Origin of the sequence: Cellulomonas sp. KH9 (genome assembly GCF_900114185.1) — a bacterium.
In the GTDB taxonomy this organism is placed as follows: Bacteria; Actinomycetota; Actinomycetes; order Actinomycetales; family Cellulomonadaceae; genus Cellulomonas.
The window spans coordinates 224925-265508 of record NZ_FOSE01000004.1; the positions used below are offsets into that span (position 1 = coordinate 224925).

Genomic DNA, 40584 nt, shown 5'->3' on the forward strand with positions numbered 1-40584 from the left:
GCCACCGAGCAGGAGCGTGCCGTGGCCGACATGGTCGTCTCGGAGCTGGGCAAGATCTTCCCCGACCGTGCGCCCCTGCTCTACACCCGCGTCGACCTCATCCCCGACGACGAGAACCAGCCGGTCGTCCTCGAGGTCGAGCTCGCCGAGCCGTCCCTGTTCTTCGAGCACGCCCCGGGGGCCGTGGAGCGGTTCGCGGACGCGGTGCGCGCCCGACTGTGACGCGTCCGTCACGCGTCCCGCGGTCCACCGCGGCGTCGCGTGACGACCACAGCCCCGGTACCCGCTACACTCGTCGTCGGCCCGGCGCTCGCGTCGGACCAGGTGCCGCAGGACCGCTCCCTCCGGGGAACGGCCGGACCGGCACCGCGGTGGCTATAGCTCAGTAGGTAGAGCACCTGGTTGTGGTCCAGGGGGTCGCGGGTTCAAGTCCCGTTAGCCACCCCATAGCAGTAGGCTCCTGACCTGGGAGAACGTCCACGGGGATCGAACATTGATCCCCGTGGACACACCCCGAGGACACACGGAAGCCTGCAGGAGGCCGCAATGGCACCCAATCCGCAGCCGTACCGGGCCAAAGGCGGCGCCATCTCCTGGCATGTCCGCTTCCGTGTCCGCGGGCACGCGAACCCCGTCAAGGAGACGTTCGGCCCGTTCGACAACGATCCTGACGGGGAGCGCGCGTACCGCGAGGCGCGGAAGTTCGCGGACCTCGTCGAGTCCGCCGGCGGTGACGCGGCGCGCGCGACCCGCCGTCAGGGCGAGGACAGCGCCCGCACGATGCCGACGCTGCGCACGTGGTTCGACAAGCACCTCGAGGCGGTCGCGTCCTACGCGGCGGGCGGCACGGTCTACGGGTACTACCGGGAGGCTGAGCGCACGTGGCTGCCGCACCTCGGCGGCCTCGCGCTCGACGCCATCACCCGCGACTCGGTCACTCGGTGGGTCGCCTGGCAGCGCGAGCAGGAGACGTCGCGCTCGGTGAAGGCGCGGGAGAAGGCGCGCGATGCTGGCCTCCCGGAGCCGCCCAAGGTGCTGGTGTCCCAGAAGACCCTCAGGAACGCGCACGGGCTGCTGTCGTCCGTGCTGCAGGCAGCCGTCGAGGCCGAGCTCATCCCGCGCAACGTCGCCAAGGGCATGTCGCTCCCGTCGGACGAGGAAGAGCACGAGATGGAGGTCTTCACCGCCGACGAGTGGGACCGGATGTACGACGCCCTGCCCGAGCACTGGCGGCCTCTCGCGCTCTTCCTGCTCGTGATCGGGGCGCGCATCGGTGAGGCGTCGGCCGTCATGGTGAAGGACATCGACCTCGGCGCGGGCACGGTGCGCCTGCGGCGGGCATGGAAGAAGGGTGAGCGGGACTCGCGCTACCTCGGCACCACGAAGACCCGCCGTGGGGTGCGGACGGTCGTCATGGGGCCCGCCCTGACGGAGGCTCTGCGCCCGCTCGCCGAGGGCAGGGAGGCTGACGCGCTCGTCTTCACGGCGCCTGAGGGTGGCAGGGTGTACGCCCAGCACTTCCGGAACAGGGTGTGGCAGCCGGCGCTCAAGCGGGCGGGCATCACGAAGCATGTGACGCCGCACGGTCTGCGGCACACGTCCGCGTCGTGGCTCCTGGGCAAGGGTGTGGCTCCTCAGGTGGTGCAGCACCGGCTCGGGCATGAGTCGCTGTCGACGACGTCGAAGGTCTACGCGCATCTGCTGACCGACGCGCAGCTTGCGGCGGTCGAGGTCATGGACCAGGCGACGCGGCGACAGATCGCGCCGTGAGCGGGGGTGGGTGAGGGTCGGTTCTTCACCCGGTCGCGTACTGGCGCACCTCCTAAACTAGGAGGTAGAGTGAGTGTCACGAGGTCAGGGGAACAGCCCCAGACCACCGGGCCAGACGGAGGCCATCATGCGCAGCACCAAGTTCTTCAACGTCGTCGAGCTCCAGTCCTACACCGACGCGCAGGTCGAGTTCATCGCCTCCGTCGAGGGTGACTACACCGACGAGGACCGCAGCCTCGCGTCTATCAAGGCGGACTACCCCGAGGAGATGGCCGCCCGCGCCTGACCCCAACGACACGACGCCCCGCCCCTCGCCACGAGGGGCGGGGCGCTCGACTACCAGGAGGACGACATGGACGAGGGCGAGCAGAAGCGCCGCATGGACCCGGGCGAGTTGCAGACGATCCGTGAGGCGCTGGGCCTGACGGGAGACCACCTGGCGGCGATGCTGTCGGTCAACCCGCGGACGCTGCGGGCGTGGGAGGCGGGCCGGGAGCCGATCCCGCGGCGCGTCGGCGGGGAGGTCGAGGTCATCGAGGAGTACACGAGGGGCGCTGTCGAGGAGGTCGTCGCGGCGCTGCAGGACGCTTCCGACGTGGCTGTGCTGGTGTACCGCACCGATGAGGAGATGCATGCGGCACGGCCGGACATGTCCCACCTGCCTGCCCGGTGGTGGCGGCACGTCGTCTACCGGGCTGCCGAGCGTGTCCCGGGCGTCGAGATCGTGAGCGCGGCGTCCGATGCCTGAGGCTCGAGCGTCCCGCATCGACCCGGACACCCGCGCGGTCGTCGTCACCACAGTCGCCCTCGTCGGCACTCTCGGCGCTGTCTCCTTCGCCGTCTCCTTCGCCGGCCTGGTCGCGGTCGCTGAGTGGGCCGAGCTGCCCCGGTGGCTGCGGTGGGCGGTCCCCGTGTTCGTGGATGGCGCACTCCTGGCCTACACCCTGGCGATCCTGGTGCAGCGCGCGCGGGGTGAGAGCACGCGGTTCTCGTGGGCCGCGCTCGGGACGTTCACCCTCGTGTCGGTCGGGGCGAACGCCGCGCACGTCCTCGGCACGGGCGACGTCCAGGACTGGCGCACCCTCGTCGGTGCCGGCCTGGCTGCCCTCGCGCCCCTGGGTGTCCTGGCTGCGACTCACACGGTGGCGGATCTGGCTATCGCGCGTCCCGGGGTGGTCCAGGTGTGGGACGAGCCGGGACAGCAGGTGGATCAGGTGGCTGAGGCGCGGCGGCTGCGGGAGGTCGAGGGGTTGTCACATCGGGCGATTGCGGCCACTCTCGGCGTCAGCAAGTCGACCGTGGCCCGCTGGGTGGCTCATGCCGGGGCGGTCGAGGTGGCGTGAGGAGCCAGCCGTGAGTGACGAGAAGAAGCCGAGCCGGATGGACGAGTTTCTGCGGATCGTCGGCGCGGTGGCGCTGCTGTACGGCGGGATGTACGCGCTCTCGCAGTGTGGTGGTCCGGCGGCGCAGGGCTGCTCCTACAGTGATGGGCTCACAGGGGCTGAGTGCTAGCCCCGCCGCACATCCCCAGCCCTCACCCACACCACCCGCGGGTGTAGCCGCTGCTCCCTGGTGGCGACGCGCACGAGGTCCCGGGTCCACTCGAGCGCGAGGCCGTCGATCCATTCGTCGCCGCTGGTCCACTCGATGCGCACGTGCACGGGGATGGGGTGGTCGACGTCGCGGTGGTCGCCTGGTGGCACGGGGAGCACGTTGGGTGGGTGCTCGACGCCTTCGAGGGCTGGGCGGGTGTTGTCCATGGGGCCAGTGTGCGGGCATGACGAAACGCCCCTCCCGACCCGGCGTGGGTCAGGAGGGGCGTTCGTGGTGGTGGGTTAGGCCACGATCATGAGTTCGACGTCGTCCATGTCGATGACCTCGCCGGTGGTGATGGCCGCGTTCGTGTCGACGTAGCAGCCGACGCGGGCCGTGGTCTTGCCCGCAGACACAACCCCCTCGATCTCGATGCGCTGCCACCCACCGGTGGCGATCTGCTTGGCCCCGATGATCTGCAGGCTGGGCGACCCTGTGTTGAGGGTGGGGTAGATCACGCGGCCGGGGAGCGCCTTGACCCATGCGACGCCGCGCACGACCACCCCACCGGTGACCGCGCCAGTCGTGGTGATGACGCCGTACCCGCTACCCCCGGTCCCGCTGTAGGTCCCACGCAACACGTAGGAGCCGCTGTGTGCGGCGGCCCCGACGTTCGGTCGTGTCAAGGTCGCGTTGAGGGAGGTTGCCCCGGTTGTCGTGGTCTCGAACGAGGGGTCACTCAGGAGGTTGGTCGGGGTTGCGGTGGTGATGTTGTCGCGGATGTCGGCGCTGTTGTCGACGGCCTGCTCGTTGAGCAGGCCGCCGGCGACGTTCTCCACGAAGCGGTTCCCCGTGATGCGGGGGCGACCAGAGGCGTACTCGGCGGCGCCCGCGAGGGCGAGCCCGTAGCCTGCGTTGCGCCGCGCGACATTGTCGACCACCCGGAGGCGACCCGTAGACGCGGCGAGCCTGACCCCGTCACCGGCGTTCCCGAGGATCTCGTTCCCGACGACACTGAGGTCGACCGCGGCGACATCGAGCCGGATGCCGGCACCGGCGTTGTTCTTGATCTTGCACCCCTTGACGGTGATGCCAGTGCCCACGAGTGCACCCGTGGGAGCCCACACACCAGGGCCAGCGTTGTCGAAGATCAGCACGTCGGAGAGCGTCAGGCCGCCCTCAGCGACATCCCGCAGGATGACACCGCCTCCGGCCTGTGCACCGTTGCCTGAGATCGTCCCGCCCGAGATGAGCACGTCCTTGCCGCCACCCTTGGACGCGCCGGTGCCGCGCAGGATCACGCCCGCGTACTCGTTGTCCACGAAGTGGCAGCCCGTGTACGTGGACCCGTTGCCGCCGGCCTCGAACAGGCCGTGCCAGTTCCGCTTGCCGATGCACCCGACCATCGAGAAGCCGCGCGAGCTGTACAGCGCCTCAGGTCGGTTCAGGTGCTCGATGAAGAACCCGTGGGAGTAGTTGTTGAACGACAGGCAGTTGATGAGCGTGACGGACTCGTTGGGTGCGCCGCCGTTGCCGATGCCGAAGCCCGCGCCTGTGCCGTTGCGGTTCGGGGGGACGCCGCGACCGGCGTTCGACGCGACGCAGTCCACGAGGACCGAGTCTTCGAGGAAGTCGCACCCGAAGCCGGTGGCCCACGAGTTGTGAATGTGGACCCTCTCCCAGCGGGCGCGGCGCATGTGCTGGATGAACATGCCCTTCATGGCGTGGTTGTAGCCGCCACTACTCTGGTTCGCGCAGTCCACCGTGAAGCCGGTGAACACCAGGTCGTCGTGGTACTGGCCCTCGACCCACTCGTCTCCGGTGAACCCGTGCAGGAAGGCTGTGTTGCCGAAGGGCAGGAACGTGGTCTGTGCGGGCCCCTGCCCAACGATCCCCACGCCGGACTTGTAGAGCACGTTGATGTCGGTGGCCTTGAATCGCCCCGCGGGGAAACTGACCTGGTACGGCAGCTTCCGGCCGAGCGTGGGTGTCTGTGCGGCGTACTCGACGGCGAGCGTGTCCCATGCCCGCTGCAGGATCGCGCTCATGTCGACCTGCCCGGTGGGGTCGAGCGTCTCTCCGGGGAGAAGGAAGCCCCGGATGTCTCGCACCAGGGTGGTGGGCGCGAACGAGTCGCGCGCGACACCCAGGCTCACAGCGTCGTCGTCATCCACGGGCGCCGCGGTCTTGAGCGTGCCCGCGCCGGTGCGCCGCGCCACGGTCTGCGGCTCGGGGGCGACGGTGGCCTGGCCGATGGACGCCAGCGCCGCCTCAGCAGCCTCAGCCGCAGCCCGCGCCGCCACCACGTCCGCACCCCACGAGTCCGGCACCGACACCGCGTCACCCGCGACCGTGGACGCCGGGACCGTGGTGTCGAGGTCCAGCACGCCATCACCCTCGGGCAGGACGAAAGGACCGATGGTGAAGGGGACGCCGATCGACCGCCCGGCCTCGTCGAGGTAGCGGACCTGCGCGATGTACCGGTGGCTGTACGCACCCTCCGCCGACACATCGAGGATCGCGCCGCTGCGGCCGTCCTTCCAGCCCTGGACGTCAGTGCGCGGCAGAGTCAGCACCACCTCGCTGCCAGGCTCAGACGTCGACTGCGTGCCCACGTTCTCGAACCGGTAGCCAGTCGCCGCCCACACCAGCGGACGGCTCGCGGTCACGGTCACCTGCACCCGCAGCAGGGCCGCCGACTCAAGGACAGTCGCACCCCCCACGGACACCGACCGCACAGGGACATAAGAGGGGAGGGGCATCTTGACTCCTCAGTCGGTGGTGCCGGGGGGTGTGCGGGGGTGACTCAGCGGGCGTGCTTGCCCACAGCGATCTCGTTCGCCAGCGACGGGCCGTCACTGCGAGTGATCGCGTCCGAGCCGATCGACGTCAGCAGCGACAGGACGAAGCCGCCGGCAGCGAAACCACCGACCTCGGGCCACGCGACCGCCAGGACGTTGAGCTGGTCGGCACCGAGGACGAGGATCGCGGCCTGGGCGGCGGACTTCACGGCACGCTCGAGCGAAGCGATCCAGAAGCGGCGAGTGAACACGGACATGGGGTCTCCTCAGAGGTCGTCGGCGATGCTCGCCGGGGGGATAGGAGGCGCCGGGATCCCATCCGGCATGTGCCGGGTGATCCACATCGTCAGGCGCCGCACATGCTCGATCGCCGACCAGTACCGCGACCGCCACGTCTGGATCTCCTCATCCATCTGCGCGATCTTGCGGTCCTGCGCGTCGAGGCGTTCGTCCTGCTTGCCCAGCCGCTCGAGCAGCGGCTTGATCTGCGTCTCGTGGAGCGCCTGCACCAGGCGGTCCCACTCCTCGGTGTTTGCCGCACGCAGGACGGCAGCACCCTCGTCGTGGTCGCGGCGATTCTGAGCACGAGCCCGGAAGATCAGGACCAGGCCACCGCTACCCACGATCGCGCCCAGGGTGCCGCTGATCGCCGACAGCCACTGGATTGCGCTCACAGCGCCCCTCCCTGGCTGTGCACCGCCCGGTGGTACCGGTAGAGCCGCACCATCAGGACGCCCGCGCGGATCAGAGACGCGACCCCGACAGCGCCGATGATCGCCGCCACCAGGGCCACACCCACCGTGTCCGAGTGCCGCACCAAGACCACCGAGTACCCGCCAGCCGTCAGCCCTAGAGGCACACGCCCGCCGAGCTCCACAGCCCAGCCCACCGGTGCGTGCGTCAGGACGCCGATGAGCGACACCGCAGCGGCCACGGTGAAGACGGCCGCCCACAGGACGGACGCCGACGACCCCGCCGTGGCTATGAGCGCCGGCGGGTGCGTGTCCGCCGCGAGCATCACGACCCCACCGGCGGCACTCGCCGACAGCAGGGTCACCGTGTCGGGGGTCCGCTCGTGGCGGTGACGATGTGGCATCAGCCGAGCCCGCCGAGGACCCGCCGCAGGACACGCTCAGTGGCGGCCTCGACCTGCGCCTCAGTGAGGTCCGTCTCATCGGCCAGCGCCGACACGACCGCCGGGACGAGAGCCGTGGTCACCGACTGCGCCAGGGCCTGCTCGTCGACTCGCGCACCGGACAGCAGGGAGCGCATCGCGACGGCCCACCACGAAGAGGGGTTCGCCGCCGCGATGTCACCGATGTTCTTCCGCAGCGTCTCGGCGGTGCGGCGGTCGGACGAGTCGACCCACCACGGCGCACCCACTCGGCCAGGACCGCCGTCGCCGAGGTTCGAGCGCAGAGTCTCGGCGATCAGCGTGGGCAGCGCCTCCGCCAGCAGCCGAGGAAGGTTCTCCGCCAGAGTCACTGCCGTGATGCGCTTGAGGTCCTGCTCGCTGTACGGCATGTCGTCCTCCTGGTCGATGCCCGGGATGGGCGCGGTGATGATGTCGGGGAGCGTGATGCCGCCGCCGGAGCTGCCGGGGTTGCTGACGGTGGTCGCGCTGCTGCGCAGGTTCACGCCGCGAGCCCGGAAGAACGGCTCGGGGTCAACCGCGCTGGTGGACGTCGACCACGACACGCCAGCCTCGAAGCACTCGAGGTGCAGGTGTGGACCGGTCGCCGCACCCGTCGCGCCCATCGCACCGAGCACCTGCCCGGCCCGCAGCGACGCACCAGCACCGACCGTCGGGCCCGCGAAGTGCTGGTACCGCAGCGCCGAGCCGTCAGTGCACCGCTGCACGAGCCAGTACCCGCGGACGGTGGAGTACCCCGAGGCGAGCACGGTGCCGTCGGTCGCGGCGAGCACAGGGAAGCCGAGCGCCCCAGCGCGCTGGGGCGCGAGGTCGATGCCGCGGTGCCACGTCGAGCCGACGCCGCCAGGGGACGAGCGGGGGCCGTAGTCGGACGTGAAGCGCGCGCCTGCACCGGCGGGACGGATCCACGCCATCAGGAGGTCACCGGGCCGAGATCCGTGACCGAGAGCTCGTTGATGAACTGGCCGTCGTAGCCCACGCTCGCAGCGCCCGCCCCGCTCCACACCGACAGCGAGTGCGCGCCAGGAGCGACCGACACGACCTTGGTGAGACCATCGATCACGCGCCGGTCACCGTGGTTGCCGCCGTACGAGTAGTTCATCGTCCCGACGAATGTGCCGTCCACGCGGAACTTGATGTTGACCGCGCCCGTGTTGCCGCCGTTGTACATGAACGCCGTCCACGTCATCTTCACCAGGTGATTCGGACCCGGAGGAATGACGAAGTCGGTGACCTCGGCGTTCTTGGTGTCGACGGGCCCGACGCCTGTGGCACCGATGGTCGCCACGCGCGGCTCAGCGATCGGCGCTGCCACACGGCTGCCCTGCGTGGCGCCGTCGTACATCCACAGCGTCCGCGTGTCGACCTGGTGCACGTACAGCGGGCTGCTCGGTGTCGGAGTGTGCGCCGCAGCGACCGCCTCCCGGGATGCCGCGTTCGCCGCCGGGACGATGCCACCACGAGCAGCCGACCGCGCCGCAACCGGGGTGATCGTCACCGAGGCGTGCGACGTCTGCGTCGCGCCCGCAGACACACGAGCCTCCGCCAGGACCAGCGCACCAGCAGGCACCGAGCCGGTGGGCCGCGACGGCGACCCGCTCGAGCTGCCCGATGTGACACCGACCTGGACCTGGGAGTCAGCGTCGCCGGAGTCCACGTCACGCTGACGGACCCAGATCAGGTCCCAGCGCGACCCGGACGCAGGCGCAGCAGCCACCGCAGGCGTCGGCGTCGTCCCATCGATGGACGCGAGCACCGCCCCGTCGCTGGCCCCGCGTGTCAGGACCACGTGCCCGGCGCTGACGGTGTACGTCCACCCCGATGTGCCACTGACGGCGCACCCGGACAGGACCCCGGGAGTGACGCCCAGGTCCCCAGCGGGAGCCACGAGGCCCGCCAGTGCCAGGCGTGCGTCCTGCGGAGAGGTCCCCGCACTGGCGTCCTTTCGGACAAAAAGCCCACGACGACCGGCCATGTGCGCCTCCAAAGGGTGAAGAGAGGGCGGGCCTATACCACAAACGGGTGAGCCCAAGTAACATTCGAGCCATGCAGATCAAGGGGGCCATCATTGGATCGGCCGTAACACTCGTCGTACTCGCAGGCGGTCTGTCCGCCGCGGCACTGGCAAACGCTCAGGAATCGCCCGAGAGCGAGCCGACGCCCACCCCGACCGTGGAGGCGACGCCGACCGTGACGCCCACCCCCGAGCCGACCCCGGAGGCTGTCGTGACTCCCGAGCCCGTCATCGAGGAGCCCGCGCCCGTCGAGCCCGCACCGGTCGAGCCCGCGCCCGAGCCGGAGCCCGTCGAGCCCCCCGCGGCCGAGCCCCCCGCGCCTCGGTCCGGCGACAACGCCGTTCCCCCGCGTGACCTCGACCTCGGAGTCCCGCCGCCGCCCAACGACGGCGGCTTCCCCTCTGGCCCTACCGGCTAAAGAGGGCGACCCCTTCGATGCCTGCGAAGTTCGTCGCGTCCGCGCCGACCGGAGCAGTGGTCCGGACACTGGCCCACACCTGCACCTGAGTCGCGCCCGGCGGGATGAGGTGGGTCACGCTGTGGGGTGCCGCGACCGTCGACTGGAACCCGTTGGCGATCGTGTCCTGGCACGTCGCGCCCCATGACTCCGCCGCGCCAACGACCTTCGAGTACGTCTGCACGTACAGGTAGACCGTCGCCCCCGAAGAGTTGTAGCAACGTGCGACGGACGAGCCCGAGAATGTGAACTTGGTGAATCCGGCGGGGATCGGCAGGGTGCAAACGCCATGCGCTGCGAACGTCGTCCCGTAGCCAATCCCAGCGCTGTTCCCCGCCGCATCAACGAACTCGATGGGGTTCGAGAGCGCCTCGTTGTCGATGATCCCCGCCGGCAACGACAGAGTGCCCTCGATGCGCATGTCACCGGAGAACGTCGCGTCGCCGCTGACGTCGAGCGACCCCAGAACCTCAAGGGTCCGCTCGATCGTCATCGACTCCGGAGTGACCCGGATCCCAGCCGACCGCAGGATCGCGGACCCGACGTCGTTGAGCTCGCCGCGGATCCGCTGCAGCTGCTGAGCGAGGTCCGCGAACGCTGACGGGTCGTTCTGCCGACCCGGACCCTGCAGGCTCGTCACCCCGCCACCTCCGTCGGAACCATGCTCAGATCCACGAACGCGGACCCGACCGAGCCCTTCATCGACGCCAGACGAGTCCGGTACATCCCCGGGTCGAGCAGCACCATGTCCTCACCCACCCGGATCGACCACCAGTCACCCGGGCGGTACTGACCCACACGCTCGTCCGCATGCACACGCAGCGACCACGTCTGCCACGGCCTGTCGTTACCCTCGAGGTCCGCCGCAGCGTGACCATCGATCGTGGCCTGCTCGATCACCGACGAGTACGACCGCGCCGACTCGAGCAGCGGGTAGCCCGCAGCGATCAGGTCCGGTCGCGTCGCAGGGCGTGAGATCAGCGTGGCCTCGTCCGTGCCCGAGCCCTTGGCGAACGCACGCACAGCCGCCGACGACGCATCCTCCGTCACCGAGAAGTCCGCGACAGAGCCGCGCGGGGCCGACGTGTCGAGCGCCCAGTCGATGCCCGCCTGGTGCAATGTCGGATCAGCCGCCGTGCCCACGCGCATCACCCACTCGATGCCCATGCGATCGGCAGTCATGCGCGGATCGAACGCCACCTCGGGGCCACCCTGGACCTCGGACAGCTCACGAAGACGCTGCTCCACCGTCGCCAGGTCAGACCCCGGGTACGTGCGCTCATGCCCGCCCGCCTCATCCGGCGGCAGCACGATCGGCAGGTCACCGCCAGTGTGCGCGAGAGCCGCCTGCACCAGGCGCTTGGCGATCGTCCCCAGCGACAGACCCGACCAGGACAGCGACGACGACGCCACCGCACCAGCCGTACCCCACGCGATCTGATGCGACAGCAGCAGCCGGTGATCGAAGGCCGCCCGCAGCCCAGTCGCACGGACCTCCAAGCGGCCCGACGCCCGATCCATCGAGCGCTGCCACACCGGACCCGCCTCGATGACCCGCTCACCAGCCACGACCGCCATGAAAACCCGCGTCGGCTCAGTCGCCACACGGATGTCCGACCGCTGACCGCGACCAGGACGCCACCGCACCACACCCGCCGGAGCAGGGGACACCGTGCGCTCGAGACGCTGGAACTCGGCGGCCGTCAGCGGGATGGACGCCGAGATCGACCCCGCACCACCGGCCGAGATCGACCAGTCCGCAGCAGCCACCGGCACCGCCACCAGCCGCCGACCCGTCCGCAGCTCACCCAGGATGATGCTGTACACGCGTCACCACCAAGCGGGTCGGAAGATGACAGTGAGCGTGCCGTCAGCGAACGGACCATCAGGGATGAACGCAAACGACGCCGACTCACCCGGACCCACAGGCGACCACTCGGCGCGCGTGAGCATGCCGCTGTAGTCGACATCGCCGCCGTTGAGGACCACCAGACCCGTCGCCGAATCGATCAGCAGACGATCACCAGCAGCCACCGACTGCGCGAACGACAACCGCCGCCCCGACTCCACATGCACGATCGAGAAGGGCGGCGTGGGGCCCGTCACCTCGAACTGCGGAGAGGTCGCCGCGGTGCCGATGTTCGTCACCGTCACCCGGCCTGTGGAGCCCTGAGCGCCGAACTCGAGGTAGCCCGTGTCAGTGACGCCATCCGTGAAGAGCGGGAACTCGAGACCGCCCGCGGCGAAGGGGAAGCTGGTGCTCTCGTTGATGGTGTCGCCGTAGCGGAGAGGGTCAGCCGCTCGCCACTCGATGACGAACGGCACGACGCCCACGGCCCAGTCGAGATCCGTGGGCGTCTGGAACGCCGTGAGCCTCGCCGTCGCCGTCAGCGTCCGACCAGCCCTAGTGATCCGCAGATCCTCACCCGACCCGCCACCCGGAGCCCACGTCATCACGCTCGAGAGCTCAGCCAGCAGCGCATCCCGGTCAGGCGACACGATCTGCCCGCCCAGGGTGACGATCCGCTCATCGGACCACACGGGGGTGTCGAAGCCCCCGTGAGCGAGCGGGCGGCCGGGCGAGTCCCCGCGCGAGGCGGGCAGTTCATCCCAGCCACGCAGCGACCTGACGCCAAACGGGGAGCCACGGTCAGACGAGAGCGTGAGCCCCCGCCACTCGACAGTCGTGCACGAGAGCGTCACCGCGACCTCCCCGCCGTCTGCCGCTGCCAGGCCGCCTCGAACTCCTTGACCGCCGCCCGGGGATCCGCGACCACCATGCTCCCGATCAGCGGCGCACCATCCCGCGGCGAGCCGGGGACCTGGACCACGACAGGCGCCTGAGTGGCCGACGGGCTAGATGCGTACTGCCGCACATGCCCGCCGTCCGCGAACCCAGGCGCAGGCCGGTACGTCCCCGCGTTGACCGCAGCCATGAACGCCGAGCCGTACTTGGCGACACTCGCCGCCTTGATGACCCACTCGCCGTTCGACAGCCACGCCGGGATCGAGTCCGACGTGCCCGTGCCAGGACCATGCACGCCGCCACCACCCGGGAAGCCCCGCGTCGCACCACCAGTCGCGTACCCCAGCACACCGAAGGGGTCACCCACAGGCCCACCGGTAGCCATCGCCGCCTGCCCGTACTGCTTGATCGCCACCGACGCCGTCACCGTCTTGCCGTCGATGCTGTTCAGCGTCTGGTCGAGCACGCCGAGCCGCGACAGCGCGTCAGACAGGCCCTTGACCGCGACCTCCACGCTCACGTCCGCGGGGATCAGCCCGAGCTCATCCGCCAGGCGGTGCGCCTCGTCAGACGTCATGCCCATCTGACCCGCGACCGACAGGAACCGGTCACGCGTGGTCTGCATCTGCGCCTGCAGATCCTCCTGCGTCGACCCGTTCTCACGCATCGATGCGATGACATCCCAGCCAGCCGACGCCACGTCATCGAGAGCCGCCTGGTTCGCGCGGCCCTTCTCCGTGGTGATGTCGAGCGTCGCCCCGTTCTCCTTGAGTGCGGCGTCGGCGTCAGCCACCGACTGCTCGAACTGCCGCTCCGCGTCCCGAAGCGACAGGACCACGCCGGCAGCCTCCTGCTGAGCCTCGACGAGCTCCTTGAGTGCGTCGGTGTACTGCTCGGTGGTCTGCGTCCCAGCGCGCTGCGCGTCGGCATACCGCTCCACTGCCGAGGCGGCGCCATCAGAAGCCACGCCCGCCGCCTCATCCGCCCGAGCCTTGCGGACAGCCTCCTTCTCGGCCGCGCTCAGCCCAGCGGCCTCACGGTCGAGCAGGCCGATCAGGTCCTCCGCCTTGGCCTTCTCCGGCGCGCCAAAGGTGTCCAGGTACTCACGCCGCGCGGCCGTCACGCGCACAATCGCGTCCCGCTCGCCCAGGACGTAGCCCGTGAGGTCGTCAGTGGCGATGCCGAGCTCATTGGCGAAGTCGATCAGCGCGACCGGGTTCTCGCCGAACAGCCGCTCACCGACGGACTGCCCAAACTCCATCTTCGATAGAGCGCTGTTGATCTTTCGGACTGTCGCCTCGGTCTGGTTGCCCGCGCCGTCGAGCGTGTCAAGGTACTCGTCCGCCCTGGCTCGAGCCTCCGCCGCGTTCTTCGCCCAGTTGGCGAACGCCAGGGTCCCGACCGTGATGACCGCCGCGAGCCCACCAGCGAGCGCACCCGCCGCCTTCATCGAGATCCCGAGCCCCTGAACCGCGGCCTTCGTCTCGTGCACGCTCGTCACGAGCTTGCCCAGCCCGCCGATACCCAGCGTTGTGAGGCCGCCAGCGCCGACCAGGAGAGTCGTCGCCGACAGGATCGGCTCAGGCATCCCGCCGATGGCGTCGACCGCTGACTCGGCACCCTGCGCCATCTCCCGCAGGACCGCGTTGGCACCTGAGCCGGACTGGATGAGCGCCGTGTCGAGAGACCCGCCCAGCCGCTCGACGTCGCCCACGAGGTTGTCCGTCCGGATGCGCGCCTGCTCGGCCGCATACCCCTGCTCGTCGACCGCGTCGGTCCACTTCCGGATCCCCGGCTCGCCCTGCTCGTACAGCACGTTGGCCGCACGCACAGCATCCGACCCGAAGATCGTCGCCATGGCAGCGTTGCGCTGCTCCGGCGTCAGATCACGGAGCGCGTTCTGCAGGTTCCCGGCGAACTCGGCCAGGCCGATGAACTGACCCTGAGAGTCGTAGGCCGAGATCCCCAGCTCGTCCATCGCCCGCTGCGCTTCCTGCGACTGCGGGGTGAGGCGCTGCAGCATGCTCTTGAACGACGTGCCCGCGTCAGAGCCGACGAGGCCAGCCGACGCGAACGCCGTCAGGCCGGCGGTCGTCTCCTCGATCGACAGGCCCGTCTGGTCGGCGACGAGGCCGGCCTGCTTGAGCGCCATCCCGAGGTCGCCGACGCCGCCCTGAGCCTTGCCGGCACCCGCGGCGAGGAGGTCCGCGATGTGCGAGACCTGGTCACCCTTGAGCCCGAACTGGGTCATGGCCGTGGCCGCGATCTCCGCAGCCTCGCCCACGTCCATCGCGCCCGATGCCGCCAGGTTCAGCGCCCCACCAAGGCCGCCACCGAGGATGTCCGCCGTCGAGACGCCCGCCTTGGCCAACTCCTCGATCGCACCCGCAGCCTCGGTCGCGCTGTACTGCGTGTCAGCGCCAGCCTCAATCGCCGCCTGCCGCAGCAGGCCCATGTTCTCGGCCGTCTCCATCGTGGCCGCGCCGACCGACGACATCGCCTGGTCGAACTCCGCGAACCGCGTCACCGCGAGGACGGAGAACCCCGTCAGGACGAGCCCCGCCTTGGTGAAGCTGCTCGAGATGTGATCGATGTTCTGCTGGTTCTTCCCGACCCACTCGTCCGTGCGGTTGGCGGCATCCTGCGTCGCCTTCGCAGCTGTCTTGAGGCCATTCACCAAGCCGGTGACGTTCGCCCCGATGTTGATGACGATTGAGCGGTCGGCCACAGTTCATCCCCCCATCCGCGGATTCCGCTGGCACACTGCTCGGATGGACAGAAAGCGCGATCGATGGTTGACCGGCGCTGGGGCTGGCCTTGCGGTGTTCCTCATCGGGGGAACCCAGGCGCCCGGCGAGCTGTGGTGGGGCATCGCCCTCGTCGCGGCATCCCTCGCGGTGTGCGTCGGGATCGCCAAGCGCGTCTAGTCCTGACGGACAGTCACGCCCCACAGCAGCCCCGACATCTCCCCCTCGGGGTTCGCCTTGCGGTACGCCTCCTGCGCCTGCGAGAGGCCCGTCCGGATGTGGCAGCGCACCGGCGCGGCGACCTGGCGCTTGAACTCCGTCATGGGGTCCTGCGCGATCTCCTTGGGCCATCCACACCCGCAGGGGCACAGCACGTCACGCCGGTACTCCTCGAGCGCGAGCATCCACGCACGCTCCGTGTCATCCCACTCGACCTCGAGCGACGACGACACCATCCGGCCCTCGTCGTCGTACTCGTAGACCGTGCGCGGCTCCCAGCCAGTGAAGCGCTTGAGGCTGATGCCTAGGCGCTCGGCCGCTTCGAGGTCTGCTCGGAGCGCTGGATCACGAGCGACGCGGCCGGCGAGAAAGGGGCGCTCGTCACGCCGTTGTTCAGCGCGAGGACAGCCTGGGCGAAGTCGTTCCACTGGGCCGTCGACATCTCGTCGGCCAGCGGCTCCCAGTCACTCGCGGGGGAGAACGGCACGTCCGACCCGTCGCGGTTCTGCACCGACGTGATCGCCTGCACGATGACCTCGTCCAGCGCCGACACGTTGACGTCCAGCGCCTTGTCCGTCTCATCACCCGGGCGCGGGGGGTTCGCCGCGACGAACTCCGCCCACTTCTTGCGGGGGAGCGCCTGCAGCGTGAAGTGCACCGTGTGGTCACGCATCTGCTGCTCGATGGCCTGGACCGCCGCGGCGGCGTCACGGATCTCCGTCGACACCTCGCGCGCATCCTGGGCGGCGGCGTTGCGAGCGTCCTGCAGAGCTGCCACGGCGCGGTCGTGCTCCGCCTTCAGAGACAGGTTCACGCACAGGGGGACGACCTTGGTCGCCCGGGTCAGGGTCAGGCTCACGGGATGGCTCCTCGGCTCAGGATCGGCTCATGAGGTGGTGCACCCCTCCCCGGTGTGAGCCGACACCGGGGAGGGGTGGTGCATGGGTCAGGCAGCGGCGAGCGTGACCGTCTCGACGTCGCCCGTGATGAACGCCGACCACGTGCTGCGCAGGACGCTGTTCGCCTCCGCGGCAACCTCGGCCTTCACGCCCGCGACGAACGGGACGACCGTCACAACGTCGCCCGTGGCGAACGGCTCATCGAACGCCTTGCCGCGGCGACGGATCGCGTACCGCTGAGCACCCTCGGGCAGCGTCTCGACCAGCAGGTTGCTGGTCTCCGCGTTCGGGCTGTTCGTGTTGTCGATGCCCGTGATCGTCAGGCCGTACGTCTTGCGACCCGGCGAGCCGAACGTCTGCGTCGAGCACTCACGCTCGTCCGTGATCGTGCCCTGGTCCGTGGTCAGCGCGAAGCCGCCCGGGGTCAGGTAGCACGAGATGTCGTCTCCGCCGTTCGCCTCCGCGACCGTCGGGACCTCGCCCGCGACCGTCGTGACGATGACCGTACGGATGTTGCCGTCGGCCGGCGTGCTGGGGATCAGCGCCATGTCGGGATCACTCCTTCTCGGTGGTGCCCTCGCCGGCCGGCGTGGGCTCGCCTCGGCGCGACTTGCGCTCGAGGAAGTGCTTGGTGGGGCGGATCACGGTCGACGGCGGGTAGCGGTCGCCCTTCACGAGCTCCACACGGCCCTTGCTGATGAGCGGGGAGCCCTCCGGCTCGTCCCACTCGTGCTTCGTGACCGGGTCCTTGACACGCAGATAGACAGGGCGGCGGGTCATGTCACTCCTCCGGAAGTCGAGCAGCAGCGAACTCGAACGACATCGGCACCGACACCAGACGCTTGTTCGCCGCCTGCACCGTGACGTTCGTCGTGTACGGCTGCGACGAGCCGCGAGACAGCAGCGGACCGCACAGCCAGCCCGGGACCTCAGGACGGCGACCCTCGAGCGCGTCCGTCGCCTCACCCGCGAGCCGCAGCGCACCCGTGTCGGTCGCCGCAGAGATCAGCAGGGACACCCGCACCACGAACGCCTGCGGGGGAGACGCCTCCGACCGCTCACTGACGCCCGGGACACTCACGCGCATCGAGCGCCACGGCAGGGGCGTCTCGTCGGGGATCTCACCCAGCAGCGTCCCGGCCGGCGCGAGGGCCAGGACCGCCCGCGCCAGGACGTCGTAGGCGCTCACAGCATGCCGCCGAGCAGATCGTCGAGCGCCTTCATCATGCGCGGCTGCTCACGGTCCAGCGGGCCATCGATGTCACCCGTGCCACCACCGCCGCGAGGGGTGCCGAAGAAGAAGATGTTGCCCAGCGCGCCACCCCTGCGCCACTTGTCCGGACCGACCTCGTACTGCACTCGGCCCGGAAGGTAGAACGAGTCGTAGGTGATCGCCTCGGGGAGGCCGTCGCCAAAGTGCGTACTCGCACTCGCTTGCGCGGCGTAGTCCTCCTTGAGGTTCTGTGCGCCCTTCTTCACGACCTTGTCCACGTCGCCCAGTGCGCTCGACGCGACCTTGCCGAGATCCGCCGCGAATCCGCGCAGCGTGCCATCGTCAGCCATCAGGTCACCACCTCGTCCACGAAGCAGCGCGACGCCGTCGCGTACGACTTGTTGAACGGGGCCGTCACCCGGTACGACTTGCCCGTGAGGTTCGGGTCCGTCGCCGACGCAGTCACCGTGACGATGTCGCCAGGCCGCGGCTGCACCGTCACCGGCAGATCCACCCGGTACCGCTGCACCGTCAGGACCGCGCCACCCGCCGTCGGGTTCTGCTCGTACCCCTCGTACGTCTGGACCTTGCAGCGACCCGTGAAGACCGTCTCCATGACGGCCTCGCCCGTGACGTCGTCGACCAGCTCGCCGGGACGCTCGAGCGTGCACGTGTCGGTCATCAGCCGCTCAGCCGCAGCGCGACCGGAGCGGAGAGCAGTGGGCGCGGTCACGGCAGGGGCACCCAGACGTCCGGGTGGACCCACTCGCCAGGGTGGCGACGAGCGCCGCCGGGCGTGATCGTCCACGCGCCCGAGCGACTCGGGATCAGCAGATCCCACTCCTCATCCGTAAGGAAGATGTCCCCACGGCGGACCTGCTCGTTGTAGCGGTACGTGTAGTCGTCGATCGTCTCCGAGGTGTAGCCCTCGGGGTTCCGGATCTTCCGGATGACCGCGTTCGACTCGACCATGACGAGCGTCGCCACAGTCGGAACACCGCCCGTGACGAGCTCGGGCAGGGTAGGGATGCGCGACAGGACGATCGCCTCGGCGTCATCCAGCCACGCCTGCACCTGCGCGACCTCGTCCGGCTCAGAGATGGGGCGGCCGAGCCGCGTTGCCACGTCAGCGACGGTTGCGTACGTCACGGCCGCCCCACCTCCTAGTTGTCGTCCTCGGTGCGCTTGGCGCGCGTCTGGCGCTTCGGCGCGTCCTCGAGCCAGCCGGCCGCCGTGTAGCGGTCGGCCAGCTCGTCAGGAACGTCGACCACGCCGCCGTCGAAGGGGCTCTTGAGCGTCGCCACGATCAGGCCTGCGTCGCGCTCGTGAGCTTGACGAAGTGCGCGATGTCGCGGACCCGGAAGCCGATCTCGATCTCCGCCCGGACCGCGAACATGTTCCGCTGCCAGAGGTTGATCTGCGTCGACCCGTCGGTGAGCGTCGCCTGGTCGGCGATGCTGATCGACACGCCCTCGACCGAGCCCCACGACGCGGACGACCAGTCGCCCGCGAAGCCGAGCTGAGCAGCCGTGCCCGCGCCGGCGCCGTCGGCGTCCGCGAGGTACACGCCCGGGGAGACGTACACCGGCTGACCCAGGAGCTGGGTCACCGAGCCGCCCTCGTTCGGGCCCTGGGTGAACAGCGGTCGACCGAAGCCGTCCACCGCACCCAGGAGCAGGCCGCGACCCTGGGGCGCCATCGCCCAGCCGTTGAGCGTGCCGCCGCCGGTGGCGACGGCCTGGTCCGCGGCGACGAGGCCCTTGTACGTGTTGCCGGCGATGCCGACCGACGCCGCACCCGAGAGCTTGTCGAAGTTCGAGCCGGGGGCCGCGACGTTGCCGAAGACGGTCTGGTCGAACTTCTTGCCGAGCGCCTGCGGGAGCTTGCGGACGAGCTCCTGGTACAGGCGCGCCTTGTCCCGACGGAACTGGTTCGAGAAGGGCACGATGACCGCGAGCGTGTACGGGGTCATGAGCTTGCTGCCCAGCGTGGGCCGGCTGACCGGCTTGTTGTCCGTCTCCGCGACCCACTGGGCCTCGGGCTCACCCGTGATGATGTCCACGGTCACGCCCGGACCCGGGAGCGGGATCTGCTGCGCGAGCTGCATCGCAGCCGAGCTGTACTCGGCCGCCGACCAGATCTCGGCAGAGACGACGGGGTCCAGGCGGACCCCGGTGGTAGTGCGATTGACGTCGATCCCGGCCATCGGAATCCCCTTTCATGCCCTCGCGGGCGGTCAGATGAGGTTGCCGACCTGCTGTGCGAATCGGTCGGCGGCGGTAGCAGCACCCCGCCCGCCCGCTCCTTGCGAGGGGTCGGCCTTCGGGGTCTTGGGACCGCCTTGCGCGGCCAGGTACGGCTTCTTGGTGAGCAGGTCCGCGATCGCCTCGGCGATCTCGTCCTGGTCGACCTCGCCGTCATCGCCGACGTCGAACTGCGACAGGTCGATGAACGTGAGGGCGTCGGTGGGGTCGGACAGCTTGCCCGCAGCAGCGGCGCGGATCTCGGCGCTGAGGATGCGCCCGTTGGCCTTCGCCAGGGCGCGACCCTCGGCCTCCCGCGCGATGCGCTCGGCGTCGTCGGCGGGCGTCAGGTCGTTGACCCTGGCCTCGGCCGCGAGTCGCGCAGCCCGTTCCGTCCGGAGCTTGGCCTTCATGCGGTCCAGCGCCTGCTTGCCGGGGTCAGACAGCGCCTCCTCGCCCTCGAGGGGCGCGTCCACGTCGTCCAGCGGGGCGTCCAGCGCCTCGGGGGCGTCGTCGACAGGGGTCGTGCCGTCGGTCGCGTCGAGCGCGGCGACGATGTCCGGGGTGTCCGTGCTCATGTGCGTCTCTCCTTGCGAGAGGTCGACCGTGCCCCTTGCGGGCGCGGTGGTCAGAGGTAGCCGTTGACTCGCAGGAGTCGCAGGTAGTCGTCGCGGTCGGCAGCGACGCGCGCGATCGTTTCGGGCATGAGGCGTGCCCCTCGGCGTCCCGTAGCGGCGCGTGACGCCCGCCCGCGGCGCGTGGTGCCCTCGGTGGTCGTCAGGACGCTCCTGCCGCCCACCTGTGCCACCTGGACGCCGCGACGGGCGTTGACCACCTGCCCGATGTCGGCACCAGCCCGGATCGCCTCAGCACCCGCCTTGCCGAACGTCGCGTCCTGCTCGTCGGCAGTCAGGGAGTCGAAGTACTCGGCCGGGTTGACGGTCAGGTCACCCGCGACAGACTCGGACGCGGGGATGTGCCGGCAGTCGCAACCGGGGTGGCGCGCGAAGCCTGTGCTCTTGCGGTACCAACGGCCCGCGAGGACCACGCACCGCGAGCACGACGGCGGGTTGAGCATCCGCACGTACCCGCTCACGGGGCGCACTCCCATGCCCAGCGACTCGGCCTGACGACCCGTGTCCGACAGGAGCGTGCCGGTTGCCAGGGACAGCCACTTGCCTCCGGAACGGAGCGCCTGCGCCGTGCTGGCGCCTCCTGCTACCCGGGTCTTGGCGTGCGCCACAGCCCCGTAGAGCAGCGAGTCGACCGGGCGGCCGTCACCGGCCACGCCGACCAAGCCGCGAGCGTTCGGGCGAGCCACTGCCGTTGCGGCGCGCGACTGGCCCGTGTCCTCGAGCACGTCCCGGATGAAGTCGAGAGCGCCCGCAGCCACCCGCGACTGCGCCAGGTCCGTGACCTCGAGCAGCCGGGGCGCGATGCGCGGCCACGACACGTCGAAGTCCTGCCCCATGCGTCGCCAGGTGCGTCGCACAGCCGCTACGGCCTGCACGATCTCCCGACGCTGCTCCCGGCCGTACTCAGCCGCCGATGGCGGCAACGCCTGCCGCAGCATCCTTCTCAGCCTGCTGACGCACGTACGGGTCGGACTCCTCGAGCGCAAGCAGCTCTAGCGCCCGCTCGATCTTCGCCGGGCTCCACCCGAGCTCTTCCATCGCCATCCGGCGCGGGATGAGCGGGCGGCCGTTGACGTCAGTCGCGGCGTACATCTTGACGACCGCGTCAGCACGCGACGCGACCGTCGGCGTGCCTGCGTCGTGCCACAGCGTCTCGATGCCGACGAGATCCTTGGACCAGGCTCCGTCCTTGATCCGCATGGCGATCCGCAGCACCTCGGCGTCGGAGTTGCCGAGAGCGACCTGGTCCCGCTCGGCGATCTTCACCAGCCGCGCCTCGCGGGATCGGATCGCGTCAGCCGACGCCGCGTCATCCGCGGCGAGCCCGAAGTAGTTCGGCGGCAGGCCCGACACGCCCGACGCAAGCCGGGCGTACAGGTCCATCATCCGCTCGAAGTTCTGCATGTCCGACGCGTCGAACTGGAACGTCTTCGCGTCCTTGTTGGCGATCGCCCACACGGCCCCGAAGTACGCCTCCCACACTGGCATGGGCTTGCCGTCGCGGTCGACGAAGTCGCCCTTGGACGCACCGAGCACACCACGCTGGGGGACAGCGTGCGTCTCCTGCGCGAGCTGGGCGTTCGTGATGTCACGCGCCGCGGCGTCGGTCACCGGGATGACGTCCGCCATCGCCGACGTGCCCTGCAGCGTGCGACCCGCGGGGATCGTGGTGCGCCGGCGGCGGAACGTCGGCACGACCGGGACGACGCCCAGGCCGTGCCCGTCGTCGTCGTCGACTTCCCAGCCGCCATCGTTCTTCAGCCACAGGGTCTCGTTCGGCAGGTACAGCGTCGCCGACTTGGCCTGACCGTTCTCGACGTCGTACAGCCGCAGCGCCGACGTGATCTTGCCCGTGCGCGAGTCCCGGTCCGTGATGATCTGGCGCGGCGACTCCACCGTGATGAGCGGGCCACCTGCATCGTCCGTGCCCACACACCGGTACCGACGCCCGTAGACGAGGTAGTCGAGCCGGGACATCAGGTCAAGCTCGTTCATGCCGGCCTCGAGCCACAGCCGCTGCAGATCCTCGTCCGCCGTGTCGCTACCCGGGAGGCGGAAGCCCTTGACGTCGAGGCGGTCCGCGATCGCGTCCACGACGACCCGGGGCCAGTTCACGATGACCGTGAACCGCTCGAGCTCCGGCGGGATCGCGAGCCCGAGCTGCTCGAGCCGCTGCATCCCGTCGTAGTAGGCGTCCGCGTTCTCGAGCGGCACCTGTGCGAGCATCAGGTCACCCTTGAGTCGCTCGAACAGGGCCGACTCGTCGGAGGTCAGCGCACGCGCCACGACGACCTCCTATCGGAACACGATCACGCGGGTGTCTTGGGCATCCCAGCCCTCGGACCGCTGGTCAGCCGCGGCCTCGTGAGCGAGGACGTCGGCCATGAGGATGTCGAACTTCTGCGTCTCAGCCGGCTTGCCGAGGATGTACTTGTCGCCCGGCTTCGCGACCTTCCGCGCCGCCAAGGCGTGCACCTTCGCGACCGGGTCCGCGCTGTGCGTCGTGACGCCCTCCGCGGAGTCCTCGAGGTACCGGACGAGCGCGTCGAACATCCGACCGATCTGGTTCGTCGGCCACGTCACCACGACGTCATCCCCGTACTCGGTAGCCCAGGCGTCCGCCTGCGTCTCCCAGTGCCGGGGGTCGACGTACATGCGCGCGACCGAGTACCGGTCGAAGATCTCCGACACGGCCGCATTGACCTCGCCGCGCGGGATGCGGCCACCCCACTCCTCGGGATTCCAGAACGTCGGCCGCGAATCAGGCCCGTACGTCGGCGTGAACCGGTAGCCGTCGGCCGTCTCCACCCGCAGAGCCGTCCAGTCGCCCGAACGCGAGCCGTCGAAGCCGACCGCCACCCGCTCGCCACGGGCAACCTCACGGTGCGCCTCGGTCGCGTCCCACACCTTCTCGGGCATGTACGAACCGAGGCCCTGGACGAGCCGGTTCCCGAAGAACCGCTCCGCCTGCGTCGGGTCCGTCTCAAGGAGCTCGGCCGCCTCAGCCTCGATCGCAGCCAGGTCTACCCAGGGCGAGCCCTCGTAGACGTACTGGTGGATCTTGTGGCGGTCACGCTTGTTCTTGTACGACAGGTCAGCCGGCGGCTTGCGGTAGAACCGGAAGATGTCCGCCGACCGCGACTCGTACGTCTGCTGAGCCTGCGACGACTCCATCGGGTCCCACGGGTTCGTCGTCTCGATGGAGCGACCGCCCATGCCAGCCAAGCCGCGCCGCATCGTCTGCGAGACCTTCAGGAGCTTGTTCCGGGCCGTGTACAGCCCTGACTCGTCGAAGATCGCGAAGTTGATCGGGTTACCCAACTTGCTGTTCGCCGCCGCCGTCACCGGGTCGATCCGGCCATCCTCCGGGAGGCGGATGAAGCCCTCACGCACCTTCATGCGCTCGAGCAACGGACCGCGGCGGATCATGCCCTGCAGCGGCCGATACACGTTGTCGACCTGATCCTCCGACGTCGCCAGGAGCTGCACCAGCGACGTCGGACGACGCATCCCCATCGGCTCGCCAGGCTCGTAGACATACACGAACCCGCAGCCGCAGCCGTCGTCCTCGCAGCGGTACACCTCACCGCCACGCGCCCAACCAGCGAACAGACACGGGCCCACCGACTCGAAGCACGTGATCGCAGCCGACCACGGACCCTTGCCCGTCTTCTGCGGGCCCACAACCTGCGAACGGCGGTAGTGAAACGCCGTCGCCTGCGCCGGCCGCGTCGGGTCGAACGTCAGGCCCTTGCGCACCCGGTAGTGGTTCACCGCGCACCAGAGCTGCCACCCATCGACCACGAACGGCTGCCCGAGCGAGAAGCCGTCAGGGACGATGCAGTGAGCCTCGATCCAGTCCGCAGCGAGGAAGCCCAGCGTGGGGAAGTCGACGACCCACTCGCTAGTCGCCACCGTTGACGACCTTGAGTTTGGACCGCGACGACGCCTTGGGAGGCGCGGCGGGGCCCTGCTGCTCACGCTTCCCGGCCACCTCGTCCACGGCGACCTTCCAGCCCATTTCAGCCAGGCCGGCGGTCGTCATGCCGATCTGGTCGGCGAACCGGTGGAGCTGGGAGAGCAGAGCGGCACCAGCGTCAGGAGCCTCGCAGCGGACCACGGTCCGCGCGTACAGCGCCACGGTACGGACGCGCCACGACTCGGACGGCATCGACCAGGCGCAGGCCTGGGGGGTGCGCCAGAGATCGGCCCAGACCTCAGCCTCGCGCTCGGTCTCGTCTGGCAGGGGGAACGGCGGCACAGGGCCGTCGTAGCCCTCCGCGGGCAGAGCCGTCAGCTTGAAGCCGCGGCGGTCAGAACGGCCGGACGTCTCCGAAGGGGGAGGGCCGGAACGGTTGCGTGCGCCACCTCGAGGCATCGGTATCACTCCACGGTTGCCGCCTTGCGCGGCGTCGGGAACCCGCTGCGTTGCGCAGCAGGAAGGTCAAGCGTTGGTCAAGCGGGACGCGGGTCCGGACGGTCTGAACCCTCCGCACCAAGGAGCGCCCTCCCCGGCGGTCGTCCTGGGCGCCCCCTCGGGGTCCCCCCCTGGGGTCTCTGTCCGGTTTGCCCCGCCGAATGGTCAAGCGCAGGTCAAGACTGGGCCGCTCTTCCGCGTCGCCCGCCGTCCTGGGTGTTGTGCCGCACCGTCTGTGGCCCCAGGTAGCCGCCACGCTGGTGGTCGTGCCCGAGCTGCCACATACGCCCCGTGATCCGAGCCCCGCATCCATCGGCACACATGACGATCTCGCCGGCGTCGATGCGCCGTTGCCAGTCAGCACGCAGTGCACGGTGGTCCACCCCATACCCACGCTGGGTACTGGTCCCACGCCGCGCCTCGTACTGCCGGGCGTGCCGGGTGCAGTACCGCTCGCCGCTGGTGAGGATCGTCGGGCACGCTCTCGAGCGACCGTCGACCTCGTCCTTGCCGGGGCACCTACGCCCTGCCATGCCGACCCCCAAGGGTCTACGTGATCCCGCCCCGTGTACGGACTCGCCAGCCTCGCATCGAACGTTGGCGCTGGGCCCAGGTACTCCGGGGCGGGTGTCTGTGGTGGTCGCGAGCGGGCCGGGCGAACCGACCGAACGGGAGAAGTGGCAGCACCTCGCGCTACCGGCCCCGCTCGCAACTGGTCGTCGCACCCCGCCAGGTACGACGAAGGCCCGACCTCCGTAGAGACCGAGCCTGTCGTTGGAACTGGTCCAACCTAGTGGCATCTTGTCAAGCCGAAGCGCTCATGTCAACCAACTCTGCGTGCCACCGCGCCACCAACCGCACCGCACCCACGGCGTCACCCGTCCTGCGCCACGCCCGCTGCCACGTCGTCGGATCGATCCGGTGCGCCGAGTCCTGGTCGCACACCACATCCGGGACCACGTTCGCCCGCTCAGGGTCGGCCAGCACCGTGAGGTTCCCACGGCACGCCACCCGCTCACCAAGGTCACTCGTCCCGTGCTCCCAGCACTTCGCCCCGATGCGGATGCTCCGCCGCCCGCTGGGCCGCGCAGTCTTGAGCACGAGGGCCCGCAGCCGCTCAGCGTCGTCACAGAACGCGAGGGCCAGCATCTCGTCCTCGTGCTCGGTGAAGTGCCCGACTCGCTGGGCGATCTGCCGCAGCAGCGCCGGCGTGCTCGTCCCCTGCGGCTCCCAGTCGGTCTCTTCCATGAGCGCACGGGCGAGGAACGTGGCCCACTGATCGACCTCGGACACGACATCGACGACATCCACCCGCACAGGCAGGGGAGCGACCTTCGTGGGGCTGGCGATGCCGCTCGAGTCCTTCGCGCCACCTCCGGCAGCAACGCGCGCGGTCAGCTCGGGCCACATGTCGACAATGGCGAGGATGTCGTAGCGCGCGAGGACGGATGGGTGTCCGCGCCGAATGGCGGTGTCGATCTGGTCGAGCGTGCTCACAACATCCTCCGGTGGCGGGTCCAGTAGACGTGTGCACATTCTACAATCCCCACCCCCTGTTTCCCGGTTTACATCGAGTGTTCCTTGTGGGATATCCACATGGTGACGCCGAACGGGGTCGGGTCATTCGCCCGGCCCCGTTCGGCGCTTCACATCACTTCACTTCACACCCCATGCTCACGCACGGGTGGTGATGCTCACTGGTCCTCATCCCTGCCATGGGTCAGCACGTTGTCGATGCCGATGCGGTACAGGCCGACGGTGTGGTGTGCGGGCTGTCCTTCGGGCGTCACGTTGTCGTACTGGTTGACGTCGTCGTTCTCGTCGGTGATGGAGGTGACTAGTGCCCATCCAATGACGAGCTGTCCGGGGTGCTCTTCGGCCATGTGGGCGCGGAGTGCGGCGTCGAGCGCGTCGAGGGTGTTCATCGGTCGCCCTCCTGCTCGTACGGGTTGGGGATGGTCGACTCGCTGGCGTCGGCGTCAAGGGGCATCACCTGGGCCGCGTAGAACCCACGCGTGAACCCCTCGTCCCACGCCCGTGCCGCCGCCCTCTCCACGGCGGTCGGGTCCGGGCGCGGGCCAGCAGCGGCGAGAGCGGCGGCCATGCGCGGCCGGTTGCGCTCCATGACGTGCGGCGCGACGGCCGTGTGGTCGCCGCCGGACCAGTCGAACCACGCGACAAGTGCCCTCTCGACGGCGGCCGGGTCCAGGTCGTCAGCCACGGCGCGTCGGATCGGCTCGGCGTGCATCTCGTCGATGAACGCCTGCAGGTTCGCCGCCCACACCCCGTCGTCAGCCCGGTCCTCGACGGGCGGGGCGGGGGTGTTGGGGCGGTAGAGGAGCCTCGCGCCCCCCTCGCCCACCTCCAGCACGTCCTCCGCCGGGCACTCCGACAGGAACGGATTCGCCGGGCACCACCAGTGGTCGTCACTGTCTCCGCGCTGCCAAGCGTCGCCGATCGCGTCCAGCACCACGCTCCCCACGGGCAGCGCGTCCAGCTCCTCGACGGTCGTGATCTCGGTCATCGGTCGTTCTCCTTCGTGTCGAGGTCGAACGTCTCGACCTGGGGGCGGGGGTGCTCGTCGACCGCGTGGAACAGGACGTGGTCGCCCTGCCAGTCGGGCGTCACGGGGAACGTGTAGGCGCCGCGCAGCACCTCGTCGCTGTTCTCGAACCAGTCGCGGAGGTTGCACGCCTGGGTGTTGAGGTGGCCGGCATGGCGCGTGCCCTCGTCGTCGTACATCGGGCGGTGCGACGGGACGCCGTCGACCACGGTCTCGTCGGCCCAGCCGTCGTCGCAGCCGCAGTCGTAGACCGCATGGCAGGGGGACTCGGCCGGGGCGTGGCAGTTGAACGTGTAGATGGGCCAGCCGTCGCGGCCGAAATCGGCGGTGACGGTGTGCGTGGCGCTCATGACTTCTCCTGTCCTCGTGCTGCTGCGATGGCTGCGCGGGCAAGGTCTGCGCCGCGGGTGGAGACCTCGGCCCGCGCCGGGTCTGGTGTGGCAGGTGGTGCGGTGGCGGTGTCGGCCTCGAGGTCTTCGGCTCGGCAGGCGCCGCAGTTGTGGGCGGGGTAGGAGCCGTGGCCCGGCTCCTCGCATCGGGCGAAGTGCAGGGCCGTGGCGTCCGAGCCGGCGAGCTTGACGGCCGACCACCAGGGGCCCATCTCGTTCATGCGCTTCGGCGTGACAGTGGCGGTGTCGGTTGCGATGTAGGCCAGTGCGACGGCGACGTCCCGGTAGGCGCGTGAGGCGTGGTCGGCCATGAGCCAGGTGCACAGGGACTTGATGGGCCAGTCGGGGCGCAGTGCGTGTGCCGCCTGTGCGAGTCGTTCGATCTCGGTTCGGGAGAGCATCAGGCGTTGCCTCCAAGTCCAAGCGATCGGGTCTCGCGCGTACGGAACTGGACGATTTGGGATTGGTCTCCATCTCCAACTACGGAAGGCGAGACGACCACATCGGATCGGGTATCGGGTCGGGTCGGGTCGGGAGGATTCGGGGGCGAATCGCCCCCCCGATCGCCCCCCGATTCGGGGGCGATGTCTCCGGAGCAGAATCCGCACGACGGAACAGAGATGTTCCGGGCCACGTGCCAGCGCACGTGATTGCCCATCGCGCCGCCGTCGGAAGCTGCGTTGCGACGCGCCTTCTCGGACGCTGCGTCGGGCTGGAACTCCTCCCAGCCGTGGAATCGCCACCCGTCCTTGACCTCGCGCCACAGGCCCGACTCGACCAGGGCAGAGGCGTCCTTGGTGTTGTGTCCGAAGACCGCAATGACGTGCCTGGGGATGCGTCCATCGGTACCCATGCCGGCCGACCACGACCCCGCAGTTGCCCACAGGGCGCGGGCGCGGATCGGCGTTGCGAGCCACTTCGGGTGGCCCCAGAGGCGGTCGTCGACCTTGAACCACGTCATGCGGTCACCTCCGGGCGAGGGAGCGACCGTCCGTAGTCGTCGACCCGCGTCTCGGGCCACTCGTCCCACGCACATGTCTTGCAGAGGCGCCGGCGGTCCGGGTTCACGAGCGAGGCGACGCGCTTCGGGTTGAAGTACATGCCGCCGCCGATGACGGCCATGTGGATCGACGTCGGGTGGGTGGACTCGCGCCCGCACCCGTCGCAGCGGACGGTCGGCGGGTCCATCGAGACGATGCCGTGAGCCGCCACGCTGTTGACGAAGTGCGGCCACGGACCGCGCATGGGCGGCTGCTCGAGCTCGGCCAGGAGGTCCAGGAGGTCGGACATCACGCCTCCCCGAGCACTGGTCGGTCACCGGTCAGCAGCGCCACGAGATCCCCGAGGGTGCATGTGACGTACTGGTCGGCCGGGTTGGTGGTCCCGCGGCGCTTGTGCACCACGAGCCCGGCGAGTGCGTCGTCGTTGCCTGCCTCGATGTGGGCCTCACGCACCCACCCGGACAGGTCGACGCGCGTCACGTCCTTGACCTCGATGACGAGTCGTCGGCCCCGGTGGCGCAGGCCGGCGATGTCGCCCCTGTCCTTCGCGCCGGTCTTGACGCGACGGTCGATGCGGTCGTCGTCGAGCACGAGTGCGAGGTAGTCGGCCACGGACCGCTCGAAGCGGGACCCGGCGGCCTTGGCGGAGGCTCGGTTGCGGGTCACGACGCCTCCTTGGGCTCGCTGGGCATGTGCTCGAGCGTCATCTGGTGCACCCGTCGCCCGTCCGCGGTGGGCGCGTACTCCTTGCCGCAGCCGCAGACCTTGACGCCGCGGATGATGCGGTCAAGCTCGCGGACGGCCTGGGCGGCGCGGAACTCCCGGGCGAGCTTGTCGATGTCGGCGGCCATCAGAACGGCGGCTCGTCGTTGCGGGTGGACGTCGCAGCCCACGGGTCGTCGGCCATGGGGGCGGGTCGCCCGACGCCCATCCCAGCGCGCGTGACCTTGGCTGTGGCGCGTCGCAGTGAGGGGCCGACGTGCTCGGCGGCGACCTCCCACACGGTGCGCTTCTCGCCCTCGCGGGTCTCGTACTCCCGGGACGTCAGGTCGCCGGCGACGATGACCTCCGTGCCCTTGGTCAGGGACTCGGCGACGTGCTCGGCGGCCTCACGCCACACGGAGCACCGGTAGAAGTCGGTGCCGGCGTCCTTCCACTCGTTGGCCTGGCGGTCGAACTTGCGCCGGTTCACGGCCACGGTGAAGTTCGTGACGGCCGCACCGTTGGGGGTGAAGCGCAGCTCGGGGTCGCTGGTGAGGTTGCCGACGATGGTGATGGTGGTCATGCGTTGCTCCTGGGGGTGGTGGCGGCGACACGGCCGGCGATGAGGGCTGATGCGGTTTCGCGGGTGATGTGGAGTGCGCCCGCGATCTCGTGGTGGGTCATGCCGCGCTGGACCATGTGGACTGCGAGGGCGGCGAGGCGTCGTGTGGAGGCGTGGGCGAACGGGTCGACGGACGGGATCTCGGTGGCCGGTGCGAGTCGGCGGATCTGCGCGTCGATGCGGGAGCGGGCCTGGACGAGCTCGTCGAGGCGCTGCGTGCGGGTGTTCATGACGCCACCTGCTTGGCTCGCGCTCGACGCTCACGCCCGTACTGCGCTTCGGCGTCGAGGCACCGCTGGCAGACGACCTCTCCGCGCTTGGTGTGCTGGACGTAGCCGCTGTGGGTGCCGTGGCTGATGGGCGCGAGCCTGCGCACGGGTGTCTTGCGGGGTCGCGGCGTCCTGCCGTTCTTGGCGCGCTTCTCTCGCTGGTAGGCGGCGTTGGCGGCCCTGCATGGCTCGCATGTCGGGGTGCCCTGGCTGATGTGCCGCTTGTACCCGGCGAGGTCCCCGTGGTCGGGGCGCTCGGCGTGGCCGGCCGTCATCGTGTGACGCTCGGCGGGGGTGAGGCCGCCCCAGATGCCGTGCTGCTCGCCGCGCTCGATGGCGTCCTCGAGGCACAGGAGTCGCACGGGGCAGTCGGCGCAGATGGCCTTGGCGTACTCGACCGTCTTGCGCTCGGCCCTGGTGGGCGTGTCCTTCTTGATCTGCCACAGCTCGGGGTCGTTGCTGGCGCACGCGGCGTTCTCGACCCAGGCGGGGATGGTGGGGAGGGAGATCATGCCGCCGCCCCCAGCATCCCCAGCAGCTCGCGCTCGTCGTCCATGTCGGTCGCGTACCGGCCGACGAGTGCGGTGACGGTGGCGATCTCGCGGCGGGTGGTGGGGTGAGGGTGCAGGGAGTCGAGGAGCTCGAGGTGGAGGTTGAGGGTGGTCATGCGGCACCTCCGACGGTGAAGAGGGGGGACGACCCGTTGACGCCTCGCAGCCAGGCGAGGACGTTCGGCAGGTTCTGATCTGGTCCGAATGCGATGTAGGTGCCGTCAGCGGAGTCGCAGCCGACCGCGGAGGCGTAGCGGAGTCGGCGCTCGGAGTTGACCCGACCCATGTGGACCCACTTGCCTCGGCTCTTCGCCTCAGCGATAAGGGCTCGGGCGTGGCGCCCGAGTTTCCATGCGGTGTCGCCGCCGATGAACAGGACGTCGAAGTCGTCCCAGGGGACGGCGAGGTTCTCGAGCCCGTTCTGTGCGACGAACGCGGCGGGGTATCCGAGGCTGCGAATGCGCGCGAGCCACGGTGCCGAGCGGGCGAGCGTCGCCACGGCGTCCCCGACTACGTCCGGAGCGACCGCGAAGAGGCACCGCCCACGCTGCTCAGGGGTGAATGCCTGCAACCAGGCGAACCACGCGTCGTCGCCGGGGTACCCCTTGCCGAAGCATCCGTTGTCGGCGCACCACGCGGCACCGGGGGGGATCGGGTTGCCCTGTTTGGGTGTGGCGATCATGTTGATGAGTCCGGAGTTCATGGCGTCACGCACGCTCTGCGTGGACGGATTCCCGAAGTACCGCACGGCTCACCGCCCACCCGACCGCGAGGAAGGCGACGGTGGCCCACGCCTTGCCCACGAGTTGACCGGGGGTAGCCGGCAGGACCGCAGCGGCGCCGAAGGCGACGGTCAGGAAGACCACGGTGTCGACGACTGCGCCAACGACGTTCGATGCGATGACAGCTGCAGCCCACCGGCGGTCACCGAGCCGCGAGCGGCGGCGTAGGGGCGTGTAGACGGCGAAGTCTGCGAGCTCCGACAGGAGGAACGCTGCGGCGGAGGCGAGCGCGATGAACGGGTCCGCGAGGAGGAACGACAGCCCGGCGCCGGCGACGACCACTGCGAGCACCCCGCGGCGACCGAGCGAGTCTTGCGTCACATCTCGCAGGGCGAGCGCCGCCCCGGCCGCGAAGGTCCCCGCGGTGGCGCTGAGGCCGAACCCGACGGGGACGAACCCGAGGCGGGTTGTCAGGTAGTTCGCCACAACGGTCGTGGCGACGAAGGCGGCTGCAGCGGCTGCGCCGGCGATTGGGCGGCGCTCTGGTCGCCCTGGTCGTGCAGTGGGTACCTTCGTACGGCTCGTGCTCATGGCGCGAGTTCCTTCCTGAGTGGAGGCGGCGCCCGGCTGCGGGGACTTCTTGGCGGGAGATCCGCAGCCGGGCGTGTGGGTTAGTGGGTGGTGGTGCGCCTGCCGAGGACCGGCAGGTTGAGCGGGATGCGATCGGGGGGTCGTGCCGGCAGCTCTCCGTCGCCGCACCACTCGGGCTTGAGGCGGGGCGGGTGGGACACCTCTGCCGACGAGACGTGGACCGTGACCCCCGGGGCGAGCTCGCGCTCCGGCCTCTTCGTGACTCGCCAGGGGCTCACGTCGGCTCCTTCGTGCTGTGCGGGCAGGTGCTGACGTGCCCGCGGGTGGGGTGGAGCTGGCAGAGGGGGTCGCAGTCGACTTCCACAGGCCCAGATCCACATTGGGGATGTGGGCCTGTGGATGTGTCAGTCACGGTTCTGCCTGCGTGCGATCCGGTTGGCCCGGCGCATGGCGGCGTCCCATGAGGCGGTCCAGGTGAGGCGTCGGATGCCGAGTTCGGTGTCGTCGTAGATGACGCACCAGCCGGTGCCGCGGACGGTGGAGTGGGCGCGGGTGACGCGGGGTCTCACTGGTCGCCCTCGATCGGCAGCGTCTCGGCCGCCGCGTCGAGCTCGGCCTTGCGCGCCTTGATGCGCTCCCGAGTCGCGGCGTCTGCGGTCTGGTACGCCAGTCGCAGCGCCTCCTGGTCCGTGCAGGTGGCGATGTCGAGGGCGGGGGTGGGCGCCGACTCGGTGAGCGGCTTGACGACGTGTGCCGCCCGCTTCCCCCGGGTCGCGGTGAGCATCATCGTCAGCGGCCTGTCGATGTCCGAGAGGTGACTGATCTTGACGCCACCCACCTTGTCCGCCCCGAACCGGACCTCGGGGTCGCGGTAGAGGGTCATCCGCCGGCCGACGTAGGCGTCCGACTCCTTGCCCCAGGCGATGACCAACACCCGCCTCATCGACTTGGAGGGTCGGTACGCGCGGCCGGGGGACTCGACAAGGTGCACGTCGATGGGCTGCTCTGCTGCTCCGGCGGTGACGCGCTCGACGGTCACGGTCACGGGGCCACCGATGAGGTCATCGGCGTTGATCTGGTCCGACCGCGGGGCGATCGTCTGCGTGAGGTCCATCTGTCACACCACCATCTGGTCGTCGTAGTCGTCCTCCGCCTCGTAGATCGCCCACTGGGGCAGACCGACGGGGTGGATGACGGTTGGGTCGTAGCCGGGCCACTGCCCGGTCCTGGTGCATTCGGCGTAGATCTCGCGGGCACGGGCGGCCTTGAGTGCGCCGATGTGGAGGGCTTCCTCGTCGAGCTGGATCACGGAGACGAGGTGCGGTGCGTTCTTCTCGACGACCACGTGCAGGAACTCGGGCCGCTCGCCGGTGACTGCCTCGTGCGCCTCGCGGTACCAGTCGGTCGAGAGGTCGTACCCGAAGGACGCGACCGCCCGTCCGAAGCCGGAGGGGTTGGCGTCGGCGGCGGTCTTGAGGTCGACGATCTGCCCGGGGTTGAGCCGGTCGAACCGTGCGCGGCATCGGACGCCCGTGGCCTCGTCGGTCCAGAACGCCGACACCTCGGACTGCCCGTCGCCCGTGAACAGGGGTCCGGCGATGGGGTGGTTCGCGACGGCATCGGCCATCGCGATCGCCCGCTCGTAGTCGGCCAGGAGGATGGCGATCTGCCCGGCGTCTCGTGCCGCACGCCGCTCCTCCTGTGCCGCCTTCCCGCGCCATGAGTCAGCCTCGACGACCACGACGGGCCATCCGGTGCCGAGCACGAGGCCGTGGACGACGCTGCCGAGGTCGAAGGCGTCGGAGTGCCAGGGGTGCTCCTGCTGCCACTGGTACAGGGCGGGTGCGCGCAGGAGGGTCTTGGCTCCGGTGGACGACAGCTCGGGGCCGGAGTGGTACTCCTGCTCGGGCATGGACAGCACCAGCCCGTCGCGCTTGGTCATGACGCTCATGCCGCCCCCCTCTCGTCCCTGGCCGCGTCCTGCATCTCGTCGTGCCACCGCATCCCGCGGTCGATGTCTCGTGCGTCGGTCTGCCAGCGGGTGAGTCCGGGTGCGGGGATGTTCTGCCACTCGGGGGTGGCGGGGATGGTGGTCACGCCGGCCTCCCGTAGCAGCCGCAGTCGCGGTCCCAGCAGCCGCCCGCGTTGCATGCCTTCGAGTGCATGCAGCAGCCGCAGTCGGGGCAGCGGGAGCCGTGGCAGTCCTGCTCGTTGTGCGGGTAGAGGCTCATGCCGCACCCCCGCTCTCGACGACCGCAGCCGCCAGCGCGATCCCGGCTGCGTAGGTGGCCTCGCCGCGCGCCCGAGCCGCGTTGACGAGGGACCACAGACCCTCGGCCTGCCGCTTGCGATCCAGCTCGGCCACGCGCTCGACCAGCCCTGGCATGTCGTTCGTCCAGTGCTGCCCGGACAGCGGCTCGTAGTAGACGAGGTCGCCCGCGATCAGGTCGTCGATGATGTGGTCGGCGAGGGACTCGTCCTCGATGTCGTCGTCTGGTCGGGTGATGAGGTCGGTCACGGGGTCACCGCCTCCTTGCCGGCGTCGGTCAGTACCACCGTGGCCCGCTTCGCGCCCCAACCTGCTGAGCCAACGGCGATGAGCCCAGCACGGCGAAGCGCCTCGTAGGGCTGCGCGCGCAGCGGCGGCCAGTGGCCCTCGTGCATCCACTTCATCGGACCCGGGCCAATCGGCCACCTCCCGTAGACCTTGCCCTGGCTGACGAGGGTGAGGGCGGTGCGCTGGGCGACCGTGAGGCGGGGTGCCTTCTCGTTCACCATGAGAGTCCTCCGTGCTTCTGTCGTGTCATCCGTGCCCGCCACGTGTTGAGGAGGGTGCGGTCTGTCTGGTGGATGGGTGCGCCGCGCAGTGCGTTGACCTGTGCGTCGCGGGTGGTGTGCCGGCGCTCGTCGGCGCGGGCGATGGTGGCTGGGGAGGTGGGGTTGGTCATCGGGTCACCACCGTGATCGGGAACGCGCCGGGGGTCTCGGCGGTGACGCCGTTCCACGACATCCACCACTCGGGCGGGCCGGCGAGCGTGACCGCGTACATGTGGTCGACGCCGTCGGCGTCGCACGGGTCGTCGAGCCACCCCGCGACCTCGCGGTCGTAGTCGTCCACCGCGGCAGCGAACGTCTCGGGGTCGACGTGCCCGTGCGTGTAGACGTAGGTGCCGTCTTCGTCCTCGATGATCGGAAGGCCGCGGAAGGTGTACCCGCTGCCGGAGTCGAAGTCCTCAGCCGTCAGGGGCGGGAGCGGGGGGTTCGGGTGCTCACTCATGCCGCACTTCCCTTCATCAGTCGCCACGTGCCCAGCAGGCGGCGGGTGTCCTCGTCGATGGGTGCGCCCTTCAGCGCGTTGACCTGCGCGTCCCGTGCGGCGTCTCGTGCACGCTGGTCGGCGCGGCAGGTGATGCACTCGAACAGCGCCGGCGCGACCTCCTCGAGGCCAGCCAGGGCGACGTGCTGGCGGCACAGGTGGCAGGTGTGGCGGTACCTCATGCCGCACCTCCTGGTCGCTCACTCAGCTCGGCGATGCGGTCTGCGGCGTCGCGCAGGGTCATGAGTGCCATCCATCCGGTGTCGCTGTGGGATCCGTGCTCGATGTCCACCGCGCGCCAGGCCATGAGTGCGGTGAGTGCCTGGTCTGCCTGGTCGAGGTGGACGAGGGCGGGGATGGTGGTGGTCACGGGGTCACCTCCGACAGGGCGGCGGTGATGTCCTCGCGGAGGTGGTGTGCATGCACGAGGCCGCAGTCCTGGTCGTAGTCCATGGACGCGGAGAAGTCGGCAGCGTCCGCCAGGTCCAGCACGTCCCCGAGTGCCTTCGCGAGCGCGGGGAGGAGGGTGCGGGCGGCGGCGATCAGCGCGCCGTCGACGTCACACACCTCGGGGACCACGTACTCACCGTCCGCGTCGAAGACGTGGCCGCCGGAGTGGTCGCCGTTCTGGTTCTGCCCGCCGTAGGGCTCGTGGTGCCACGGTGCCTTGCTCGCCGCCTCCGACAGCGCGAGGGCCTGGGAGATGACGTCGCGGGCGGTCACGGGGTCACCTCCACGCGGACGCCGGCCTGCACGAGGTCCTCGAACGTGGCGCCCTCGATGCGAGCACCCGCCTCGGCGAACGCCTGGATGAGGGAGGCGACGGCGGCGCGGTCCACGGGCGGGTTGGCGCGCAGGTACTCAGCCAGGGCGAGATACCTCACGGCCAGCTCGCGGGCCTTCTCGGCGGTGAGACTGTTGGTGATGAGGCCCAGGGAGGCCGCCTCCACCTCGACCGCCTCGATGACGATGGCGTCGGCGGGGACGACCTTGACGTCGAACGCCTCGGCCACCGCGCGGAGGAGGTCAGCGACGGTCGGGTTGACCAGGCCGTCCTCACCCGCGCCGATCCGGACGAACGCGCGAGGCGGGTCGTAGCCGTGGCCGAGGAGGCCCATCACCACCTCGGAGCCGTCGTAGTGGGCGCAGGGTGCAGACGCCTCTCGGTCGCTCATCTCTCCTCCTCCGTCATCCCAGCCAGCACGAGCACGAACGTGGCCAGCAGCAGCCACGGGACGATCACGGCACCCGTCATCACGAGGTCGGGGCGTGCGATCTGCATGACCAGCAGCGCCACGGCGGCGAGTGCGGTCAGGGACATGGCGGTGGCGAGGGGGCGGGTCACAGGAGGACGCCCATCGCGCGTGCCGTGGCCTCGTCGTTCGGGTTCCACGGGTTGTCGAGCTCGGCGTCGGCCTCGGCGCGGGTCTCCTCCCAGTCCGCGAACGGGGGGCTGAGGATGTCGGCCATGAGGCGTGCTGCCTGGGCGTCGGTCAGCGGCGGGACCTCACCCATCGGACGCACACCGTCGAGCTCGTCGAGCAGGGATGTGTGGCCGGCGGGGGCATGTGTCGAGTGCGCGTACAGCCAGGCGTCGATGCGGTCACGGAAGCGGCGGAGGAGGCGGGGGATCATCGGGTCACCTCGCCCATCTCGCGCAGGGCGGCGGTGTTGAGGCCGCGGGTGTGGCGGGTGAGGGGTGCGGCGTGACGACCGCTGGCCGCGGCGTGCGTCGTGTTGAGGTGCAGGACGATCGCGGTTGCCGGCGAGTCGGGCTGCGGGGCGAGTGCACGGGCGGTGGCCTCGAGCGTCATGGTGGTGACGGTCATCGGGGCGACGCGCTGGGAACGGGGGAGGTCGCGGCGACGGGGGATCGGCCGGGCGACGGCGACGGTGGTGATCATCGGGTCACCGCCTGCACGCGCACGTTGCGTCCGGTGGTCGCGGCGACGAGGGCCGTCGCGTCGTCGAGCTCGACGGGCGGGGTCAGGGTCTCGCCGGTGTCGGAGTCGACGACGACGTGGCGCGTGTCCTCCTCGGCGAGGATGGCCGTCAGCCGGTCGCGCAGGCTCGTCGCGGCGTCCGTCGTGAGGTAGAGGTCGAGGTTCGCGACGACGAGGTGCACGGCCCCGAAGGCGTCGTCGCGCGGCGACAGGGTCATGCGGTTGATCCGGAGGTCGGCGGGGGCGATGCCGCCGATGAAGCCGTTCAGGGTGGCCATGGGATACTCCTCTGTGAGTGGTGAGCCCCGGCGTTCTGGCATGAGCGGACCGGGGCTTGCTGCTGTGCTGGGTCAGGCGGTGCGGCGGCGCTGCTGCGCTGCCTTGGAGCGGGCCGACCTCGGCTCGATCCTGTGCGGGTCCACGGCGGCGCGACGCTCGGCCTGCCATGCCCGGAAGGCGGTCTCGTCCACGAGCCACCTGCCGCCCTCGACGGGCTGGTACCCGCCGGGGATGCGGCCGGCGCGCAGGTAGTCGACGGTCGTGGCGCGCGAGAGGTGCAGCTCCTCGGCAACTGCGGAGGCGGAGAGCGTGGTCATCGGTAGACCACCTCGCCGGTCTCGCGGCAGTAGGCGACCTCGTAGCTGCGGAGCGCCGCTCCGGAAGGCCACTCCGACGGGCCCGCCGACAGCCCGGGCGAGATGACGTCGCCCGTTTCCCGGTCCAGCACGTCCCAGGTCTTCACGCTCACGACTCCTCCTCGGGGATCGGTGCCGCGAGGCGGTACACCTGCGCGGGCTTGGTGCGGTTGCGGGACTTGTGCTGCCCGTTGGGGCGGTACTGGCCGGTGGGGATGAGGCGACCCATGCGGACCTGCGCGCAGATGTAGGCGCCGGGCTGGTGCGGGTCGATGTGCCCCGGGAGCAGTGGGCGGATGTCGGCGATGTGCACGTGCCCGGCGTTCTCGCGGGCGACGGTGTTGATCGCCTGCCGGATGTGCTCGCGGTCGTTCCTGCGTCGCCAGTCGCGTGCGACGGCGTCGATCTCGTCCTGCTCACGGATGACCTCGTACAGACCCCGGAGCCACGCCCGGTTCTCCTCGATGAGGTCGGTGAGCGGGCGGACCGAGAGCACAGTGCCGACGCGGCCGTCGGGGTCGACGATCTGGTCGCCGGGCTTGGTGGCGGTCACAGCTGCTCACCCCGGGCGATGCGGGCGGCGATGTGCAGCACTCGCGCCTCGTCGTCGTCGTACTCGAGCGTCTTGGATGCGGTCTTGATCTCATCCGCCACCTGCTCGCGGACCTGGCGGGCGATGTGGGGGAGGGCGGCGGTGACTGCGGCGTGCGCGTAGGCCCGCGCCGAGAGCGGCTGCCCCTTGTCGGAAACCACCTGCCGGTTGAGCACCCCGGCAGCTGCCGCGTCCACCGCCTCGGTCAGGTCGATGTCGCTCATGCCGCCACCTTCTGCTTGTTGGTCTGCCCAGCGGTGCTTGTCTTCTCGGGCACGAAGAAGAGGTCCATGGGGACGTCGAGCGCCTCGCAGATGAGCTCGGCCGTGCGCCCCTTGTTGAGGGACTGGGTTCGGCCGGCGATCAGGTTGTCGATGGTCCCCGGGACGCACTCGGCGTAGCGGGCGAGCCGCCGGGCCGAGAAGCTCTTGGCCTCCATCCGCTTCACGAGCATGTCAACCGAAACGAGCTTGTGCCGCGTACCCACCGGCCACCTCCTGCGCATCGTGACGACCCTGCGGGGTGCCGTCGCTGTAGTACCCATCAAACCCTCCTTAGGCGTCGGCGTCAAGCGCCGCTAGGTAGAAAGGTAAGCGGTACTTAGGCACCAGCGCAAGGGGCAGTTTGCGGAAGCGGGGTAGATCCTGGGCTTGGCCATGCGGTCCAGGGCCAGTGTGGCGGGGGTCACGTTAGGCGCGAGGGTGCTCAAACACGCCAAACATCGTTAGGCAGTGCCTAACATGCGAGGGCTAGACCGCTGCCCGGATCCGCCAACACGATGAGGCCGTGATGAACGCACCCGACCTGGCGGCACTGATCGCCGACGCCAAGGGAGACCGGTCCTACGACCAGATCTCCCGGGCGGCCGGCGGCAAGCCCACAGCGGAGCGTCTGCAGCAACTCGCCACCGGGGAGATGAAGACCTTCCCCGGGCCGGCGACGATCGAAGCCCTCGCACGCGGCCTCGGTGTCACCGTGACGGATGTCGTCTCGGCCGCCTGCCGTTCGCTCGGGATCGAGGTGCACTACGGCGCTACGCCGGGTGCGCTGACCATCCCGGGAGCGGGGGCCCTGCCCGCACCAGCTCGTCGGGCGATCGAGGACGTTGCTCAGCAGATGCTTGCGCTACACCAGGCGGCCGAGCCTCGAGAGGACGTGATGGGCAATGCTGAGCACCCCGCCCCCATAGGTGCCGCCCCGATCGGCGTCGTGAGTACGAGTGTCACGCCGCCTCAGACGCGACCCGTAGCAGCCAGTCGTACGCCCGACGAAGAGCCGCCTCGGGCAGGCCGGCGCGGATCAGGCCGACGTGCCGGTCGCTGATGTAGCAGACCTCTACGTCGAGGTCGGGGACCTCCACCACGGTCACCCCTAGTGCGCTGAGCAAGAGCTGGTCTCCCACTGTCGTCCTCCCCCGGGCGTGTAGTGCGCCTCACTATGAGTCAAACGTCCGACAGTGGCCAGGGCTCCGATTCGGTCGAAACGGGCTGAGAGTGGGTCGAAGTGGTGAGTCGTTTCACCCGCTGGTGGTAAGGGCTTGCCATGAACGCCCGGAGCGCAGCCGGGGGAGCCGAGAGCGTGCTCGCCGTGGGCACGCCTAGGCCCGCATGTGCACACCGTGTCCACGGACACGCCGATACTCCGAAATCGGGGGTCAGACCCCTTTGGCTCGCGGGACCAGAAAGTGCCTCTGACCAGGTATCTACGCTGGTAGCGTGTGTCCTGTATCCACAGCGGGTCTCTCTTTCAAGTCCCGTTAGCCACCCCATAGCAGTAGGCTCCTGACCTGGGAGAACGTCCACGGGGATCGAACATTGATCCCCGTGGACACACCCCGAGG

Annotated in this window: 67 protein-coding genes, 1 tRNA gene and 1 pseudogene (1 of these 69 cut by a window edge); 9 read left to right on the forward strand and 60 right to left on the reverse strand. The window is 69.9% G+C overall.

The annotated features are described in order from the left end of the window. The 8 genes and pseudogenes from BMZ16_RS13895 to BMZ16_RS19350 all read left to right on the forward strand — a co-directional run. Positions 1–222 carry the 3' end of an ATP-grasp domain-containing protein gene (locus BMZ16_RS13895; RefSeq protein ID WP_089802114.1) on the forward strand. 702 nt of this gene lie to the left of the window's left edge, so 222 of the gene's 924 nt are visible here — the last part of the coding sequence; the start codon falls outside the window, past its left edge; it ends in the stop codon at positions 220–222. A 149-nt stretch (positions 223–371) separates the two neighbouring features. Then, positions 372–447 (forward strand) — tRNA-His (locus BMZ16_RS13900). Positions 448–546: 99 nt separating this feature from the next. Further along, positions 547–1770, forward strand: a complete 1224-nt coding sequence (locus tag BMZ16_RS13905; RefSeq protein ID WP_089801492.1) for a tyrosine-type recombinase/integrase — start codon at positions 547–549, stop codon at positions 1768–1770. Positions 1771–1897: 127 nt separating this feature from the next. After that, a complete protein-coding gene (locus tag BMZ16_RS19345) occupies positions 1898–2056 on the forward strand; it encodes a hypothetical protein (RefSeq protein ID WP_177199712.1) in 159 nt (52 codons plus the stop codon). A 66-nt stretch (positions 2057–2122) separates the two neighbouring features. After that, positions 2123–2518, forward strand: a complete 396-nt coding sequence (locus BMZ16_RS13910; protein WP_089801494.1) for an Aca2/YdiL-like domain-containing protein — start codon at positions 2123–2125, stop codon at positions 2516–2518. Then, positions 2511–2903: pseudogene (locus BMZ16_RS13915) on the forward strand (DUF2637 domain-containing protein); the annotation flags it as partial. The gene BMZ16_RS13910 and the pseudogene BMZ16_RS13915, both read left to right, overlap by 8 nt. An 81-nt stretch (positions 2904–2984) precedes the next feature. Next, on the forward strand, positions 2985–3113 hold the full coding sequence (locus BMZ16_RS20065; RefSeq protein ID WP_369822643.1) for a helix-turn-helix domain-containing protein: 129 nt from the start codon (positions 2985–2987) through the stop codon (positions 3111–3113). 10 nt (positions 3114–3123) lie between these two features. After that, a complete protein-coding gene (locus BMZ16_RS19350) occupies positions 3124–3282 on the forward strand; it encodes a hypothetical protein (protein ID WP_177199713.1) in 159 nt (52 codons plus the stop codon). On the opposite strand, the gene BMZ16_RS18985 is transcribed toward BMZ16_RS19350, so the two are convergent. The 60 genes from BMZ16_RS18985 to BMZ16_RS14190 form a co-directional block, all read right to left on the reverse strand. After that, a complete protein-coding gene (locus BMZ16_RS18985) occupies positions 3279–3530 on the reverse strand; it encodes a hypothetical protein (RefSeq protein WP_143082841.1) in 252 nt (83 codons plus the stop codon). The two genes, BMZ16_RS19350 and BMZ16_RS18985, sit on opposite strands and share 4 nt — an antisense overlap. A 75-nt stretch (positions 3531–3605) precedes the next feature. Further along, positions 3606–5972, reverse strand: coding sequence for a right-handed parallel beta-helix repeat-containing protein (locus tag BMZ16_RS19970; RefSeq protein WP_143082842.1), 2367 nt, complete (start codon positions 5970–5972; stop codon positions 3606–3608). A 137-nt stretch (positions 5973–6109) separates the two neighbouring features. Further along, positions 6110–6361 (reverse strand): holin, encoded by a 252-nt coding sequence (locus BMZ16_RS13925; RefSeq protein WP_218143366.1) that lies wholly within the window; start codon positions 6359–6361, stop codon positions 6110–6112. A gap of 9 nt (positions 6362–6370) precedes the next feature. Further along, positions 6371–6778, reverse strand: coding sequence for a hypothetical protein (locus tag BMZ16_RS13930; RefSeq protein ID WP_089801500.1), 408 nt, complete (start codon positions 6776–6778; stop codon positions 6371–6373). Further along, positions 6775–7200 carry a hypothetical protein gene (locus BMZ16_RS13935; protein ID WP_143082843.1) on the reverse strand — a complete coding sequence of 142 codons (426 nt, stop codon included), beginning with the start codon at positions 7198–7200 and terminating at the stop codon, positions 6775–6777. Before BMZ16_RS13935 ends, BMZ16_RS13930 begins: the two co-directional genes overlap by 4 nt. Continuing rightward, positions 7200–8171, reverse strand: a complete 972-nt coding sequence (locus BMZ16_RS13940) for a M23 family metallopeptidase (RefSeq protein WP_089801504.1) — start codon at positions 8169–8171, stop codon at positions 7200–7202. Before BMZ16_RS13940 ends, BMZ16_RS13935 begins: the two co-directional genes overlap by 1 nt. Continuing rightward, positions 8171–8632 (reverse strand): hypothetical protein, encoded by a 462-nt coding sequence (locus tag BMZ16_RS18990; RefSeq protein ID WP_143082844.1) that lies wholly within the window; start codon positions 8630–8632, stop codon positions 8171–8173. The genes BMZ16_RS13940 and BMZ16_RS18990 overlap by 1 nt, the downstream gene beginning before the upstream one ends. A gap of 1047 nt (positions 8633–9679) precedes the next feature. Further along, on the reverse strand, positions 9680–10369 hold the full coding sequence (locus tag BMZ16_RS13955) for a hypothetical protein (protein ID WP_089801510.1): 690 nt from the start codon (positions 10367–10369) through the stop codon (positions 9680–9682). Continuing rightward, positions 10366–11556, reverse strand: coding sequence for a hypothetical protein (locus tag BMZ16_RS13960; protein WP_089801511.1), 1191 nt, complete (start codon positions 11554–11556; stop codon positions 10366–10368). The genes BMZ16_RS13955 and BMZ16_RS13960 overlap by 4 nt, the downstream gene beginning before the upstream one ends. 3 nt (positions 11557–11559) lie before the next feature. Next, positions 11560–12270 (reverse strand): phage distal tail protein, encoded by a 711-nt coding sequence (locus BMZ16_RS13965; protein ID WP_143082845.1) that lies wholly within the window; start codon positions 12268–12270, stop codon positions 11560–11562. 158 nt (positions 12271–12428) lie between these two features. Beyond that, entirely contained in the window at positions 12429–15203 is a 2775-nt protein-coding gene (locus BMZ16_RS13970; RefSeq protein ID WP_089801514.1) for a phage tail tape measure protein, read from the reverse strand. 195 nt (positions 15204–15398) lie between these two features. Continuing rightward, complete coding sequence (locus BMZ16_RS13975; RefSeq protein ID WP_089801516.1) at positions 15399–15677, reverse strand: hypothetical protein; 279 nt, start codon at positions 15675–15677, stop codon at positions 15399–15401. A 68-nt stretch (positions 15678–15745) separates the two neighbouring features. Continuing rightward, complete coding sequence (locus tag BMZ16_RS13980; protein WP_089801517.1) at positions 15746–16300, reverse strand: hypothetical protein; 555 nt, start codon at positions 16298–16300, stop codon at positions 15746–15748. Between the two features lie 87 nt (positions 16301–16387). Next, positions 16388–16888, reverse strand: a complete 501-nt coding sequence (locus BMZ16_RS13985; RefSeq protein WP_089801520.1) for a phage tail tube protein — start codon at positions 16886–16888, stop codon at positions 16388–16390. A gap of 7 nt (positions 16889–16895) precedes the next feature. Then, the gene (locus BMZ16_RS13990) at positions 16896–17120 is read right to left on the reverse strand and encodes a hypothetical protein (protein ID WP_089801522.1); all 225 of its coding nucleotides are present in this window, start codon (positions 17118–17120) and stop codon (positions 16896–16898) included. 1 nt (position 17121) lies between these two features. Continuing rightward, positions 17122–17529, reverse strand: coding sequence for a hypothetical protein (locus tag BMZ16_RS13995; protein ID WP_089801524.1), 408 nt, complete (start codon positions 17527–17529; stop codon positions 17122–17124). Beyond that, on the reverse strand, positions 17526–17903 hold the full coding sequence (locus BMZ16_RS14000; protein WP_089801526.1) for a hypothetical protein: 378 nt from the start codon (positions 17901–17903) through the stop codon (positions 17526–17528). Before BMZ16_RS14000 ends, BMZ16_RS13995 begins: the two co-directional genes overlap by 4 nt. Beyond that, complete coding sequence (locus BMZ16_RS14005) at positions 17903–18394, reverse strand: DUF6093 family protein (protein ID WP_369822617.1); 492 nt, start codon at positions 18392–18394, stop codon at positions 17903–17905. Before BMZ16_RS14005 ends, BMZ16_RS14000 begins: the two co-directional genes overlap by 1 nt. After that, a complete protein-coding gene (locus BMZ16_RS14010) occupies positions 18283–18702 on the reverse strand; it encodes a Gp19/Gp15/Gp42 family protein (protein WP_177199714.1) in 420 nt (139 codons plus the stop codon). Before BMZ16_RS14010 ends, BMZ16_RS14005 begins: the two co-directional genes overlap by 112 nt. Before the next feature lie 14 nt (positions 18703–18716). Continuing rightward, entirely contained in the window at positions 18717–18857 is a 141-nt protein-coding gene (locus BMZ16_RS19355; RefSeq protein WP_177199715.1) for a DUF7302 family protein, read from the reverse strand. 2 nt (positions 18858–18859) lie between these two features. Then, on the reverse strand, positions 18860–19759 hold the full coding sequence (locus BMZ16_RS14015) for a phage major capsid protein (RefSeq protein ID WP_089801532.1): 900 nt from the start codon (positions 19757–19759) through the stop codon (positions 18860–18862). A 30-nt stretch (positions 19760–19789) separates the two neighbouring features. After that, positions 19790–20374, reverse strand: coding sequence for a hypothetical protein (locus BMZ16_RS14020; RefSeq protein WP_089801533.1), 585 nt, complete (start codon positions 20372–20374; stop codon positions 19790–19792). 50 nt (positions 20375–20424) lie between these two features. Continuing rightward, entirely contained in the window at positions 20425–21369 is a 945-nt protein-coding gene (locus BMZ16_RS14025) for a hypothetical protein (protein ID WP_089801535.1), read from the reverse strand. Then, complete coding sequence (locus tag BMZ16_RS14030) at positions 21335–22717, reverse strand: phage portal protein (RefSeq protein ID WP_089801537.1); 1383 nt, start codon at positions 22715–22717, stop codon at positions 21335–21337. The genes BMZ16_RS14025 and BMZ16_RS14030 overlap by 35 nt, the downstream gene beginning before the upstream one ends. A gap of 9 nt (positions 22718–22726) precedes the next feature. Then, entirely contained in the window at positions 22727–24346 is a 1620-nt protein-coding gene (locus BMZ16_RS14035; RefSeq protein WP_089801539.1) for a hypothetical protein, read from the reverse strand. Beyond that, positions 24336–24692 (reverse strand): hypothetical protein, encoded by a 357-nt coding sequence (locus BMZ16_RS14040; RefSeq protein WP_218143367.1) that lies wholly within the window; start codon positions 24690–24692, stop codon positions 24336–24338. Before BMZ16_RS14040 ends, BMZ16_RS14035 begins: the two co-directional genes overlap by 11 nt. 960 nt (positions 24693–25652) lie before the next feature. Further along, the gene (locus BMZ16_RS14045; protein ID WP_089801543.1) at positions 25653–26345 is read right to left on the reverse strand and encodes a hypothetical protein; all 693 of its coding nucleotides are present in this window, start codon (positions 26343–26345) and stop codon (positions 25653–25655) included. 197 nt (positions 26346–26542) lie between these two features. Next, positions 26543–26773 (reverse strand): hypothetical protein, encoded by a 231-nt coding sequence (locus BMZ16_RS14050; RefSeq protein WP_089801544.1) that lies wholly within the window; start codon positions 26771–26773, stop codon positions 26543–26545. Beyond that, positions 26770–27372 (reverse strand): hypothetical protein, encoded by a 603-nt coding sequence (locus BMZ16_RS14055; RefSeq protein WP_089801546.1) that lies wholly within the window; start codon positions 27370–27372, stop codon positions 26770–26772. The genes BMZ16_RS14050 and BMZ16_RS14055 overlap by 4 nt, the downstream gene beginning before the upstream one ends. Continuing rightward, the gene (locus tag BMZ16_RS14060; protein WP_089801548.1) at positions 27369–27761 is read right to left on the reverse strand and encodes a hypothetical protein; all 393 of its coding nucleotides are present in this window, start codon (positions 27759–27761) and stop codon (positions 27369–27371) included. The genes BMZ16_RS14055 and BMZ16_RS14060 overlap by 4 nt, the downstream gene beginning before the upstream one ends. After that, positions 27758–28201: a hypothetical protein gene (locus BMZ16_RS18995; RefSeq protein WP_143082846.1), complete on the reverse strand. Its 444-nt coding sequence runs from the start codon at positions 28199–28201 to the stop codon at positions 27758–27760. Before BMZ16_RS18995 ends, BMZ16_RS14060 begins: the two co-directional genes overlap by 4 nt. Beyond that, the gene (locus BMZ16_RS19000) at positions 28201–28761 is read right to left on the reverse strand and encodes a hypothetical protein (RefSeq protein ID WP_143082847.1); all 561 of its coding nucleotides are present in this window, start codon (positions 28759–28761) and stop codon (positions 28201–28203) included. Before BMZ16_RS19000 ends, BMZ16_RS18995 begins: the two co-directional genes overlap by 1 nt. Next, positions 28758–29090, reverse strand: a complete 333-nt coding sequence (locus BMZ16_RS14065) for a hypothetical protein (RefSeq protein ID WP_089801550.1) — start codon at positions 29088–29090, stop codon at positions 28758–28760. Before BMZ16_RS14065 ends, BMZ16_RS19000 begins: the two co-directional genes overlap by 4 nt. After that, entirely contained in the window at positions 29090–29467 is a 378-nt protein-coding gene (locus BMZ16_RS14070) for an NERD domain-containing protein (protein WP_089801552.1), read from the reverse strand. Before BMZ16_RS14070 ends, BMZ16_RS14065 begins: the two co-directional genes overlap by 1 nt. Further along, positions 29464–29652, reverse strand: a complete 189-nt coding sequence (locus BMZ16_RS14075) for a hypothetical protein (protein ID WP_089801553.1) — start codon at positions 29650–29652, stop codon at positions 29464–29466. The genes BMZ16_RS14070 and BMZ16_RS14075 overlap by 4 nt, the downstream gene beginning before the upstream one ends. Continuing rightward, on the reverse strand, positions 29652–30086 hold the full coding sequence (locus BMZ16_RS14080) for a single-stranded DNA-binding protein (protein WP_089801555.1): 435 nt from the start codon (positions 30084–30086) through the stop codon (positions 29652–29654). Before BMZ16_RS14080 ends, BMZ16_RS14075 begins: the two co-directional genes overlap by 1 nt. Continuing rightward, the gene (locus BMZ16_RS14085) at positions 30083–30355 is read right to left on the reverse strand and encodes a hypothetical protein (RefSeq protein WP_089801557.1); all 273 of its coding nucleotides are present in this window, start codon (positions 30353–30355) and stop codon (positions 30083–30085) included. Before BMZ16_RS14085 ends, BMZ16_RS14080 begins: the two co-directional genes overlap by 4 nt. Further along, entirely contained in the window at positions 30352–30906 is a 555-nt protein-coding gene (locus tag BMZ16_RS14090; protein WP_089801559.1) for a WhiB family transcriptional regulator, read from the reverse strand. The genes BMZ16_RS14085 and BMZ16_RS14090 overlap by 4 nt, the downstream gene beginning before the upstream one ends. After that, on the reverse strand, positions 30903–31061 hold the full coding sequence (locus BMZ16_RS19360; protein WP_177199716.1) for a hypothetical protein: 159 nt from the start codon (positions 31059–31061) through the stop codon (positions 30903–30905). The genes BMZ16_RS14090 and BMZ16_RS19360 overlap by 4 nt, the downstream gene beginning before the upstream one ends. Then, positions 31058–31648, reverse strand: coding sequence for a hypothetical protein (locus tag BMZ16_RS14095; protein ID WP_089802118.1), 591 nt, complete (start codon positions 31646–31648; stop codon positions 31058–31060). The genes BMZ16_RS19360 and BMZ16_RS14095 overlap by 4 nt, the downstream gene beginning before the upstream one ends. A gap of 4 nt (positions 31649–31652) precedes the next feature. Then, positions 31653–32258, reverse strand: a complete 606-nt coding sequence (locus BMZ16_RS14100; RefSeq protein WP_089801561.1) for a VUT family protein — start codon at positions 32256–32258, stop codon at positions 31653–31655. 565 nt (positions 32259–32823) lie between these two features. Continuing rightward, the gene (locus tag BMZ16_RS14110; protein ID WP_089801564.1) at positions 32824–33372 is read right to left on the reverse strand and encodes a hypothetical protein; all 549 of its coding nucleotides are present in this window, start codon (positions 33370–33372) and stop codon (positions 32824–32826) included. Positions 33373–33375: 3 nt separating this feature from the next. Next, entirely contained in the window at positions 33376–34209 is an 834-nt protein-coding gene (locus tag BMZ16_RS14115; protein WP_089801566.1) for a PD-(D/E)XK nuclease-like domain-containing protein, read from the reverse strand. Further along, positions 34206–34355, reverse strand: a complete 150-nt coding sequence (locus tag BMZ16_RS19365) for a hypothetical protein (RefSeq protein ID WP_177199717.1) — start codon at positions 34353–34355, stop codon at positions 34206–34208. Before BMZ16_RS19365 ends, BMZ16_RS14115 begins: the two co-directional genes overlap by 4 nt. Before the next feature lie 130 nt (positions 34356–34485). Beyond that, the gene (locus tag BMZ16_RS14125) at positions 34486–34776 is read right to left on the reverse strand and encodes a hypothetical protein (RefSeq protein WP_089801570.1); all 291 of its coding nucleotides are present in this window, start codon (positions 34774–34776) and stop codon (positions 34486–34488) included. Continuing rightward, the gene (locus tag BMZ16_RS14130) at positions 34773–35036 is read right to left on the reverse strand and encodes a hypothetical protein (RefSeq protein WP_089801571.1); all 264 of its coding nucleotides are present in this window, start codon (positions 35034–35036) and stop codon (positions 34773–34775) included. Before BMZ16_RS14130 ends, BMZ16_RS14125 begins: the two co-directional genes overlap by 4 nt. Before the next feature lie 166 nt (positions 35037–35202). After that, positions 35203–35535, reverse strand: coding sequence for a hypothetical protein (locus BMZ16_RS14135; protein ID WP_089801573.1), 333 nt, complete (start codon positions 35533–35535; stop codon positions 35203–35205). Then, on the reverse strand, positions 35532–35756 hold the full coding sequence (locus BMZ16_RS14140; protein ID WP_089801576.1) for a hypothetical protein: 225 nt from the start codon (positions 35754–35756) through the stop codon (positions 35532–35534). The genes BMZ16_RS14135 and BMZ16_RS14140 overlap by 4 nt, the downstream gene beginning before the upstream one ends. Beyond that, positions 35753–35944 (reverse strand): hypothetical protein, encoded by a 192-nt coding sequence (locus BMZ16_RS14145; protein ID WP_089801578.1) that lies wholly within the window; start codon positions 35942–35944, stop codon positions 35753–35755. Before BMZ16_RS14145 ends, BMZ16_RS14140 begins: the two co-directional genes overlap by 4 nt. After that, a complete protein-coding gene (locus BMZ16_RS19005) occupies positions 35941–36297 on the reverse strand; it encodes a hypothetical protein (RefSeq protein ID WP_143082848.1) in 357 nt (118 codons plus the stop codon). The genes BMZ16_RS14145 and BMZ16_RS19005 overlap by 4 nt, the downstream gene beginning before the upstream one ends. After that, positions 36294–36749, reverse strand: coding sequence for a hypothetical protein (locus BMZ16_RS14155; RefSeq protein WP_089801582.1), 456 nt, complete (start codon positions 36747–36749; stop codon positions 36294–36296). The genes BMZ16_RS19005 and BMZ16_RS14155 overlap by 4 nt, the downstream gene beginning before the upstream one ends. Continuing rightward, positions 36746–36919: a hypothetical protein gene (locus BMZ16_RS19370; RefSeq protein ID WP_177199718.1), complete on the reverse strand. Its 174-nt coding sequence runs from the start codon at positions 36917–36919 to the stop codon at positions 36746–36748. The genes BMZ16_RS14155 and BMZ16_RS19370 overlap by 4 nt, the downstream gene beginning before the upstream one ends. Next, positions 36916–37209, reverse strand: a complete 294-nt coding sequence (locus BMZ16_RS14160; RefSeq protein WP_089801583.1) for a hypothetical protein — start codon at positions 37207–37209, stop codon at positions 36916–36918. The genes BMZ16_RS19370 and BMZ16_RS14160 overlap by 4 nt, the downstream gene beginning before the upstream one ends. Next, positions 37206–37478 carry a hypothetical protein gene (locus BMZ16_RS14165; RefSeq protein WP_089801586.1) on the reverse strand — a complete coding sequence of 91 codons (273 nt, stop codon included), beginning with the start codon at positions 37476–37478 and terminating at the stop codon, positions 37206–37208. The genes BMZ16_RS14160 and BMZ16_RS14165 overlap by 4 nt, the downstream gene beginning before the upstream one ends. Continuing rightward, on the reverse strand, positions 37475–37795 hold the full coding sequence (locus BMZ16_RS14170; RefSeq protein ID WP_089801588.1) for a hypothetical protein: 321 nt from the start codon (positions 37793–37795) through the stop codon (positions 37475–37477). The genes BMZ16_RS14165 and BMZ16_RS14170 overlap by 4 nt, the downstream gene beginning before the upstream one ends. A gap of 72 nt (positions 37796–37867) precedes the next feature. Next, on the reverse strand, positions 37868–38113 hold the full coding sequence (locus BMZ16_RS14175) for a helix-turn-helix domain-containing protein (RefSeq protein ID WP_089801590.1): 246 nt from the start codon (positions 38111–38113) through the stop codon (positions 37868–37870). Continuing rightward, positions 38110–38265 carry a hypothetical protein gene (locus BMZ16_RS19375; RefSeq protein ID WP_177199719.1) on the reverse strand — a complete coding sequence of 52 codons (156 nt, stop codon included), beginning with the start codon at positions 38263–38265 and terminating at the stop codon, positions 38110–38112. Before BMZ16_RS19375 ends, BMZ16_RS14175 begins: the two co-directional genes overlap by 4 nt. Next, the gene (locus BMZ16_RS14180) at positions 38262–38705 is read right to left on the reverse strand and encodes a hypothetical protein (RefSeq protein ID WP_089801592.1); all 444 of its coding nucleotides are present in this window, start codon (positions 38703–38705) and stop codon (positions 38262–38264) included. The genes BMZ16_RS19375 and BMZ16_RS14180 overlap by 4 nt, the downstream gene beginning before the upstream one ends. Further along, on the reverse strand, positions 38702–38968 hold the full coding sequence (locus BMZ16_RS14185) for a hypothetical protein (RefSeq protein ID WP_089801594.1): 267 nt from the start codon (positions 38966–38968) through the stop codon (positions 38702–38704). Before BMZ16_RS14185 ends, BMZ16_RS14180 begins: the two co-directional genes overlap by 4 nt. Next, positions 38965–39198, reverse strand: coding sequence for a helix-turn-helix domain-containing protein (locus tag BMZ16_RS14190; RefSeq protein WP_177199720.1), 234 nt, complete (start codon positions 39196–39198; stop codon positions 38965–38967). The genes BMZ16_RS14185 and BMZ16_RS14190 overlap by 4 nt, the downstream gene beginning before the upstream one ends. A gap of 332 nt (positions 39199–39530) precedes the next feature. Between BMZ16_RS14190 and BMZ16_RS19010 the strand changes: the two genes are divergently transcribed. Then, a complete protein-coding gene (locus BMZ16_RS19010; protein ID WP_143082850.1) occupies positions 39531–40067 on the forward strand; it encodes a hypothetical protein in 537 nt (178 codons plus the stop codon). Positions 40068–40584: the final 517 nt, after the last annotated feature.

Bases quoted from the DNA above. Each gene is read 5' to 3' on its own strand.
- BMZ16_RS13905 (WP_089801492.1), top strand. From the start codon at position 547: ATGGCACCCAATCCGCAGCCGTACCGGGCCAAAGGCGGCGCCATCTCC.
- BMZ16_RS19345 (WP_177199712.1), top strand. From the start codon at position 1,898: ATGCGCAGCACCAAGTTCTTCAACGTCGTCGAGCTCCAGTCCTACACC.
- BMZ16_RS13910 (WP_089801494.1), top strand. From the start codon at position 2,123: ATGGACGAGGGCGAGCAGAAGCGCCGCATGGACCCGGGCGAGTTGCAG.
- BMZ16_RS18985 (WP_143082841.1), bottom strand. From the start codon at position 3,530: ATGGACAACACCCGCCCAGCCCTCGAAGGCGTCGAGCACCCACCCAAC.
- BMZ16_RS13925 (WP_218143366.1), bottom strand. From the start codon at position 6,361: ATGTCCGTGTTCACTCGCCGCTTCTGGATCGCTTCGCTCGAGCGTGCC.
- BMZ16_RS13935 (WP_143082843.1), bottom strand. From the start codon at position 7,200: ATGCCACATCGTCACCGCCACGAGCGGACCCCCGACACGGTGACCCTG.
- BMZ16_RS13940 (WP_089801504.1), bottom strand. From the start codon at position 8,171: ATGGCGTGGATCCGTCCCGCCGGTGCAGGCGCGCGCTTCACGTCCGAC.
- BMZ16_RS13975 (WP_089801516.1), bottom strand. From the start codon at position 15,677: ATGGTGTCGTCGTCGCTCGAGGTCGAGTGGGATGACACGGAGCGTGCG.
- BMZ16_RS13985 (WP_089801520.1), bottom strand. From the start codon at position 16,888: ATGGCGCTGATCCCCAGCACGCCGGCCGACGGCAACATCCGTACGGTC.
- BMZ16_RS13990 (WP_089801522.1), bottom strand. From the start codon at position 17,120: ATGACCCGCCGCCCTGTCTATCTGCGTGTCAAGGACCCGGTCACGAAG.
- BMZ16_RS14000 (WP_089801526.1), bottom strand. From the start codon at position 17,903: ATGGCTGACGATGGCACGCTGCGCGGATTCGCGGCGGATCTCGGCAAG.
- BMZ16_RS14015 (WP_089801532.1), bottom strand. From the start codon at position 19,759: ATGGCCGGGATCGACGTCAATCGCACTACCACCGGGGTCCGCCTGGAC.
- BMZ16_RS14020 (WP_089801533.1), bottom strand. From the start codon at position 20,374: ATGAGCACGGACACCCCGGACATCGTCGCCGCGCTCGACGCGACCGAC.
- BMZ16_RS14025 (WP_089801535.1), bottom strand. From the start codon at position 21,369: ATGCTGCGGCAGGCGTTGCCGCCATCGGCGGCTGAGTACGGCCGGGAG.
- BMZ16_RS14050 (WP_089801544.1), bottom strand. From the start codon at position 26,773: ATGAACACCCTCGACGCGCTCGACGCCGCACTCCGCGCCCACATGGCC.
- BMZ16_RS14055 (WP_089801546.1), bottom strand. From the start codon at position 27,372: ATGACCGAGATCACGACCGTCGAGGAGCTGGACGCGCTGCCCGTGGGG.
- BMZ16_RS14060 (WP_089801548.1), bottom strand. From the start codon at position 27,761: ATGAGCGCCACGCACACCGTCACCGCCGATTTCGGCCGCGACGGCTGG.
- BMZ16_RS18995 (WP_143082846.1), bottom strand. From the start codon at position 28,201: ATGCTCTCCCGAACCGAGATCGAACGACTCGCACAGGCGGCACACGCA.
- BMZ16_RS19000 (WP_143082847.1), bottom strand. From the start codon at position 28,761: ATGACGTGGTTCAAGGTCGACGACCGCCTCTGGGGCCACCCGAAGTGG.
- BMZ16_RS14065 (WP_089801550.1), bottom strand. From the start codon at position 29,090: ATGTCCGACCTCCTGGACCTCCTGGCCGAGCTCGAGCAGCCGCCCATG.
- BMZ16_RS14075 (WP_089801553.1), bottom strand. From the start codon at position 29,652: ATGGCCGCCGACATCGACAAGCTCGCCCGGGAGTTCCGCGCCGCCCAG.
- BMZ16_RS14080 (WP_089801555.1), bottom strand. From the start codon at position 30,086: ATGACCACCATCACCATCGTCGGCAACCTCACCAGCGACCCCGAGCTG.
- BMZ16_RS14085 (WP_089801557.1), bottom strand. From the start codon at position 30,355: ATGAACACCCGCACGCAGCGCCTCGACGAGCTCGTCCAGGCCCGCTCC.
- BMZ16_RS14090 (WP_089801559.1), bottom strand. From the start codon at position 30,906: ATGATCTCCCTCCCCACCATCCCCGCCTGGGTCGAGAACGCCGCGTGC.
- BMZ16_RS19360 (WP_177199716.1), bottom strand. From the start codon at position 31,061: ATGACCACCCTCAACCTCCACCTCGAGCTCCTCGACTCCCTGCACCCT.
- BMZ16_RS14095 (WP_089802118.1), bottom strand. From the start codon at position 31,648: ATGAACTCCGGACTCATCAACATGATCGCCACACCCAAACAGGGCAAC.
- BMZ16_RS14100 (WP_089801561.1), bottom strand. From the start codon at position 32,258: ATGAGCACGAGCCGTACGAAGGTACCCACTGCACGACCAGGGCGACCA.
- BMZ16_RS14110 (WP_089801564.1), bottom strand. From the start codon at position 33,372: ATGGACCTCACGCAGACGATCGCCCCGCGGTCGGACCAGATCAACGCC.
- BMZ16_RS14115 (WP_089801566.1), bottom strand. From the start codon at position 34,209: ATGAGCGTCATGACCAAGCGCGACGGGCTGGTGCTGTCCATGCCCGAG.
- BMZ16_RS14130 (WP_089801571.1), bottom strand. From the start codon at position 35,036: ATGGTGAACGAGAAGGCACCCCGCCTCACGGTCGCCCAGCGCACCGCC.
- BMZ16_RS14135 (WP_089801573.1), bottom strand. From the start codon at position 35,535: ATGAGTGAGCACCCGAACCCCCCGCTCCCGCCCCTGACGGCTGAGGAC.
- BMZ16_RS14140 (WP_089801576.1), bottom strand. From the start codon at position 35,756: ATGAGGTACCGCCACACCTGCCACCTGTGCCGCCAGCACGTCGCCCTG.
- BMZ16_RS14155 (WP_089801582.1), bottom strand. From the start codon at position 36,749: ATGAGCGACCGAGAGGCGTCTGCACCCTGCGCCCACTACGACGGCTCC.
- BMZ16_RS14160 (WP_089801583.1), bottom strand. From the start codon at position 37,209: ATGATCCCCCGCCTCCTCCGCCGCTTCCGTGACCGCATCGACGCCTGG.
- BMZ16_RS14165 (WP_089801586.1), bottom strand. From the start codon at position 37,478: ATGATCACCACCGTCGCCGTCGCCCGGCCGATCCCCCGTCGCCGCGAC.
- BMZ16_RS14170 (WP_089801588.1), bottom strand. From the start codon at position 37,795: ATGGCCACCCTGAACGGCTTCATCGGCGGCATCGCCCCCGCCGACCTC.
- BMZ16_RS14175 (WP_089801590.1), bottom strand. From the start codon at position 38,113: ATGACCACGCTCTCCGCCTCCGCAGTTGCCGAGGAGCTGCACCTCTCG.
- BMZ16_RS14185 (WP_089801594.1), bottom strand. From the start codon at position 38,968: ATGAGCGACATCGACCTGACCGAGGCGGTGGACGCGGCAGCTGCCGGG.
- BMZ16_RS14190 (WP_177199720.1), bottom strand. From the start codon at position 39,198: ATGCTCGTGAAGCGGATGGAGGCCAAGAGCTTCTCGGCCCGGCGGCTC.